The sequence below is a fragment of the Streptomyces sp. NPDC030840 genome (assembly GCF_055572015.1).
In genome coordinates this window covers 230,385-286,320 of the sequence record NZ_JBVIEE010000011.1, presented here as the reverse complement: position 1 = coordinate 286,320, position 55,936 = coordinate 230,385, and the positions used below count along the sequence as shown (strand labels likewise).

The window sequence follows — 55,936 nt, the reverse complement described above, 5'->3', positions numbered from 1 at the left end:
ACTGCATGATCAGAAAAATTGAGGTGCGGGTTGGGAATTCTGTCCTGATTCCAGTCGTTGTTTCCTTCGGATGCCGGGCACCCGGGAGGGTGTCTCCAGCGTCACAGGACCATCCGCTAGCCCACCATCGCAAGGGAGCACGCATGGCAACCCGTGCCGTCGCCGCCCGTCGTACGTCCGCCCTCGGCGGAGACGACGCGGCACTCAGCGTTCGCGCCTCGGGCGGCGAGATCGCCGACCGCGACCTGGTCGGCATGTACCTCGACGAGATCGCGCGTACGCCGCTGCTGGACGCCGCCAAGGAAGTGGAGCTGTCCCAGATCATCGAGGCGGGTGTGTTCGCGCGGCAGATCCTCGACGGTGAGGAGGAAGCCAAGGCGGATGCCACCCGTGAGGAGCTCGAGGCCCTGGTCGCCGAGGGCGAGCGCGCGAAGGACATCTTCATCCGCTCGAACCTCCGGCTGGTCGTGGCCGTCGCCCGGCGCTACCCGCGCAGCGGCCTGCCCCTGCTGGACCTGATCCAGGAGGGCAACGCCGGCCTGGTGCGCGCGGTCGAGAAGTTCGACTACCGCAAGGGCTTCAAGTTCTCGACGTACGCCACGTGGTGGATCCGTCAGGCCATCACCCGGTCCATAGCGGACCAGTCGCGGACCATCCGGCTGCCCGTCCACCTGGTGGAGGAGCTGGGCCGCGTACGGCGCGTGCAGCGCGAGTTCAACCGCGAGCACGGCCGCGACCCGGAGCCCGCCGAGATCGCCAAGGAGCTCGGCTCCACCGCCGAGCGCGTCTCGGACGTGCTGGACTGGGCGCGCGACCCGGTCTCGCTCAACATGTCAGTGGACGACGAGGGCGAGACCCAGTTCGGCGACCTGCTGGAGGACACCTCCGCGGTCTCGCCGGAGCAGTCGGTGCTCACTCTGCTGCGCAGCGAAGGCCTCGACGAGCTCATCGGGCGCCTCGACCAGCGCACGGCCTCCATCATCAAGATGCGGTACGGCATCGAGGACGGCCGCGAGCGCACGCTCACCGAGGTCGGCAAGGAGCACGGCCTCACCCGCGAGCGGATCCGCCAGATCGAGAAGCACGCGCTGCTGGAGCTGAAGAAGCTGGCGCGCGACACAGGGTTCGACGCGGCCGCGTGACGCCACGGTGCGCGACGCCCCGCTCGGCGTCGCGCGCCGTGGTGCTTCACGCGGCCGGGCTTCACGCGGCCGAGCGTGACAGGCCGGGCTCCGGCGTGGTGCGTGTGCGGTCGCGGGTGCCCGTACGAACACCGGTGTGGGGAGGACAGCGACTTGGCTGTGTTCCGCCGCTTCAACACCGGGGTCCGCGGGCACAAGACTTCCGGGCCCGGGAAAACCACCAGGCCCGGAGCCGCAGGGCCCGGGACCGGAGGCTGAGCCGGTACGAAGCCCGTGCAAGAAGTGTGCGCCACTCCGCACCCGTACTACGTAGTCCGCACCCGGCTCAACGACCAGACCAGTACGCACCGCCCGCGGGTTCACGCCCCGAGCGGTATCCAGAAGCCACGTCCCGACGCAATCCCCCCCCGGCGCCGGGACTCTCCCCGAGCCGGGCTTCGGCGCCTCCCCCCTTGCGCCGGAGCCCGGCTCCACCTCTCGCGCCGCGTACGGTGTCGTCCCGGCTCAGACGTCTCCGCTCAGACGTCTCCGCTCGGTCGTCCCCGCCCAGTCGTCCCCGCTCACGGTGCCGTGTCGCCCGCCGCCCGTGTCAGCCGCGCACCCAGCTCCCGTACGCACGCGGCCAGTTCCGGCGGATCCCGCACCGTGAACTCGCAGCCGAGCAGCGCCAGCCGCACGGCCAGCCACTCCAGGGAGCCGTCCGCGGTGGTCCGCAGCCGGCAGCTGTGCTCGTCGACCGGCTCGGGCGGGCCCAGCCACCCCGGCAGCCGCGTCGCGACGGACGCGGCGGGCGCCGCGAAGGTCACGTCGAGCGGGTAGGTCTCCTGCCGTCCGCGCATCGACCGCCGCAGGTACTCCGCGGCACTCCCCGTGGGCAGCTCGCGGGGCGCGAACCGGGCGCCCGTCGGGAAGGGATCGCTGACCCGGTCCACGCGGAAGGTGCGCCAGTCGGCGCGGTCCAGGTCGTACGCGACGAGGTACCAGCGCCGGCCGGTCGACACGAGGCGGTACGGCTCCGTCAGACGCCGCGTCTCGGCGCCGTCCCCGGAGCGGTACGCGAACCGCAGCCGCTCCTGCCCGGCCACCGCCGAGGCCATCACCGTCAGCGTCTCGGGCGCCACGGTCGCCCCGTCCCCACTGGCCAGGGGAGTGGTCGCGGCCTGCAAGGTGGACACGCGATGGCGCAGGCGCGACGGCAGCACCTGCTCCAGCTTCGCGAGCGCCCGTACCGAGGCCTCGTCCACGCCCTCGACGGCGTGCCCCGCCCCGGCGCGCAGCCCGACCGCGATCGCGACCGCCTCCTCGTCGTCCAGGACCAGCGGGGGCATGGCCTTCCCGGCCACCAGCCGGTAACCACCGTCGGCCCCCTTGGTCGCCTGTACCGGATAGCCGAGCTCACGCAGCCGGTCGATGTCCCGCCGCACGGTGCGGCGTGAGACGCCCAGCCGGTCGGCGAGCTCCCCGCCCGGCCATTCCCGGGGGGTCTGGAGGAGGGAGAGGAGCTGGAGCAGCCGGGCCGGAGTGTCGGTGGTCATGAGTGCGAGGATGCCGTAGATCCAGGACAGCGTCCGGCCTGGCGGGCGACTGCGTGCCGGCGGGTCCGCCCCGCGAGTTGCCCCCCGTGCGGACCCGTCACCGGTGGATGCCCGTTTATGTCTGACGTGTGCCCGAACCTGTTTACTTTCTCGAAATCCAGGCGTAGCCTCCCTGCGAAACCACAAGTTCGGGCATCACCGGGCAGGAAGTCGGAGGCGAACGGACATGTACGCACCGGAGCGGCAGCAGGAGATTCTCCGGCTTGCCCGTGACGGCGGCCGGGTGGACGTGGTCTCGCTGGCGGAGGAGTTCCAGGTCACGGCGGAGACGATCCGGCGTGACCTGAAGGCCCTGGACCGGGCGGGCCTCGTACGCCGCGTGCACGGCGGCGCGATCCCCGCCGGCCGGCTGGACTTCGAGCCCGACCTCGCCGAGCGCGAGGAGACCGCCACCGACGAGAAGGACCGTATCGCCCATGCCGCGCTCGCCGAGCTGCCGAGCGACGGCACGGTGATCCTCGACGCGGGCACGACGATCGCCCGGCTCGCCGCCGCCATCCCGCTGGAGACCACGCTCACCGCCGTCACCCACAGCCTGCCCATCGCGGCCCGCCTGGCCGACCACCCCGGCATCCAGCTCCACCTGGTCGGCGGCCGCGTCCGGCACCGTACGCGCGCGGCCGTGGACGCCTGGGCCCTCAGGGCGTACGGCGAGATCCGCGCGGACGTGCTGTTCGTCGCGGCGAACGGCTTCTCCGCCGGGCACGGACTGACCACCCCCGACCTCGCCGAGGCCGCGGTGAAACGCGCGGCCGTCGCCGCCGCCCGTCGTGTGGTGCTGCTAGCCGACTCCTCCAAGTACGGCCAGGAGCACTTCGCCCGTTTCGGCGCCCTCGACGACGTGGACCTGCTGATCACCGACAGCGGTCTGAGCCCCGAAGACGCCACCGCCATCGAGCGCGGCGGCACGGAAGTGGTGCGCGCATGATCCTCACCGTCACCCCGAACCCGTCCCTCGACCGCACCTACGAGGTCCCCTCCCTCGACCGCGGCGAGGTCATCCGGGCCACCGGCGAACGCATGGACCCCGGCGGCAAGGGCGTCAACGTCTCGCGTGCGGTCGCCGCCGCCGGGCAGCGCACCGTGGCCGTCCTGCCGCTCGGCGGCGCCCCGGGCGCACTGGTCGCGGACCTGCTCGACGCGCAGGGCATCGAGGTCGCGCGGGTCCCGGTCGCCGGTGCCACACGGTCCAACATCGCGCTCGCGGAAGCCGACGGCGTCCTGACGAAGATCAACGCACCCGGCCCCGAACTCTCGGCGGCCGAGGAGGAGCTGCTCCTGGAGACCGTGCGCGCGCAGTCCACGGACGCCTCCTGGATCGCCTGCTGCGGCAGCCTCCCGCGCGGGCTCGCCCCGTCCTGGTACGCCGCCCTGGTCGCGCGCGTCCACGCGGCGGGCACCCGGATCGCCCTCGACACCTCCGGGCCGGCACTGCTGGCCGCCCTGCGTGAGCGCCCGGACGTCGTGAAGCCCAACGCCGAGGAGCTCGCCGAGGCCGTCGGCCGCCCCCTCGCGACGGTCGGCGACGCGGTCAAGGCCGCCGAGGAGCTGAGGGAGATGGGCGCGGGTGCCGTGCTCGCCAGCCTCGGCGCGGACGGTCAGGTGCTCGTGGGGGCCTCGGGCACCTGGTTCGGCAGCGCCCGCGTGGACGTCGTACGCAGCAACGTCGGCGCCGGCGACTCCTCCCTGGCCGGCTTCCTGATCGCCGGCGGTGACGGCCCCGAGGCCCTCGCCTCGGCGGTGGCCCACGGCGCGGCCGCCGTCCAGCTCCCCGGCAGCGTGATGCCGACGCCCGGGGACCTGGATCCGGCCGCGGTGACGGTGACGGCGGACGTTCCCGTGGACCGGGCGCTGAGGGAGCCGGTGTCATGACGATCCTCCTTCCGCCGGCCGGCATCCTCCCCCTGACAGGCCTCGTCCCGCTGACAGCCCTCCGTCCACGGACGGTCTTTCCCCGGACGGTCTTTCCCCGGGCGGTCTTTCCCCGGACGGTCCTTCCGTGGACCGACCTCCTCCCGCTCCCGGCGGCACCGAGCGGTGGCGGCATCCCCTTAGCCACCAGCACCGCGGCCACCGCCGTCCCCGCAGTCCCCACCGCCACCCCCCACTGCATCCCCGTCCCCAGCCCCGCCCACGACTCCCCCCGGGCGATACGCGTGCGAAGGAGCCCGCGATGAGCGAGATGATCACCGCGGACCTGGTCGACCTCGACCTGTCCGCCGACACCAAGGAAGCGGCGGCGCGTGCCCTCGCCGAGCGCATGGTGGCCAAGGGCCGGGTGACCGACCTCGACGGCTTCCTCGCCGACGTGGCCGCCCGCGAGGCACAGATGCCGACCGGCCTCGACGGCGGCATCGGCATCCCGCACTGCCGCAGCGAGCACGTCACGGAGCCGACTCTGGCCTTCGGGCGCACCGCGGCCGGTATCGACTTCGGCGCGGCCGACGGGCCCGCCGACCTGATCTTCCTGATCGCCGCCCCGGCCGGCGCGGACGACGCCCACCTCACCATCCTGTCGTCCCTCGCCCGCCAGCTGATGAACGCAGAGTTCACCTCCGCGCTGCGGTCCGTGGACGACGCGGAGCGGGCCGCCGCCCTCATCCGGGGCGAGGACGCCGCGGACGCCGCGGACACCCAGGAACCAGCCCAGGACACCGAAGACTCCGCGGCGGCGCCGGCCGGAACGGCCTCCGCCGGCGCCGCCGCGGGCAGCACCGACGACGGGGAAACGGGCACGGGGACGACCGCCGGGGACGACGCGGAGGCCCGCCCGTTCCGGATCGTCGCCGTCACCTCCTGCCCCACCGGCATCGCGCACACCTACATGGCCGCCGAGTCGCTGGAGAACGCCGGCCGCGACACCGACGGCGTCGAGGTCGTCGTCGAGACGCAGGGCTCGGCCGGCTTCAGCCGGCTCGACCCGGCCGTCATCGCCGCCGCCGACGGCGTGATCTTCGCGCACGACGTCCCCGTGCGGGAGAAGGAGCGGTTCGCGGGCAAGCCCACCGTGGACACCGGCGTGAAGGCGGCCATCAACCGGCCCGCCGAGCTGATCGCCGAGGTCCGCGGCAAGGCCGAGCGCGGTGAGATCACCACCGCGGCGGGGCCCGGCTCCACTCCGGTCGAGCGCGCGGGCGAGCCCGGCGACGGCTACGGCACCAAGCTCCGCAAGTGGCTGATGACCGGCGTGAGTTACATGGTCCCGTTCGTCGCGGCGGGCGGTCTGCTGATCGCCCTTGGCTTCGCGATCGGCGGCTACCAGATCAACGAGGCCAAGCCGGTCACCGACCACTTCGTCTGGGGGCAGCTGGACAGCTGGGCCGCCCTGCTGTTCCAGATCGGCGGCGTCGCATTCGGCTTCCTGATCCCCGTCCTCGCCGGTTACATCGCCTTCGGCATGGCGGACCGCCCGGGTCTCGTCCCCGGCTTCGTCGGCGGCATGATCGCCTCCAACATCGCCGCCGGTTTCCTCGGCGGTCTGGTCGCCGGTCTGCTGGCGGGCGCGGTCGTCCTCGCCATCCAGCGGATCAAGATCCCGCCGGTCCTGCGCGGCATCATGCCGGTGGTCGTGATCCCGCTGGTCTCCTCGATCATCGTCGGCTTCCTGATGTTCGTCGTCGTCGGCAAGCCCATCGCCGAGGCCCAGAAGGCCATGACCGACTGGCTGAGCGGCCTCTCGGGGACCAACGCCGTCCTCCTCGGCATCCTGCTCGGCCTGATGATGTGCTTCGACCTGGGCGGCCCCGTCAACAAGGTCGCCTACGCCTTCGCCACGGGCGGCATCGCCGTCCAGGACCCGAGCGACTCCGCGATGAAGATCATGGCCGCCGTGATGGCCGCCGGTATGGTCCCGCCCCTGGGCATGGCGCTGGCCACCACGGTCCGCAAGAAGCTGTTCACCACCGCCGAGCGCGAGAACGGCAAGGCGGCCTGGGTCCTCGGAGCCTCCTTCATCTCCGAGGGCGCGATCCCGTTCGCCGCCGCCGACCCGCTGCGGGTCATCCCGGCCTCCATGGCGGGCGGCGCGGTCACCGGCGCGCTGACCATGGCCTTCGGCTCGACCCTGCGCGCCCCGCACGGCGGCATCTGGGTCACGTTCCTGATCGGCAAGCCGTTCCTGTACCTGCTGGCCATCGCCATCGGTACAGCGGTCACGGCCGGCCTGGTCATCGTCCTGAAGGGCATGCGGAAGACCCAGCCGGGCACGGTCGCGGAAGAGGCCCCGGCCGCCCGGACGGATGCCAAGCAGCCGGTCGCGGCGTGAGCCGACGACACTGAGGACCGGTCACGGCGAGAACCGCTGACCATGGTGGCCGGTCGCGGCCGAACCCCCGACCGGCCCGCACAACGGCCGATGGCGTGTGCGGCACGCGACCCGTGCGACACGACACCCCATCGCCCATCGGTGGCCGCAGCCCGTTGGACAGGGGGCTGCGGCCACCGCGCATGGCCCGGAGACCCCCCCGGCGCGCCCGCCTCGCGCGCGGTCCGCCCGACCGCCGCGCATGGTGCGCATTTGGCGGGTTTACCTCCGTGGTGCGTTGTTCGCGGCACCTGCGAGATGCGTCACGGTCCGGGCAAAAGGCCCGGACCGTGGTGTCTACTGGGACGCATGCCTGAGCACGTGTCGATCCTCCATCTGATGGGCGTGACCGCCCTCGCGGCGGCGGCGGTCATCTGGTTCGCCTTGCTCATCCGCGTCATGCGCCGCGGCCTGCCCGTCCATGGGCGGCAGTTCGCGGCCCTGGGCCGCCGCGGCCGGATCCTGCGGGGCCTTCCTCGCCAGCGCCACTCCGCCCCGCACATCGAGCAGGTCGAACTGACTCCGGCGGAACGCGACGCCTTCGCCGGACTCGTACGACAGCTCAGCGACGGCCGCCCCTGACCGTCCAGGAGTCACCCACGGCTCGTCGCCCGCCGCTCCATCGCGTCCCGGGCCGCGTCCTCGGACGCGTAGACCTCGCACATGTGGCGCCCGTCCGGCGTCGCCGTGTGCTCGACCTCCCACAGGGAGATCTCCTGGCCGTCGGTGAGTAAGAACGCGTGCTCGTACAGCGAGAAGTTCGGCCCCGCACGGCCGGAGCGGCCGGGACGGCCGAACGCCTGCGTGATCTCGTGCGCGAACGCCGTCCGCAGCAGCAGCGTGGCGAGCTCGTCGTCCGGCGGGTCCGGGTTCTCCGCGCGGCGCAGCAGCCGCCGGGCGTGGTCGGCCGAGTCGTCCAGCACGTACTCGTGGCGGGGCTCGGGAACGGGCCCCGGCTCCACCATGACGGGCAGCTCGAACTCCGGTGTGTCCGGCGGCAACGGCAGCCGCGCCGTGGCGGCCCGCAGCTCCTCCTCGTCCACGTACACCTCGTGCTGCGGTTCGCTGCCCGGCGCCGTGTTGTGCACCAGCTCCCACAGGGTGAGCGCGCAGCCGTCGGCCAGCAGCCAGGTGTGCCGGTACGTCGACCGGTGCAGCCCCGCGCTGTAGTGCGCGGAGTGCAGTGAACTGTCGTGCGCCAGCGCGCAGTCGAGGCGCTGTATGGTCTCGTCGGGCAGCTCGAATGAGTTCAGTGCGCGACCGAGGAGTCGCGCGAGGTGCTCCTCCGGAGACTCGGGCGACTCGGGTGGCTCGTACGCTGCCGTCTCGTACGGAACGCTCAAGGCTTCTCCCGGCGTTGCTGCATGTCACCTTGTGGGTGCATACCGTAGCCCCTCGGTCGGACATCATGTCCGGGAACCGAGAAAACGTACGTCACTAAAACGCGCGGGCCACGCGAATGGTTCCCGCGTGGCCCGCCGTTTTGCCGAAGATCTTCGCGTTGTGCCACCAAAGAGTGCTCGTCGGGCCGCGGTTGACCCTGACGTCACCCGCCCTCGCGCGGCTCAGAGGGCGCTGCCGGCCGTCCAGGCGCTCCACGGCATGTTCCAGCCGTTGAGGCCGTTGTCGGGGGCGACCGACTTGTCGGGGGAGTTCTTGACCGTCACGACGTCACCGATGAGCGAGTTGTCGTAGAACCACTTGGCGGGAGTGTCGCCCCGGGCGCCCCGCACGTCCTGGAGTCCGACGCAGCCGTGGCTGGTGCCCTGCCTGCCGAAGGGCGGATTGCCCTTGTTGTACCAGTAGTTGCCGTGGATGAAGGTGCCCGACGTCGTCAGCCGCATCGCGTGCGGCACGTCCGGGATGTCGTACTCGCCCCCGAAGCCGACCGTCGTCCCGTTCATCCGCGTCTGCACGAACTTCTCGGAGATTACCATCTGGCCGTTGTACGTGGTGTTCTCCGGGCTGCCCGCGGAGATCGGGATCGTCCTGATCGTCCTGCCGTCACGCACGACCGTCATGGTCTGCGTGCTGACGTCGACCGTGGAGACCTGGGACCGCCCGACGGTGAAGGTGACCGTCTTGTCCTGCACGCCGTAGACGCCCTTGGCGCCCTCCACCCCGTCCAGGTCGATCTTCATCGTGACCTTGGAGCCTGCCTTCCAGTACTCCTCGGGCCTGAAGTCGAGCCGCTGCGCCCCGAACCAGTGCCCGACCACCTTCTGCCCACTGCTCGACGTCACCGTGATGTGCGACTGCACGGCCTTCCTGGCGCTGATCGCCTTGTCGAACGTGAACGACACCGGCATCCCCACGCCCACCGTGGTCCCGTCGTCCGGCGTGTACGTCCCGATGAAGCTGTTGGCCGAGGTGACGGTGGTGAAGATGGAGTTGGCGGCGGACGTGCGCCCCTCGGCGTTCTTCGCGAGGGCCGAGATCTGATACTTCGTCCCCCGCTCCAGCTGCTCCTTCGGCTTCCACGCCTTTCCGTCGGCGGACACCGTCCCCGGCACGGCCTGCTCCGTCCCCGCCACCGTCATCTTCACCTCGGTCAGCTTGCCGCCGCTGACCTTCACGCCGGTCGCGTTGATGGACGCGCCCGTCGAACCGTCCTTCGCCGAGATCGTGATCCTCGCCGCGGAGTCCTTGGCGGGGGCCTTGTCGTTGTCGGCCTTGGCGCTGCCACCGCAGGCGGTGAGCGTGAGGGACCCGACCACCAGGACGGCGCAGGCCCCCAGCGCACGTCGCACCCTCTTGTCCGGCGATGTCACGGGCTGCCCCCTGTCTCACTTCGTACGTGATCCGTTCCAGTACGAGGAGAAAGAGCACCCGGGTCCCGCGGAGGTTCCGGCCGTCCCACCGCTGCGGCACGCGCGTGACAGAACCAGGACAATCGGCCTGCGTGGCCCGGCTCTTCACCGGGACGGCCCTCAGTTCCCGTACAGCTCCGTGTACGCCGGCCACACCCCGCCAGGCCCCTCCACCGGCTCCGCCGCCCGTATCGCGCGGACGATCGCCCGTGTCACCACGTCCGCGCCCGCCGCGAGCACCTCGTTCAGCGCGAGCGGACTGTCCGAGGACAGGGGGCGGGCGGCGGTGGCCAGGGTGAAGACCGTGTCACCGTCGTTGAGGAGATGCACCGGGCGTATGGCGCGGGCGAGTCCGTCGTGCGCCGTGCCCGCCAGCTTCTGCGCCTGGGCGCGGGTGAGGTCGGCGTCGGTGGCGACGACGGCGAGGGTCGTGTTCAGGGAGGGCGGAGTGTTCTTGGCGGCTGTCTTGGCGAGCCGCCGCCGCGCCGCCTCGTGCACCTCGGCCGCCGGGGCCGCCGTACGGCCGCCTTCCTGCAGCAACTCCCCGTACAACACCCCCGTTTCCGGATCCATCACCGATCCCGCCGCGTTGGCCACCACCAGCGCGGCCACCGTTATGCCTGAGGTGAGCACGACGCTCGCCGTGCCGACTCCGCCCTTCAACTGCCCGGCGGTCGCCCCCGTACCGGCACCCACGCAGCCCTCCTCGACCGCCGTGCCCGGGTCGCTCGCGGCGGCCGCCTCCACCGCGGCCCGTCCGGTGGCCGCGTCCGGCCGCGCACGGAAGTCGCCGCCCCGGCCCAGGTCGAAGACACAGGCCGCGGGCACGACCGGCACGACGTGCGACGGACCGGGGCCCACCCGCACTCCGCGTCCCCGCTCCTCCAGCCAGGCCATCACCCCCGACGCCGAGTCCAGCCCGTACGCGCTGCCCCCGGTCAGCACGACCGCTTCGACCTTCTGCACCACGTTCCGCGGATCGAGCGCGTCCGTCTCCTTGGTCCCCGGCCCACCGCCCCGCACGTCCACGGCCGCCACCGCCCCGCCCTCCGGGGCAAGGACCACCGTCGTCCCGGTGAGCCAGCCGCCTCCGGTCCGGGTGGCGTGCCCGACCCGCAGCCCCGCGACATCAGTCAAAGCGTCAACTGTCATGAACCCAGTCTGATCCGGCACCGCCCGCCCCGCCTCACCGGGGCCGAACGGCCGCACTCCGCCCTCCGGCGGCGCCAGGGCCCGTCCAGGGGCAGGGCCGTACCCTGGAGCCATGAGTACCGCTTCCGCCCCCGAACCGCGCGAGCCGGCGAAGGCCGCGCTGGTCTTCGACGACCCGCTCGACCAGCAGTCGTCGGACGACACGGACCGAGGATGGGGCGAGCGGCCCTCGGAGAGTGACAGCGTCGCCGACCTGAAGCGCTTCCTCGACGAGAAGCCGCCCCACCATCTCTGAACGCGGTCCGTGAACCGCTCTACTTGCGGTCGTGCGCCGAGCCCCGCTGGGCGACCAGGGCGTCGCGGATCTCCTTCAGGACCTCCAGCTCGGTCACCTCGATGACCTCGTGCGTGCCCTCCTTGGCCTTGCGGCGGGCCTCCTGCCGAGCGAGGTACTTGGCCATCGGCAGCACCATCAGGAAGTAGACGACGGTCGCCGTGATGACGAAGCTGAGCGTCGCTCCCAGGACGGAGCCCCACAGGATGCGGACGCCGGTCGCGGTGTCGCCGCTGCCCGTGCAGGGGTCCTTGAGGCAGTAGCTGTAATGGTCGAGGTTCTTGGTGCCGATCGCCCCCACCACGGGGTTGATGATGCCCTTCACCACCGCGTTCACGATGTTGGTGAAAGCCGCGCCGATGACCACGGCCACCGCCAGGTCGACGACGTTCCCCCGCATCAGGAAGGCCTTGAAGCCCTCCCAGAGGCTCGGCTCCTTCTTCTCGCTCACCTTGACGCCCCTCCGCGCAAGTCGTGGAACAAACGACTCCGCAACTTACGGCACGGCGTTCCGGACCTGTCCAGCGGCACCTCACGGACGACCGCCGTGACCGGCGCCCGGCGGTGTCCTGCCTCAAGGCCGGCACAGCGTCACCGCCAGCCGTGAGGTCGCGCCCGCGCCCGCCAGCCGTGCCGCCGCGGCCCGGGGCACGGACAGCACCACCAGCGCCCCGCTCTCGGTGACGCCCGCCTCCGGCACCCTCGTCACCCGCGCCCCGCGCGCGACCACCCGGGCGTCGGCGCCGGCCGCCGCCGACCCCTCGGCCGCGATCACGTCGACCCGGTCGCCGGGCCTCAGCAGCCGCACCGCCGCGCCGTCGGCGATGCGCACTGGAGCCGCCACCATCTCGACGGCGCGCTGCCGCTGGGAAACCGCCCCGGTCACCGGATGCCCGCGGGGCCGCTGGGCTTCCCCGGCCGGCTCCGCCTCCCGTGGGGCCGCCGCCACGAGCGCCGCCGCGGTGACGGCCAGCCCGGCGGCCACGGCCCGCCTCCGGCACCGCACGAGCCGCCGCAACCGGTAGCGGGCACCGCCCACCCGCAACGGGGCGAAGTGCGGGACCTCGCAGGTCGGCGGAGCGCCGGAGCCGGGCGGGCCGTGGAGCGACGAGGAAGACGAGGAAGACAGGGAGGACGTTGAGGTCAGGGACGACGAGGAGGACGAGGTCAGGGAGGGGAACGGAAGGGACATGGGGCCACCACCTGCTGCGTGAGATCGGCTTGCGGTCCCACGATGAGGCTTCGCGGCCGAGCCCGCAGACGCCGGTGGACAACCCACACGTTGTGGAAAACTCCCTCACCCGAAGGGGAAGTTCCGCCCCCCGGTCACGGCATCGCGAACCCCGGATCCATCCCGCCCAGTGCCGACGTGCACAGGCAGTCCCGCTTCTCGTTCGGCGGCAGCGCGGCGACCGCGTCGAACAGGACGCCCCGCAGCCGGTCGACGTTCGCGGCGAACACCTGGAGCACCTCCTCGTGCGAGACGCCCTCGCCGGTCTCGGCGCCCGCGTCGAGGTCGGTGACGAGGTTCAACGACGTGTAGCAGAGCTCCAGCTCGCGGGCGAGCGCGGCCTCGGGGTGGCCGGTCATGCCGACCACGGACCAGCCCTGTGCCTGGTGCCAGACCGACTCGGCGCGCGTCGAGAACCGCGGCCCCTCGACGACCACCAGCGTGCCGCCGTCCACCGGTTCCCAGTCCCGCCCGCGCGCCGCCTCCAGCGCGACCTTGCGGCCGGTGGGGCAGTACGGGTCGGCCAGCGACACGTGCACCACGTTCGGGACGCCGCCTCCGGGCAGCGGCAGCCCGTCGAAGTACGTCTGCGCCCGCGCCTTCGTACGGTCCACCAACTGGTCCGGCACGAGCAGCGTGCCCGGCCCGTACTCCGGCCGCAGTCCCCCCACGGCACAGGGCCCGAGCACCTGGCGAGCCCCGACCGACCGCAGGGCCCACAGGTTGGCGCGGTAGTTGATGCGGTGCGGCGGCAGGTGGTGGCCGCGCCCGTGCCGGGGCAGGAAGGCAACCCGCCGTCCCGCGACCTCGCCCAGGAAGAGGGAGTCACTGGGCGGCCCGTACGGGGTGTCGACCTGTATCTCGGTCACGTCGTCCAGGAAGGAGTAGAAGCCCGAACCGCCGATGACACCGATCTCAGCGTTCTCCGTGTTCGCCATGCCCGCACCCTAACCGGCGGCACGAACGCCGAGGACCCCGCCGTCGTACGACGACTCGTACGACGACAGGGTCCCGGAGCGGGCGCTATGCCGCCGAGGTGCTGCTGGAGGAGGACGAGCCCGAGGAGGACGAGCCGGAGGCCGAGCTCGACGAGCCGGTCGACGACTTCGCGTCGGACGAGGACTTCGAGTCCGACGACGAGGACTTGGAGGACGACGCCGTGCTGCTGCTCGACGACGAGCCACGGCTGTCGTTCCGGTAGAAACCGGAGCCCTTGAAGACGATACCGACCGCGGAGAACACCTTCTTCAGGCGGCCACCGCAGCTGGGGCACTCGGTCAGGGCGTCGTCGGTGAACTTCTGCACCGCTTCGAGGCCCTCACCGCACTCGGTGCACTGGTACTGGTACGTCGGCACTGGTCTTCCTCCTGGCACTCTCACTCGATGAGTGCTAACGACGATCCATAGTGACGCATTCCTTCGGTTCAGTCCACTGCGACCTGTGCGCGGTGACCGATGCCACGTGCGACGGTGCGGGTCCGGGGGCGGGGAACGAGCCGTGACCGCAGGGCGACCAGCGTCGCCAGCGCCAGCGCCGTACCGGCCAACGGCACCAGGAAACCGGCACCGTCCCAGAGACGGTCCTCCAGCTGGCCGGCGAGCGTGACGGCGGCGGCCTGGCCGAGTGCGACCGCGCCGGTCAGCCAGGTGAAGGCCTCCGTGCGGGCGGCCGCCGGCACCAGGGCGTCGACCAGCGTGTAGCCGATGATCAGGGCCGGCGCGACGCACATGCCGACCAGCAGGCCGAGACCGGCGAGGACCATCACCGAGTGGGCGGCCCACAGACCCGAGGCGGTCAGGGCGAGGGCCGCGTACGCGACGACCAGCCGCCGCCGCGGGGCCGCCTTCCAGGCGATCGCGCCGCAGACGAGGCCGGAGAGCATGTTGCCGGCCGCGAAGACGCCGTACAGGACGCCGTTCAGTCCGGGCTCGCCGATCGACTCCGAGAACGCGGCGAGCGAGACCTGCATGCCGCCGAAGACGGAGCCGATCCCCAGGAAGACCACGACCAGAACACGCACCCCGGGGGCCCGCAGTGCCGAAACGTGCTCCACGCGCGCGTGCCCGTCACGCCCGTTGCGAAGGGGGGCGGGCTGCGTGCCCTTCTGAGCCGCGAACAGCAGACCGCCGACCAAGGTGAGCGCGGCCTCCGTCACCAGCCCGGCCGCCGGGTCCACGGCCGTGCACAGCGCGGTCGCCACCAGCGGGCCGAGCACGAAGGTCAGCTCGTCGGTGACGGACTCGAAGGCGGCCGCGGTCGTCATCAGGGGCGTGCCCTGGAGCTTCACGCCCCAGCGGGCGCGCACCATGGGGCCGATCTGCGGCACCGAGGCCCCCGTCGGCACGGCGGCGGCGAAGAGCGCCCACAAGGGGGCGCCGGCCAGCGCCAGCGCCGTCAGGGTGGCGCCCGCCAGGGCGTGCAGGACGACGCCGGGCACCAGCACGGCCCGCTGTCCGTGGCGGTCGGCCAGGCGCCCGCTGTACGGGGCGAACAGCGCCATGGAGACACCGGTCACGGCGGCCACGGCCCCCGCCGCCCCGAAGGAGCCGGTGGTGTGCCGCACCAGCAGCACGATGGAGAGGGTCAGCATCGCGAACGGCTGGCGTGCGGCGAAGCCGGGGAGCAGGAACGTCCAGGCGCCGCGCGTGCGCAGCAGCTGTCCATAGCCCGGGCGGGACGGGCGGGAGGGACGGGACGACGTCGAGGTGACCGTGGAAGCCACGGCCCATGCCTTTCTGCCGCCTGGTAGCGCGACCCCCCGTCTTGGGCGGGCGCCGAGAGCTGTCCTCTTGCGCGGAACTGCGGTAGATGCCGGGCCCACGGTGAGGGCGTCCCGGCCGCCATACGGTCGCGCCAGCTCTGCGTCAGGCAGAGGTGGTTCGATCAAGTGCACCTGCATTGTACAGAGGCGATGCCCCCGGGGACCTGTGAAAGCGAGCACCAGCAGTCCGCGAACCTGGGAATCCGGTCAGGTTCCCCGAGCTAACGACTCGCCCCGCCGTTCCCCGTCCCCAGCCAGTCCGCCAGCTTGCCGCCCATGCCGACCGCGCGCAGGCGCCGTTCCGCCGCGTCCCGCACGGGGTCCGTGGCCACCACGAGCAGTTCGTCGCCGTGGCGCAGCGCCGTGGTCGGCAGGGGGACGAACGACGTGCCGTCGCGGACGACGAGCGTGACGGCCGCGCCGGGCGGCAGCCGCAGCTCGTTGACCTCGACGCCGTGCATCTTCGAGCCCTCGGGGATCGCCACGGACAGCAGGTGCCCGCGCAGCCGCTCCAGGGGCGCCGACTCGATGCCGAGGTCGGCGGCCTCCTGGCCCTCGCGCAGGCGCAGCTTCCTGGCCACCCAGGGCAGCGTCGGCCCTTGGACGAGGGTGTAGACGACGACGAGCACGAAGACGATGTTGAAGATCCGGCGGCTCGCCTCGACCTCGTTCACCATGGGGATGGTCGCCACGATGATGGGGACCGCGCCGCGCAGCCCGGCCCAGGACAGCAGTGTCTGCTCGGGCCAGGGCAGCCTGAACGGCAGCAGGGCGACGACGACGCTCACCGGCCTGGCCACCATGGTCAGCACCAGGCCGATGACGATCGCGGGCACGATGTCGTCGCCCATCTCGTGCGGGGTCACGAGCAGGCCGAGCAGCACGAACATGCCGATCTGGGCGATCCAGCCGACCCCCTCGGCGAAGCCGCGCGTGGCGGGCCAGTGCGGCAGCCGGGAGTTGCCGAGCACCATGGAGGCCAGGTACACGGCGAGGAAGCCGCTGCCGTGGGCGAGTGCCCCGGCCGCGTAGGCGGTGACGGCGATGGCCATGACGGCGATCGGGTAGAGGCCGGAGGCGGGCAGGGCCACGTGCCGCAGCCCGTACGCGCCGAGCCAGCCCACCGCGAGGCCGACGGCCGCGCCGATGGCCAGCTCCAGGGCTATCTTCCCGAGCAGCACGTACCAGTGCTCCACTGGGCCGGCCATGGAGAACGAGACGACGAGGATGACCACGGGGGCGTCGTTGAAGCCGGACTCGGCCTCCAGGACACCCGTCAGGCGCGCGGGGAGGGGGATTTTCCGCAGGACGGAGAAGACCGCCGCCGCGTCCGTCGAGGACACCACCGCGCCGATGATCAGCGACTGCCGCCATTCCAGCCCGCTCAGGTAGTGCGCGCCCGCGGCCGTGACGCCGACGCTCACCGCCACCCCGACCAGCGCCAGCGAGCTGGCGGCCGGGAGGGCCGGTTTGATCTCCTTCCACTTCGTGCCGAGACCGCCCTCCGCGAGGATCACCACGAGGGCCGCGTAGCCGATGACCTGGGTCAGCTCGGCGTTGTCGAAGTGGATGTCGCCGATCCCGTCCTGGCCCATGGCGACGCCGATGCCCAGGTAGACGAGCAGGCTGGGGAGCCCGCTGCGCGAAGAGATCCGTACCGCTGCCACCGCGACGAGCAGGACGATCGAGCACATGAGCAGGAGCTGGTTGAGGTGGTGGACAGTCAGCGGCTGGTCCCTTCTCGCCGGTCCGTGCAGGTGGATTCGAGCACGCGAAGGCGGTCGTCGGCACGCTCTTCGATGCAGGTACTTCGTTACCTTACCTAACTCTTGACGTTTTCTTGACACTCGACAGTGCAAGATCGAACGTCCGTACGTGCCGGTTGCCGACTCCGCGTCAAGTCGTGTCGGGCCCTGCGCCTATGGTTGCTCCTGCGCTCAGTTAAAAGCACAGCCCGGTCTGCCGCTCGCATTAGGACAGCAAGGACAGCGATGCCCCCCAACACCACCGCCTCTTCCGGTGAGAAGCCCGGCAAGCCCGGCAGGAAGAAGGGGCGCAGAGCCCGCCTGCTCCTGATCGTCCTCGTCCTGGCCCTCATCGGAGGCGTCGGCTTCGGTGGGTACTGGTCGGTCAGCACCGTGCGCGCCTCGTTCCCGCAGACCAAGGGTTCGATCACGCTGGAGGGCCTGTCCGGACCGGTCGACGTCCAGCGTGACGACTACGGGATCCCGCAGATCTACGCCTCCACCGACGAGGACCTGTTCATGGCGCAGGGCTACGTCCAGGCGCAGGACAGGTTCTACGAGATGGACGTGCGCCGCCACATGACCGCGGGCCGCCTGTCCGAGATGTTCGGCAAGAGCCAGATCGACAACGACGAGTTCCTGCGCACCCTCGGCTGGGACAGGGTGGCGAAGGAGGAGTACGACACCAAGCTCTCGGCCGAGACGAAGAGGTACCTCCAGGCCTACGCCAAGGGAGTCAACGCCTACCTGCGGGGCAAGGAGGGCAAGGACATCTCCCTGGAGTACGCGGCCCTCGGCTTCAGCAACGACTACAAGCCCGAGGAATGGACCCCGGTCGACTCGGTCTCGTGGCTGAAGGCGATGGCCTGGGACCTGCGCGGCAACATGCAGGACGAGATCGACCGCGCCCTGATGACCAGCCGCCTCAGCCCCAGGCAGATCGCCGACCTCTACCCCGAGTACCCGTACAACCGGAACAAGGCGATCGTCCAGGAGGGCGAGTACGACCAGGTCACCCGTACGTGGACGCAGGGGTCGCAGGGCTCCGGGACCTCCACGCAGAGCGACGCGGGTACGGGCGGCACCGGGACCGGCGCGGGGACCTCCGGCGCCTCCGCGGCCCTCCAGACGCAGCTCTCGGGCCTGTACAAGGTGTTGGAGGACGTGCCCGAGGCCGTCGGCGTGAACGGCAACGGCATCGGCTCCAACTCCTGGGTCGTCTCCGGCGCCCACACCATCAGCGGCAAGCCGCTGCTCGCCAACGATCCGCACCTGTCGGCCTCGCTGCCGTCCGTCTGGTACCAGATGGGCCTGCACTGCAGGGCGATCTCCGACAAGTGCCAGTACGACGTCTCCGGCTACACCTTCGCCGGGATGCCCGGCGTCATCATCGGCCACAACCAGGACATCGCCTGGGGCATGACCAACTCCGGTGTCGACGTCACCGACCTGTACCTGGAGAAGCTCTCCGGCAACGGCTACGAGTACGACGGCAAGGTGCGCTCCTTCGACACCCGCGAGGAGACCATCGAGGTCGCCGGCGGCACGTCCAAGAAGATCGTCGTCCGCACCACCAACAACGGCCCCCTGCTGTCGGACCGGGACGACGAGCTCGTGAAGGTCGGCAAGAAGGCCACGGTCGACAGCGCCGCACCCGATCGCGGCGACGGCTACGCCATAGCGCTGCGCTGGACCGCCCTGGAGCCGGGCACCTCCATGGACGCCGTGTTCGCCATGGACAAGGCCAAGGACTGGGACGGCTTCCGCAAGGCCGCCGCCCTGCTCGACGCGCCGTCGCAGAACCTGATCTACGCCGACACCAAGGACAACATCGGCTACCAGCTGCCCGGCAGGATCCCGATCCGCGGCGAGGGCGACGGCTCGATCCCGGCGCCGGGCTGGGACTCCAAGTACCGCTGGACCGGCTACATCGACCAGGACGAGCTGCCGTACGAGTACAACCCGAAGCGCGGCTACATCGTCACCGCCAACCAGGCCGTCGTCGACCAGGCCGCCGGCGAGCAGGACGCGTACCCCTACACGCTCACCACGGACTGGGGCTACGGCACGCGCAGCCAGCGGCTCGCCGACCTGATCGAGTCGAAGATCAAGGGCGGCGGGAAGGTCTCGACCGAGGACATGCGCCAGATGCAGCTGGACAACAGCAGCGAGATCGCCCGGCTGCTGGTGCCCAGGCTGCTGAAGATCGACATCCAGGACAAGAGCGTCCGGGAGGCGCAGAAGCTGCTGGAGGGCTGGGACTACACCCAGGACGCCGACTCGGCGGCGGCCGCGTACTTCAACGCGGTCTGGCGCAACATCCTCAAGCTTGCCTTCGGCAACAAGCTGCCCAAGGAACTGCGGGTCAAGGGACAGTGCCTGTACGTCGATCCCGTCGACACGACCGGCCCCGTGGACGAGGAACAGAAGGTGCGCGAGTGCGGTGAGCGCGACGCCGACCAGGCCCAGCCGGACGGCGGCGACCGCTGGTTCGAGGTGGTCCGCAGGATCATCGACGACGAGAAGAACGACTGGTGGAAGGCGCCCGGCACGCGCACCGAGAAGCCGGCCAAGACCCGCGACCAGCTGTTCGCGCGGGCCATGGACGACGCCCGCTGGGAGCTGACCGCCAAGCTCGGCAAGGACATCGACACCTGGAGCTGGGGCCGGCTGCACCGCCTGTTCCTGAAGAACCAGACCCTGGGCACCGAGGGCCCCGGCTTCCTGCAGTACATGCTCAACCGCGGCCCCTGGAAGCTCGGCGGCGGCGAGGCCACCGTCAACGCCACCGGCTGGAACGCGGCGGGCGGCTACAACGTCGTCTGGGTGCCGTCGATGCGGATGGTGGTCAACCTCGGCAACCTCGACAAGTCCAAGTGGATCAACCTCACCGGTGCCTCCGGGCACGCCTACAACGCCCACTACACGGACCAGACGAGCAAGTGGGCCCAGGGTGAGCTGCTGACCTGGTCCTTCTCCAAGAAGGCGGTCGACGCCGGCACGAGCGACACGCTGCTGCTGAAGCCGTGACACTCTGACGGAGCCGGTGAAATCCGGTGTAAAGGGCCCTCCACGCGCGCGTGGAGGGCCCTTTCGGCTGTGAGGGGGCGCCCCTTCGCCTCAAGGGGGTTCCTAGGGGCGGGCGGTTCGGAAACGCCGTACTCCCGAAGGGGTCACCACCGCGTGCACCGGACGGTCGTGGGGCTCCTCGGGCACGCGGTCGACGACCTCCGTGTCGTACAGGAGCACCACCAGCGCCGGATCGGTCCCCGCGCGCTCCAGACGGGCGAGGACCCGGTCGTACGAGCCGCCGCCGCGCCCGAGGCGCATCCCGCGGGCGTCCACGGCGAGACCGGGCAGCAGGACGGCGTCCGCCCGTTCGACGGCCGCCGGGCCGAGGCGCTCGCCCGACGGCTCCAACAGGGCCATCTTCCCGCCGTGTTGGACACGGACCAGGGACCCCTCACCCTCGTACACGCCCCAGTCGAGATCGTTGTCCTCCATCAGGACCGGCAGCAGAACACGCACCCCGCGCGCGTGGAGCGCGTCGAGGAGGGCGAGGGTGCCCGGCTCGTTCCCCACGGAGACGTACGCCGCGACCGTGCGCGCGCGCACCAGTTCGGGCAGGCCCAGGGCGCGGACGGCAAGGGCGTCCGTCGTTTTCCGGACGTCATCCGCCGTCAACCCGTTCCTCACCGTGAGGAGCTCTCGCCGCAACAATCGCTTGGCAGAGTCCGTACCGTGCCTCATCCGGCTCACAAGCTGCTCCCGCACTGTTCATAGTCGGCTCATATGAGAGCGAATTAACCGGAGCCACAGATTGTTCACAAAGGCACCGGATAAGGTTGCGCGCATGACTGAGTCGAACCCCAGGATCACCAAGGCTGTCATCCCCGCAGCCGGCCTCGGCACCCGGTTCCTGCCGGCCACCAAGGCCACTCCCAAAGAGATGCTGCCGGTCGTGGACAAGCCGGCCATCCAGTACGTGGTCGAGGAGGCGGTGGCCGCGGGTCTCGACGACGTCCTCATGGTCACCGGTCGCAACAAGCGGCCCCTGGAGGACCACTTCGACCGCAACTACGAGCTGGAGTCCGCCCTTCAGAAGAAGGGCGACGCCCACCGGCTGTCCAAGGTCCAGGAGTCCAGCGACCTCGCCACCATGCACTACGTCCGCCAGGGCGACCCCAAGGGCCTCGGCCACGCCGTCCTGTGCGCCGCCCCGCACGTCGGCGACGAGCCCTTCGCCGTCCTCCTCGGCGACGACCTCATCGACCCCCGCGACCCCCTGCTCCAGCGCATGGTCGAGGTCCAGGAGCAGAACGGCGGCAGCGTCATCGCGCTCATGGAGGTCGCCCCCGAGCAGATCCACCTCTACGGCTGCGCGGCCATCGAGACCACCGAGGACAGCGACGTCGTCAAGGTCACGGGCATGGTCGAGAAGCCGGAGCCGGCCGACGCCCCCTCGAACTACGCGATCATCGGCCGCTACGTCCTCGACCCGCACGTCTTCGAGATCCTCCGCAAGACGGAGCCGGGCCGCGGCGGCGAGATCCAGCTCACCGACGCCCTCCAGCAGATGGCGGCCGACGAGAAGGTGGGCGGTCCCGTCCACGGCGTCGTCTTCAAGGGCCGCCGCTATGACACCGGCGACCGCGGCGACTACCTGCGTGCCATTGTCCGACTCGCATGCGAACGTGAAGACCTGGGCCCGGACTTCCGGACCTGGCTCCGCAGTTACGTAGCCGAGGAGATGTAGCCACTTTGAGCAGCGCCCCGACCCGCGACACCGCCCAGGACCACGTCTGGACGGTGACCGAGCACCTGGAGGACATCCTCGCCACCGTCCGCCCCCTGGAACCCATCGAGCTGCAACTCCTCGACGCCCAGGGCTGCGTCCTGGTCGAGGACGTCACGGTGCCGCTGTCACTGCCGCCGTTCGACAACAGCTCGATGGACGGGTACGCGGTGCGGGTCGCGGACGTCGCGGGCGCGAGCGAGGAGTACCCGGCCGTCCTGACGGTGATCGGCGACGTCGCCGCGGGCCAGGGCGAGCAGCCGCACGTGGGGCCCGGGGAGGCCGCCCGCATCATGACCGGCGCCCCGCTGCCGCCGGGCGCCGAGACGGTCGTTCCCGTGGAGTGGACCGACGGCGGCCTCGGCCAGGGGCCCGCCTCCGGGATGCGCGCCCACAGCGCCAGCCCCGAGGGCGCCTCCGGGCAGGTGGCCGTCCACCGCGCGGCCGAGGCACGCGCGCACGTGCGGGCCAAGGGTAGCGACGTGAAGGCAGGTGACCGGGCCCTGGCGGCGGGCACGGTCCTCGGCCCGCCGCAGATCGCGCTGCTCGCCTCGATCGGCCGCGCCACGGTCCGCGTACGTCCCCGCCCGCGTGTGGTCGTCCTGTCCACCGGCAGCGAACTCGTGCAGCCCGGCGAGAAGTTGGAGCCGGGCCAGATCTACGACTCCAACAGCTTCGCCCTCACCGCCGCCGCCCGCGACGCCGGAGCGATCGCCTACCGGGTCGGCGCCGTCACCGACGACGCCGAGATCCTCCGCGCCACCATCGAGGACCAGCTCGTCCGCGCCGACCTGCTCGTCACCACGGGCGGAGTGAGCGTCGGGGCGTACGACGTCGTCAAGGAGGCCCTCCAGTTCGTCGGCGACGAGGACGAGGCGGGCAGCGGCGTCGAGTTCCGCAAGCTCGCCATGCAGCCCGGCAAGCCCCAGGGCTTCGGCTCCATCGGCCCCGACCACACCCCGCTGCTGGCGCTGCCGGGCAATCCGGTGTCGTCGTACGTCTCCTTCGAGATGTTCGTACGGCCCGCCATCCGCGCCCTGATGGGGCTGGAGGACCTGCACCGGCCCACCACCCGCGCGACGCTTCAGGCGCCCAAGGCGCTGACCTCGCCCGCCGGGCGCCGGCAGTTCCTGCGCGGGAGCTACGCCGACGGCAAGGTCACCCCCGTCGGGGGCGCCGGATCGCACCTGGTCGCGGCCCTCGCTCACGCCGACGCGTTGATCGTCGTGCCCGAGGAGGTGGAGTCGGTCGAGCCCGGCAGTGAGGTCGAGGTCGTCCTCCTGGGCTGACCGCGGCCAGGGCCGGGGAGATCCCGCTCCGCGGGGCCGCTGAAGGTGGCGTACCGTGTCGCGCACAACAGGCCGTGCGCGGCACCGCGGCGGCCCTGACCGGGAGCGCCACACCACATGACTGTGTCTTCCCGGGGGGAGACCCCCGGACCGCCGGATGACCGCCTCACCCACATCGACGAGGCGGGAGCCGCCCGCATGGTCGATGTGTCGGAGAAGGACGTGACCGCGCGGACGGCCCGCGCCAGCGGCCGGGTCCTGGTCTCGCCGCGCGTGGTCGAGCTGCTGCGCGGCGAGGGGGTGCCCAAAGGAGACGCCCTCGCCACGGCGCGTATCGCGGGCATCATGGGCGCCAAGCGCACGCCCGACCTCATCCCGCTCTGTCACCCGTTGTCAGTGTCGGGTGTCAAGCTTGATCTGTCGGTCGCGGACGACGCCGTCGAGATCCTCGCCACCGTGAAGACGACCGACCGCACGGGCGTGGAGATGGAAGCCCTCACCGCGGTCAGCGTGGCGGCGCTCACCGTGATCGACATGGTCAAGGCGGTCGACAAGGGGGCGGTCATCACGGACGTGCGCGTGGAGGAGAAGACCGGCGGCAAGTCGGGCGACTGGAGGCGGGCATGACCCCGCCCCCGGACCCGTCGACCGTGGGCGCCCTGGGCGCGCCGTACGCCGCCCTGGTCGTGACCGCCTCCAACCGTGCCGCGGCCGGTGTGTACGAGGACAAGGGCGGGCCCCTGATCGCCGAGGGGCTCAAGGCGTTCGGCTTCGCCGTCGACGGCCCGACGGTCGTCCCCGACGGTGATCCGGTGGCGGAGGTGCTGAGGGCGGGGGTCGACGCCGGGTACGACGTCATCGTGACCACCGGCGGCACCGGCATCTCGCCCACCGACCGGACCCCCGAGGCCACCCGGAGCGTCCTCGACCACGAGGTGCCGGGCATCGCCGAGGCCATCAGGGCGTTCGGCAGGGACAAGGTGCCCACGGCCGCGCTGTCCCGTGGGCTCGCGGGTGTCGCGCGAGGGACACTGATCGTGAACCTTCCGGGCTCCACCGGTGGCGTGAAGGACGGGCTGGCGGTCCTGGAGCCCCTGCTGGTCCACGCCGTGGACCAGATCCGGGGCGGGGACCACCCGAGACCCGGTGGCGGCGGGGCCGCTGCCGGGCACGGAACCGCGGATGCCGCCGGGCACAGACCCGGGGGGACCGCCGGGGACCACACCGGCCACGGCCATGGAGCGGACCGCCGCGGTCATGGTGCGGAGCCCGGCCATGGCGCGGACCGCCCCGGTGAGGGTGCGGACCGCCCCGGACCGAGTGGGGGTGCGAGCTGACCAGTCCATCCTGGCCCGTCGTGCTGGCGGACGGCGACGTCGTCCTCCGGCCGATAAAGCTGCGCGACCAGCGGGCCTGGCGCGAGGTCAACCGGCGCAACCGGGACTGGCTGCGGCCCTGGGAGGCGACGATTCCGCCGCCACCGCCCGGCGGCCCGATGGCGCACCGGCCGACCTATCGCCAGATGGTCCGCCATCTGCGCGCGGAGGCGAACGCGGGCCGGATGCTGCCGTTCGTGATCGAGTACCAGGGCCGGCTCGTGGGCCAGCTGACGGTCGCCGGGATCACCTGGGGCTCGATGTGCTCCGGGCACGTCGGTTACTGGGTGGACGAGGCGGTCGCCGGACGCGGTGTGATGCCGACGGCCGTGGCTCTCGTGGTCGACCACTGCTTCCGCGGCGTCGGTCTGCACCGCATCGAAGTCTGTATTCGCCCCGAGAACGGGCCGAGCCGCCGGGTTGTGGAGAAACTCGGATTCCGCGAGGAAGGGCTTCGTCCACGATATCTTCACATCGACGGGGCCTGGCGCGACCATCTCGTCTTCGCGCTCACCGCCGAAGAGGTGCCCGACGGCCTGCTGGCCCGCTGGCAGCGCCTACGCGCGCGGAGCGTCCCACGCGGCACGCCGCACAACACTTCCGGCACCCCCGGCGACACGCCCCGCAAATAAAATACGTGTTCGAAATTGATCGGTCGCTGATCGTCTGGGGGCGTTAATTTCGCGCTCGCGGCGGCCTGCTGATCGCATCGGTCACAAAAAAAGCTCGAAATATCAGCCAGATCGTGCGACACACCGGCTCAATTGGCAGATGGCCTCATGCAAACCCCTCTACCGTGTGAGGCGTGAGCAGCAGCGGCCTCATCTACGCAGTCATCGTCGGGGCCTGGGCCGCCTACTTGGTGCCGATGTGGCTCCGTAGGCAGGACGAGCTGAACGAAGCCCGTCCGACGGAACGCTTCAGCACCGCCATCCGGCTGCTTTCCGGACGGGCGGGCATGGAGCGCCGGTACGCCAAGGACCTGCGGGCGCGCTCCACCGACGAGGGGGAGCGCGACGCCGACCCGGGCGCCGTCACCGATTCGGTGGACGTCCGGGCCTTCGCCATGCCTCGCTACCGGCCGCAGACCAAGACCCGGCTGCCGGCGGAGCCGGGCGAGGCCAAGGGCGGCGAGGCCAAGGGCGCCAAGGCCAAGGGCAAGGACGGGACGCCCGAGGGAAGCGCCAGGCCGGTGCCGCAGCAGTCGCAGCCGGGCGGCAAAGCGCAGCCGGGCGGCAAAGCGCAGCCGGGCGGCAAGGCGCAGCCCGCGTCCTCGCGGACCGCGCCGAAGCCGGCTGCGGATGCACGCGCACGGCGTGTGAGCCCGGCGGAGTCGGCCGCACGCGCCCGGCGCTCGAAGGTGCTCGCGCGCCGACGGCGTACGACCGTCATGCTCTTCCTCGCCTTCACCCTCGGTGCGATCGTCGCCGCGGTCGGCGGGCTCGCCTTCCTGTGGGCGCCCGGGGTGCCGGCGGTGATGCTGAGCGTGTACATCGCGTACCTGCGGGCCCAGGAGCGGCGGCGGTTCGCGTACACGATGGACCGGCGCCGGGCCGAGGCGGCGGCGCAGCGCCTGCGCGAGCGGCAGCCCCGACGGCGGCCGACGCCCGACGCGGACGCCGACGAGCCGGAGGACGGACCAGAGACCGGGACCAACCCCGGCCTCTCCGCGCTCGCGGCCGACCGCCGCGCCCTCGTCGAGCAGACCGACCACGCGGAGTGGGTCGACCAGCAGCGCGAACGCCAGCGGCACCCCGGCCAGGGGGACAGCTGGGACCCGGTCCCGGTGCCGCTCCCCACCTACGTGACGGCGCCGGTCGCCCCACGGGCCACGCCGAACGTGGACCTGGGAGCGCCGGACTCGTGGAGCTCGGCGAGGTCGAGCGCGGTGGGGTCGGAGACGGCGGGTGCGGCCGGTGCGGGCGTCGGGGCCGCGGCCACCCGCGACCCGGACGCGCCTTCGTCCGCGCCCCGGCCCTCGTCCTCCTCCCCGGCTCCGCCCGACCAGGACCAGGAGAGCACCGACTCGCCCTCCAGCTCCTCGGACCCCTCCGACGACAGCCGCTCCGACGCCCGCCGCGCCGCGTCCGCTCGCCGGGCCCGGGAGCGGGGGCGTACCCCGCTGTTCGACCAGTACGAGGACGGCGACCGGCCGAAGGCGGCCAACGAGTAGCGCCACGGCGTCCCGGAGCCCCGCACCGCGTTCGCTGACGCCCCGGCAGGTCCGCCGTCGTTGACCAGCGTCGGAACGGATTTCCAAGCAGCCGGATGGGGATGCTAGAGTTTCACTCGTTGCAAGGGCCTGTGGCGCAGTCCGGTAGCGCACCTCGTTCGCATCGAGGGGGCCAGGGGTTCAAATCCCCTCAGGTCCACGCACGACTGTTCTTGAGTTTGCTCGGGAGCGGTTGACGAGATCCCGTCGATCTTCATGATCGGTCGGGATCTTTGTCGTTTCCGGGGTCTTTCCGATCGTGTTCGGGGTGGGAGACGGCGGCGACCCGCGCTGTCGGTGGTGGCGCCGTCTCGGTTCTGCGTGTTGCGCGCGTCACGGGGTGCCCGGGGCGCCAGGGCTGGTGGTGATCGTCTGCGATTCGGCCTGCTCAGGGTTCAGGGCGATGCCGCCGAGGTTGCCGGCGGTGACCACGAGGGCGACGAGGAGGTTCTGGGCGACCCGGCCGGGGGCCGGCCGCGGCCGGTGCTGGGGGCTGCGGATGTCGATCTCGTCGCTCTTGAGCCGCCGTGGACCCCCTCGTTGTGCGATCGGATGGGCTTGTAGGCGGCGGTCCAGGCGGTGGACAGGCAGGGGATGTGCGGGCAGTTGCTCGGCCGGCGGGGCTTGAGCCACTCGTCGGGCGGGAGTTGGACGGTGGGCCGGACGGCCGGGTGGGCTCGCGGGGAGGCGATGGACTGTCGTCAACTCGGCTGTCCTCGGGCTGGCGCCGGTCCCGGCGAAGGTGGAAGGGGCGCGGTCGAAAGCCAAGCGGCTGGCCGCGCGTGGCCGGCTGGCGGAGGAACGGCCGGACTGTTCAGTGTGCCCGTCGGGTGAGGCGGCGGCTCATCACCGTGCTCATCGCCCACTTGATCGCCGACGGGTGGACTCCATGCGCTGGAAGTACCGGTAGGTCCACTCGCATGTGCCGACTCCTGTTCCGGGGGGCGGAACAGCGGGGAGGGTGGGGCAAACGCAGTCAGGCAGCCAGCAGGTAGCGCACCGCTGTCTCGGCCAGGTCGGCGGTGAAGACGTCGTCCTCGACGGGTACCGGCCTGGCGAATCCCGGACCGTATGCGACACGGATGACCGACGCGGCGAAGACGGTGCTGAAGCAGTGGCGAACCGCGGTCTCGATGTCGGGGTGCGTGATGGCGTTGGCCGCTCCCAGGACCACGCCGACGAACCCGTCTCCCAGTTCCTGGCTGTACCGGGAACCTCGGCGCCGGACTTCCGGATGCGACGCGGAGAGCAGGACGACGGCCCGCAGGAACCGCTCGTGGCGAAAGAACATGCCGACCGTTTCGGCCACTGCCGCGCGGACGAGTTCGGCCGCGGGCAGGTCTGCCCATCGGCTGGTGTCGGCGAATACCCGCTGCTCCGCACACAGGCGCTGGATGCCGTGCTCGTAGACGGCGAGGAAGAGAGCGTCCTTGCTGGTGGTGCGGGCGTAGATGGCAGGCGGCGCGACCTGGGCCCGCTCGCAGACGGCTGCGATGGTGAACGCCTCGTACCCGCCGTCCTCCAGGATCGACACACCGGCATCGAGCACCCGGTTCCACGCCTCGCGGCTGCGCCGTTGCTTGGGCGGCCGGATCTCCAGGTCGGCCGTCGGGACTGTCTCAGCCTCACCCATGAACCTCGGTCTCCCGTTCCCCCTGACATGCGTGCACAGGTCTTGACTGAACCGTAAGGCAGACTACAGTCTGCCGCCAACAGTAGCGCTCGCTACTGTTTTCTTCCGGTGGCCTGAGGTGTCCCCATGCCCGTACCGCTCTCGAACACCCCCCGCGGCCGCGTCGCCGTCCTCGGCGCCGGGCCGGCCGGCATGGCCGCGGCTCTGTCCGTCGCCCAGGCCGGTCACGACGTCGTCGTCTACGAGCGCTACCGCGAGGCGCGGCCGGCCGGCAACATCCTCAACCTGTGGCCGCCGCCGCTGAAGGCGCTGCGCGCACTCGGAGTGGACACCGACGACCTCGGCTCGCCCACAGACTCGGAGTTCCGCAACCTCTCCGGCCGCGTGCGGGCACGCGTCAAGCAGGACCCCGAAACCAAGCGCGCATACGGCGGAGGGTTCATCGGACTGCTGCGCCCCGAACTCTACGAGCGGATGCTCGCCGCCATCCCGCCCGACACCCTGCGGTTCGACCAGCACGTCACACGTATCGAGCAGGACGACCAGGCGGTCACTCTGCACTTCGCCGACGGCACCACCGCACAGCACGACGTCCTGGTCGGCGCCGACGGCATCGACTCGCTGGTACGACGCACGCTGTGGGGGGACGCCCCCAAGCGGGAGCACCGGCTGCACATCTTCGGCGGATTCACCTTCACCGACGTCCCCGGCACCGAACCGAACATGAGCGTTCTGACACACAGCAGAACCGTGCAGGGAAGCTGGACATCGATCCGTCACAAGGGCCGCGACGGCTACCAGTGGTGGGTGCTCACCGCCACCGACCCCAACGCCCCGGCGCCGCCGGACCTCAAGGCCGCGGCCACCGCATTGGCCGAGGAGTTCTCACCGCCCCTGCCCGGTCTGATCGACCGGACAGAGCCGGAGCACGTACAACGCTGGGTGCTGCGCGACCGGCCCCGCCTGAAGCAGTGGTCCAAGGGGCGGGCCACCCTCGTGGGCGACGCGGCACACCCGACCTCGCCCTACGCCGCCTACGGAGCCGGCATGTCCATCGAGGACGGCTACTTCCTCGGCCGCGCGCTGCGGGGCGTCGACCTCACCGACCTCACCGCCCTGCGGCGGGCGCTGCAAAGCTACGAAGACCCGCGCAAGCCCCACACCGCCCGGCAAGTCCAGCAGGCATGGATCCTCGGCAAGGTGTTCCACCACGCTCCGGCACCGCTGCAGCCGATCCGGGACTTCATCCTCGACCACACTCCGCTCCTGCAGAAGGCCGCCGGCGACAGCAATCCCCGCGAGATCCATAAGCAGCTGGCGCTCATCCAGGACTGACACTCCGTAGGAAAAGTCTCACGGGCACTGAGAGAGGGCTGAGCTTGTCGAGCTGGTTGGCAGGCAAGAGGTCGTCGCAGTGGTCTCAGTGTTCAGGCGGTGAAGGAGGTCTCGGCGGGGACCTGGGCCGCCGTTTCCGCGGAGGCTCCGCGCCGGGGCAGGCCGTGGCGCTTGCGGAAGTACGTGGAGAAGTCCTCGTCGAGACGGCGGATGCCGTCGGACCGGTCGCGGCGTTCCTGCCGTGTCTGTGCCTCGATCGCCTCCTGGTAGTTGGTCGTGGGATCCGGCAGTAGGGTCCGCTGGATGCGCAGGGCAGGCCCGTGGTCTTCAGGGGCAGGGCCCGGACAGGTGCGGGGGGCGGGGTCATGCCGTGGACCCGCCAGGTGGTCGGGTGCATCGTCGACGTGGCCAGAGCGCGGGCCAGGCCGTGCAGTGGCCTGGGGAAGTTCCGGTGGGCGAACTGGTCCAGGATGGCCGGCGTGACCCAGCGGCCCTCCTCGATGGCCGCGGTGGCGAGTGGCGTTGCGGGCCTGGTGCTGCTGATGGGAGGCGCGGACGGGAGCACTGGCCCGGCTCCCCTCCCGGGCATCGGATACGCGCTGCTCTCCGCCGCCGGCTACGCGGGCGTGACCTTGCTGGGCCGCTTCTCCGGGCGAATGAACGCCGGTGGCGCGTTCGAGTCGACGGTGACCGGCTTCGCGGTGGGCACGGTCTGCCTTCTGCCGATGGCTCTGCTGGAGGGCTTGCCGCCTGACACGGAGCGTCCGGCGTGGGCCCTGGGCCTGATCCTCTACCTGGGGGCTGTGCCGACGGCGCTGGCGTACACGATGTTCTTCGTCGGTCTCAGCGCCGTACGGGCGACCACGGCCTCCGTGGTCGCCCTGGTGGAGCCGCTCACGGCGGCGGTCATCGGCATCCTGGTCTTCGGCGAGCGGCTCAACGCGACCGTCCTCGCCGGCACGGCGCTTCTGCTGTTCGCCGTGCTGTTCCTCGCCGCCGACGAGAAGACTGGCCGGGCGTCGTCCCGAAGGACGCCCGGCCCGGGCACCGACCACGGTCGGCGTGTGTCGCGTCCGGCCATGCGGACCAAGGACTGACACCGACGTTCTGGGGTTCCCCTCGGGAGCAGTGACGAGATCCCGCCGATCTTCGTGATCGGCGGGATCTTTGTCGCTCCCGGGACTGTCGCAGTGATCACCGGCCGGCACTCCGGCATGTCCTGAGGGCAGGACCTGTCGTTCCTCTTCCGCGGGCCAGCCGTCCTCGCCTCACCACACGGGACGCAGCGGTGGGATCGTGTCGCCCGCCAACGTGCGGACGATGGTGGCGAGTTCCGCCCGGGGGAGTTCCAGGCCGGCCTCCTGGAGTCGCGCGGACAGCTGTCCCTCCAGCTGGTGGAGGATGCGGCCGGCCACCACGAGGTGTTCCTGTGCCTTGCCGGTCAGGGCGACCAGTTTGCGTCGGCCTCCCGCGGGGTGCGGGCGGCGCTCGACGTAACCACGCTTCTCCAGGTCGTCGATGATCTGGCCCGCGGCCTGTTTGGTCACTCCGAGTCGCTCGGCCAGTTCGCTGCTCGTCGCGCCGGTGTCGCGGAGGGCCTGGAAGACCAGGCCGTGCACGGGGCGCAGTTCCGCGTAGCCGGCGGCGTCCACGCGGCTCACGAACTCGGAGAGGACGAGCTGGAACGCCATCCCGAGCAGGAAGGTCAGTTCGCTGTTCTCCAGTGGGTCGCGGGTCCTCATCACCTCATCTTGACACACGCGTGTAAAGCTCCTTTACTCGTTGAGGAGATTGAGTAAAGGAGCTTTACTTAGTGCTTGAGGGTCTGGGAGGCGTCGTGCACGTGGTCAGTGAAAGCGAGCAGCGGACGACCAGGACACCGGCCGGGGTGATGTCCGGGCTGGCGGGCCCCAGCCGGGGCAGTGCCGAGGTCAGTACCTGGCGTGTGGAGCTCGGTGCCGGTATGTCCACGCCGGTGCACATCATCGACCGGGAGCAGGTGTGGATGCCGCTGTCGGGGACGTTCGAGGTCGAGGCGGACGGCAGGGTCGAGCAGGTCGGGGCCGGTCAGGCGGTGATCCTTGCCGCGGGGTCGGTGCGGCGGCTGGCGGCGGCCGGGGGAGGGCCCGCCGAGGCGCTGGTCGCCATGACGGTCGGGGGCCGGGCGATGGTGCCGGGTGGCGAGGAGAAGATCCCGCTCCCGTGGGCGGAGTGATCCGGCCCCTCCTCGGCCCCTGCGCGGCGGAGTGATCCGCTCCTGCCTCCGTCCCGCCCCCGGCGGAGCGATCCGGTCCCGCTCTCGCCCCGTCCCCGGCGGGTTCCCTCCCGTCTCCCCGCGCGGGCGCGGGGTGGGCCGAGGTAGGCCCACCCCTACCCCCGCCGCACCCCCTGGACCCATGGCCGCGTGATGTCCGCCCTTCTACGGTGTTCCGTGTGATCCGAATGACCCGTACGAGCCGTACGGCCAGTGCAAGCCGTGCGCACCCTAGGAACGTGTGGCAGGCCATGGCCGGGCCGTGCTACCTCCTGTCCTCGTGGCCGTGGCGGGCTCTCGGGTATCTGGTGTCCGGTGCGGTGGCCGGGGCCGTGATCCTGGTGGGGGTCGTGGTGCTGGTCGCCGTCGGTGGGGTGCTGGCCCTCGTCCTGGTCGGGGTGCCACTGCTCGCCGCCGCGCTGCTCGTCGGGGTGCCGGTGGCCGCGCTGGAGCGGTGGAGGCTGCGGCTGGTCGACCGGGACCCGGCGACCGGGGCGCACGGCGTGCCGGGCGGGCCCGGGCCGTGGGTCTGGTTCACCACCCGGCTGCGCGAGCAGCTGACGTGGCGGGAGCTCGGCCACGCCGTGCTGTTCGCGGGCCTGCTCTGGCCGGTCGAGGCGCTCGTCGTCACGGTGGCCCTGCTCTTCCCCGGGTCGATGGTCGCCGCCCCGCTGCTGATGGCCACGGTGGGCGACGGCCAGGAGGTGAAGGTGCTCAAGCAGTGGACGGTCACCGCGTGGCCGGCCGCCTTCGGGGTCGCCGTGCTGGGTGTCGTACTGCTGGCCGCCGGGGCGTACGTCCTCGGGGTCGCCGCCGGCGCCAGGGCCGGGCTCACGCGGCTGCTGATCGCCCCGCGTGAGGTGGACCTGGGGGCGAAGGTCGTCGAACTGAGCCGCTCCCGGGTGCGGTTGGTGGACGCGTACGAGGCGGAGCGGCGCCGTATCGAGCGGGATCTGCACGACGGCGCCCAACAGCGCCTGGTCGCCCTGACGATGACGCTCGGTCTGGCCCGGCTGGACGCGCCGCCCGGGCCGCTGGCCGACCAGCTCGCCCGGGCCCACGAGGAGGCCGGCAAGGCCCTGGCGGAGCTGCGGGAACTCATCCACGGCATCCACCCCAAGGTCCTCGCCGACTTCGGTCTGGAGGCCGCGGTCGCGGACGCCGCCGACCGCAGCCCCGTCCCCGTGGACGTGGACCTGGAACTGCCCGGACGCCCGCCCCGGGCCGTGGAGACGGCCGCGTACTTCGTGGTCAGCGAGGCCCTCGCCAACGTGGCCAAGCACAGCGGGGCGAGCCGGGCGGAGGTGAGCGGCGGGTACGCGGACGGGTGCCTCCGCCTCCGGGTGCGCGACGACGGGCGAGGCGGTGCGAGCGCGGACGGCGGCAGCGGGCTGACCGGACTCGCCGACCGGGTGTCCGTGCTCGATGGCAGACTTTCTCTGTCCAGCCCGCCGGGCGGGCCGACCCTGCTGAGTGTGGAGATTCCTTGCCGGATGGCCGAGTTGACGGAGCGGTCCCAGCAGTCCGAGCGGGCCGATCGCTCCGCGTAGTGCTGGCCGAGGACAGCGTGCTGCTGCGGGACGGGCTCGTCGGCCTGCTCACCCGATTCGGCCACGAGGTGGTGGCGGCCGTCGGGGACGCCGAGGCACTGCTCGCCGCGGCCGCCGAGCACGAGCCGGACGTCGTCGTGACGGACGTGCGGATGCCGCCCGGCTTCCAGGACGAGGGGCTGCGGGCGGCCGTGCGGCTGCGGACCTCGGCCGACGGGGCGCGGCCCGCGCTGCCCGTGCTGGTCCTCAGCCAGTACGTGCAGCGGGCGTACGCGGCCGAGCTGCTGGACTCCGGTGACGGGTCGGGCGTCGGCTACCTGCTCAAGGACCGGGTCGGGCAGGTCGAGGAGTTCGTGGACGCGCTGGGCGAGGTAGCGTCCGGCGGGACAGTCGTCGACCCCGAGGTCGTACGGCAGTTGCTGCGCCGCCGGCGTGATCCGCTGGCCCGGCTCACCCCGCGCGAGCGGGAGGTCCTGGCGCTGGTCGCGCAAGGCAGGTCCAACGGCGCCATCGCACGCGAGCTCGTCGTCACCGAGGCCGCCGTCGGCAAGCACATCGGCAGCATCCTCAGCAAGCTGGACCTGCCCCCGGCCGACGAGACCCACCGGCGGGTCCTGGCGGTGCTGGCGTTCCTGCGCGCCTGATCCCGCCTTTCACCGCACGCACTCGTGTACAGCGGCCACCTTGCCCGAAGGCGGCTACCCGCCCGCCTGACCAGTGGCTTTCCGTAGGCCCAGGGCGTTCCCCGGCTGTCCGTGGGCGTTCGGGATTCCGACTCCGTCCCATCCATTGACGGCACTCCTGGCTCACCCCTACCGTCTGGCCGAAGTTACGCACGACGTTCGAAATCTCGGATGTATCCGAGCAGACCCGAACGAGCCCGCCGAAAGAGCCGCCGCCGGAAGGGACTTGCCGTGCTCCGCACCCGTACTCGCAGAAGGTCGATCCGCCGCTGGTCGACCGCCTGGGCAGTCCTGCTGTCCCTGCTCGCGTCCCTGTCACTCGTCGCCACGCAGCCCACGGCCGCGGCCGACGGCAAGCCGTACACCAACCCGGTCAAGGCGCAGAAGGGCGCCGACCCCTGGCTGGAGTACTACAACGGCAACTACTACCTGGTCACCACCACGTTCACCAACAAGCTGCTCATGCGGAAGTCCCCCACCCTCGCCGGGCTCAGCACCGCCCCGAGTGTGGAGATCTGGTCGGACACCGCCGCTGGCCGCAACGACAACATCTGGGCGCCGGAGATCCACTTCCTCAACGGCAAGTGGTACCTGTACTACTCGGCCGCGCAGGCCGGTGTCGCCTGCTGCGACACCCAGCGCACGCAGGTGCTGGAGAGCGCAGGCACCGACCCGCTGGGCCCGTACACGCACAAGAACACCCTCACCGGGTCCAACCTCACCCCTGGCGGCTGGCTCATCGACGCCACCGTGCTGAAGCACGACGGCAAGCTCTACCTGGTCGGCAGCGGCTTCATCAACGGCAGCAAGCAGAGCCTGGTCATCGCCCCGATGAGCAACCCGTACACGCTCGCGAGCTCCACCTTCACGATCATCTCCAGCCCCACGCTGAGCTGGGAGACCTCCGGTGGCGCGGTCAACGAGGGCCCCGAGCCGCTCTACCACGACGGGCGGACCTTCCTCACCTTCTCCGCGAGCTTCTGCGCGACCGCCGACTACAAGCTGGGCCGGCTGGAACTCACCGGCAGCGACCCGCTGAACCCCGCCTCCTGGACCAAGAAGCAGACACCGGTCTTCCAGCGCGACGACGCCGCCGGGGTCTACGGTCCCGGCCACAACGGGTTCTTCACCTCACCCGACGGCACCGAGAACTGGATCGTCTACCACGCCAACAACACGGCCAACGGCGGCTGCGGCAACGCCCGTACCACCCGCGCGCAGAAGTTCACCTGGAACGCCGACGGGACACCCGACTTCGGTACGCCCGTGGCGCTCGGCACCACCCTGGCCGGCCCGTCCGGCGAAACCGCGACCACCCCGACCGCGTACACCATCGTGAACCGCAACAGCGGCAAGTGCCTGGACGTCAACGGCGGCAGCACCGCCGACGGCACGAACATCTTCCAGTGGACGTGCAACGGCGGCGCCAACCAGAAGTGGCGCGTCGAGGACATGGCCGACGACACCAGCCGCCTGGTGAACGTGGCCACCGGCAAGGTCGCCGACGTCGCCGACTGCTCCTCCGCCGACGGCACCGACATCCGCCAGTGGTCATGGCTGAACAACAACTGCCAGAAGTACCGGCTCGTGTACACCGGCGGCGACTACGTGCGAATCGTCAACGCGAGTACGGGCAAGGTCGCCGACGTCGCCAACTGCGGTACGGGCAACGGCGTCGACGTACGCCAGTGGACCTGGCTGAACAACAACTGCCAGCAGTGGCGGCTCGTGCCCACGACCGCATGACACCACCCGTGCGCCAGGGGACCGACGGACGCTACAGGGGCTTCGCGAAGCACATGCTGAGCTCGTGGAAGCGGTAGTAGCCGAACTTGGCGCACGGCTCGTAGCCGCTGGAGGTGTACAGGGCCACGGCCTCGGGCTGCTTGGTGCCCGTCTCCAGCACCATGCGGATACGGCCCGCCGCACGGGCGTCGTCCTCCAGGGCGGCCAGGATGCGGCGGGCCAGCCCCTGTCCGCGCGCCTCCTCGACGACGTACATCCGCTTCAGCTCGGCGTCCCCGTCCGCGTTCCCCTCGTCGTTCTCGTCCTGGGCACGCCAGCCGCCCGTCGCCACGGGTCTCCCCAACGCGTCGTAGGCGATGAGGTACACGCCACGCGGCGGCTCGAAGTCCGCGGGATCGACCGGGGTGGCGTCGCCGCCGTCGCCGTACCGGGCGGCGTACTCGGCCTGCACCTGGTCGTTGAGCTTGACGGCGTCGGGGTGGTCGAAGGAGACGCGGCGTAGGTCCATGCGGCAAATCGTAGTTCTGTTCGGGCCGGCTGAGGACGGGTGTCGAGTGCTGCTGGGGCACCCCGGTATCGTGCCCGGGTGCTCACTGTGACCTCTGTGAATGTGAACGGGCTCCGGGCCGCTGCGAAGAAGGGCTTCGTGGAGTGGCTCGCGGGAACCTCCGCGGACGTGCTGTGCCTGCAGGAGGTGCGCGCCGAGCCCCAGCAGCTGCCGGCGGAGGTCCGGGAGCCGGAGGGCTGGCACGTGGTGCACGCGCCCGCCGCCGCGAAGGGCCGGGCCGGGGTGTCCCTCTACACCCGTCGCGAGCCCGACCGCGTCCAGGTCGGCTTCGGCTCGGCCGAGTTCGACGGCAGCGGCCGGTACGTGGAGGCCGACCTGCCCGGCGTCACGGTGGCCAGCCTCTACCTTCCCTCCGGTGAGGTCGGCACCGACCGGCAGGACGAGAAGGTGCGGTTCATGGGCGAGTTCCTCGCCTACCTGAAGGACTTGCGCGAACGCTCCGCCGCCGACGGGCGCGAGGTCGTGGTCTGCGGCGACTGGAACATCGCCCACCAGCAGGCCGACCTGAAGAACTGGCGCGGGAACCAGAAGAACTCCGGCTTCCTGCCGGAGGAGCGCGAGTGGCTCGGACGGGTCCTCGACCCGGGCGAGGGCGGGTACGTCGATGTCGTCCGTGCCCTGCATCCGGACGTCGAGGGACCGTACACCTGGTGGTCCTACCGGGGGCGGGCCTTCGACAACGACACGGGCTGGCGCATCGACTACCAGATCACGACCCCTGGGCTCGCCGGCAGGGCCGTCAAGGCGTACGTGGAGCGGGCGGCCACGCACGCCGAGCGGTGGTCGGACCATGCTCCTGTGACCGTGGTCTTCGAGAGCTGAGACGGCGCGAGCGAGGCGCGGGGAGGGCCGCGCGCCTCGCTCGGTCAGTTCGTCGCCCGTGTACTCACCGTGCCGGGCGGTGGGAAGGCCCGCACTCGGTTCGGTACATCAGGCATCAGCCCTCACACCGCCCACCAGGTGCAAGGCCGTGAGCAGCAGCTTCCATACGCTGTCCGCTGTGGCCGGAGAACGCCCTGGGGCCTCGCGCTCCGCCGTGAAGGACAGCCCGTAGGCGACCGCCAGCAGGAGATGCGCCACCACCTCGGGGGAGTGCTTGGTCAACGGCGAGTTCTGGTCGTGGTCTCGCTGTGCGTCTCGGGCGGCGACTGCCATCTCCCGTCGGATGCGTGCCGTGAGGTCTGGTGCTCCGCCGACAGGCAGAGTGCAGTCCGCGGCCAGTCGCAGGGCCGCACGGAACCGGGTGTCGTCCTTCATCCGGCGGGCGACGGCCAGGGCAAGGTCATGGAGCGTCGTGTCGGCGGAGGCCCCCGCGACGGAGTGCCGGATGCCGTTCCAGGCCTCCGCGGACTGGCTCACCAGCGCGTCGGCGAGCGCCTTCTTGGACGGGAAGTGTCCGTACAGGGCACCCTTCGTCATGCCTGTGCGTACGGCTACCGTCGCCAGATTGGTGCCGGCGTAGCCATGGAGGGCGAATTCCTCAGCCGCCGCGTCCAGTACCTGGTCCCGGGTGCGCATAGCCCTTGCCTGCTTCACCAACGACTGCGTCCTCTCAAGGTCGAAAGCCAACCCCCGTGAAACATACCCTCTAGAAGGTATGTTACTGCGGTGGTCGACCTGCCCGCCGACCTCCTCCGGCGTGTGGCGATGCCGGTGCGGGGGCCGGCACGCACCGTCCGACGCGGTGCTCGCTGCCGCAGGTGTACGCCCCGCTCCTCGGTGGCGTAGGTGGGACGAAGGGCCTCCGGCAGTCGGGTGGGTGTCGCGTTCCACACCGGGTCCGGAGGCCCTCGTCCCGTTCGAGGACCACTCAGGGTGGGTCGCCCGTCACCGACGCCCCCGGGCCCGTCGCAGTGGTCTCGAGTGCGCTCCGTGGCCCGGGAGAGGAGGCGAGTACCGGCCAGCCCGCTGCCCGTGCGTGGCGGACCAGCACGGGATCCGCGCCAACGACGACGGGGTTGCCCACCGCTTGGAGCATGTCGGCGTCACTGGCGTGGTCTCCGTACGCGAAGCAGTCCGCGGCCCGGACGCCCAGTTCCGTCATCACGGCGGTCGCTGCCTCGGCCTTGACCTCGCCGATCATGGGGCGGGCCACTTCGCCGGTGAGGAAGCCCCTGCTGTCGACGCACTGTTCGGTGCACAGCACCAGATCCGCCCCGAGGTCCTCGGCGATGGGCTCGAGGATCGGCCGGGCCGAGCCGGACACGAGGACGACGCCGTGGCCGGCCTGCTGATGACGGGCGAGCGCCTGCAGACCGGTGGTGACAAAGGCTTCCGCACGGACGCGGTAGGAGCGGTACCAATCCCGGCAGGCAGCCTGAAGCCGGGTGAGTGGGACTCCGGCGTAGCGCCGGTAGTAGGCGCGGTTCATCTCGGCCCTGTCTGCTCCGCGCAGGCGCATCGCTGTCAGGTCGACGACCTCTGCGTGGTACTCGCCGCTGTCGTCTCCCAGCAGCGAGTGCCCGCTGCGGGAGACATGGCGTGCGAAGTCGAACATGCTCTTGGCGGTGATGAGGGTCTCGTCGACATCGAAGAACGCGACGCCCTGTGCGGTCGCCAGACGGCTGGTGGCTCCTGGGCTCATGCGGACGGGTGCGGGCATCAGGTGGCGATCCCTTCCGCCGTGCGCGCGATGCTCTCGCGTCCGCGCGGGCGCTCGGCAGGTGTACGAGGTCGAGTCGCCGGGCTCGGCGCGGTCGTCGGTGCGAAGACGGCCTCAGCGTAGGCGGTGGCCGCGGCGTCGAGGCGCAACGTTCCGTGCGCGGCCGCGGTCCTGATGTCCCGCCAGTGACGCTGTACGGGATCTTCCGTCAGCTGGCCGCGCGCTCCCGGCACCCGCGTCAGCCGGTCGACCGCCTCGGTGCACAACTCCACGGCCACGGCGGCATCCCGTTGCCCCTCGGCCACGAGCAAGGGTGTCACCGGCGCACGGTCGGCCCGGTCGGCGGCTTGTTCGAGCAGCTGGCCGGCGGCGCGTATCTCCGCCCCCGACCGGGCCAGGGCCAACCGCGTGTCAGAAGCCGGTGCTCCGCCCCCGGCAGTCCGCTCTCCGTCGCTCACGGCGTCGGTCCAGGCGGCAAGGGCACCGCGGGCTGCTCCGAGTACGGGCATCGCGAACATCAGCGCACCGACCATCGCGTAGGGCACCCTGTGGCAGCGGGCGGCCCCGGTCGGCGGCCGCAGCAGGTCGGCGAGCGTGCAGGTGCGGTGACGGGGGACCAGCACTCCGTCCGCCTCGACCGTGTTGGTGCCCGTTCCCCGCATGCCCGGGGTGTTCCACGTGTCCAGGACCGTCACTTCGCGGACCGGCACGGCGAACAGCCGGTGCTCGTGGTCTTCGCGCCCCGGGGTCCAGCTCGCCAGGAGTACCCAGTCGGCGTGGTCCACCCCGCTGGCGTAGCGCCAGCGTCCGCTGAGCCGCCATCCGCCAGGTACCGCGGTAGCCGTACCGGACGGAGGCATGATCGCGGCGGCAATGGGCGTGTCCGGCGAGGTGTGCCAGAGGTCGTGCTGCCCCTCCTCCGGGAGGTACGAGGCAAGTCGGCCGTGTGCCGCGAACAGTGTGGCGCACCACGAGGTCGAAGCGCAGGTCTCGCCGAGTGCGGTGGCTGCCGCGCACAGTTGCGCGAACGTTCCTGCCGAGCCACCGAAGCGCCGGGGAACGAAGTGACGCGCGAACCCGGCGTCGAGCAATGCCCGCGCCACGTCGTCCGTGAGCCGCCTTTGCTCCTCCAGAAGGCTCCGGTCCCGGTGGGCGGTCTTCGCGGCGCGGTTCACCGCGTCCGCGCCCCGCGCCGTGTCCAGGCCGATCATGAGGCTGCCCTCGCGTGATCGGCGCGGTGGGGTCCTGGGCATGCCCGCGAGTCCGGGGCGGCGGTGACGGTCGCGGTGATCAGTGTGCGGTTGCCCTGTCGCGCGGTGAGGTGCAGGGCCTGAGCGCTGCGGGGTGAGGACAGCGGGTGAGCGGCGGGCCGGACGGAGAGGGTGACGGGGGAGTCGAGTTCCCCGAAGGCCTCGTAGGTGGCCGTGGCGCCAGTGAGGGTCCGCAGCGGTGCTCCGGAGGATTCGGGCGGGGGAGTGACCGCTGCCGCCTGGCGACAGGCTTCCAGCAGGGCCATGCCGGATATGTGGTCCGACTCGTGGTCGAAGAGCACCGGGTGGTCCTTGCGCAGGCGCAGCAGCCATGTGCCGTCCGGCAGGCCGGGGGCGGTGGCGAGCAGGACGTGGAGGTCGTCACGGAAGCCGACGGACTCGGGAGGCAGGGGTTTCGCCCTGGTCGTGAGTTCTACCGGGCCCGGGTTCTCGGTCCCTGCCTTTCTGGTGCGGTCGCGGATCATCGTGTACCGCTGAGGGCTGAGGACCTCGAACCGCAGGCCGGCGCGACCGCGGTGTACTCCGGCGACGTACACCTCGGCCTGCAGGGCCATGGCGAACCGGCGGGGATGGGCGTGGGCGCGCGTGCAGGAGATGTCCAGGGCGACCGGGAGCGGGCCGGGGCCCCACAACGAGGGCTCGAGGTCGAAGTCGAGGGCCGACAGGACGAACGGGTGGCCCTTGGGCACGTCGTGGAAGGTGTGCGACAGGTGGATCGCCGACTGCCTGATGGTTTCCGCGACCAGCAGGGGGTCGCAGGGTTCGCGGGTGGCGCGGTGTGTCAGGAAGGAGTCGCGGGGCCACAGGGCGGCCACGGCGAAGCGGTTGTCGCCGAGGCGCCGGGCATCGGTTAAGAACACCTCCTCGGCGGCGGACTTGTGGACGTCCGCCGGTGGGAGGGGCGCCTCGAACGACAGCTGGTCGTGGAGCGGGAAGGCGGTGGCTTGGTGCGCCTGGACTGGGATGGACGATGAGGGTCGCTCAGTACAGGTCATGTGGGGTTGCATCTCCCGGTGTCCTCGCGTGCAGGACCACCGGCTGGCTTGCGGCGCTGCAGGGCAGCCGGATGGGTAAGGTGATCACCCACAGAAATATACCTGCGGGAAGGTATTCTGCGATGGAGACTTCGTGGAGGACGAGTCACGGCAGTGTGGGGCCCGCGGTACGAGCAGAGGAAGAGGAAGCCAGCCATGACGAGTGCTCAACAGCCCGCGGTCTTCGCGGCCCAGCACAATGTGCCGCGCGGTCCCGCTCCCCAGCAGGAGCGGGCGGTCAGGACGCGGGCCCAGATCCTGGAGGCGGCGGCGGAGATATTCGCCGCACGCGGCTACCGAGGGGCCTCGGTCAAGGACGTCGCGGAGCGTGTGGGCATGACCAAGGGAGCCGTCTACTTCCACTTCCCCAGCAAGGAGTCCCTGGCCATCGCGGTGGTGGAGGAGCACTACGCGCGCTGGCCCGTTGCCATGGAGGAGATCCGCGCCCAGGGGTTCTCTCCCCTGGAGACGGTCGAGGAGATGCTCAACCGTGCCGCACAGGCCTTCCGTGACGAGCCGGTGATGCAGGCCGGCGCCCGGTTGCAGAACGAACGTGCCTTCATCGAGGCGGAACTGCCGCTGCCTTACGTGGACTGGACCCACCTCCTGCAGTCCCTGCTGGAGGACGCGCGCGAGGCCGGTCAGTTGCGCGCGGGCGTCGAGCCGGAGCCCTCGGCCCGCGCCCTGGTCGCCGCCTTCTTCGGCATGCAGCACGTCTCCGACAACCTGCACCAGCGGGAGGACATCATGGAACGCTGGCAGGAGATGTGGGAGTTGATGTCCTTCGCCATTCGCGCGTGACCGCCTGACGGAAAACCTGGTGGTGCCACTGATAGGAGAATCTCACTCTTTTCCCTGTGCTGCCGCGCCGATTATGTTCTTTGCATGATCTCGAACAGCACTGCAGGAGCTGCCGCACAGTCGGTGAACTCCCCGGCCATGCCGTTGCGTCTGTTCTGTTTTCACCACGCCGGTGCCGGTCAATCGGCCTTCTTCGGTTGGCAGCGACGGCTCGGCGCACGTGTGGAGGTGATTCCTGTCCGGCTTCCCCGCACCGAATCCGTCTCGTCGGCAGGCGGTCGGGGAACCGGCATGGATGTCGTGGCCGAGGCCATCGAGCGTGACATCGGGCCGCTTCTGCGCCGGCCTTACGTGTTCTACGGGCACAGCATGGGCGCTCTCGTGGCCTACCACGTCACGCGCCGCCGCCAGGCCCTCGGGCGGTCGCTGCCCCAGCGACTGCTCGTCGGCGCCTACCCGGCGCCGCACCTTCCGCATCGCCTCCGGGGCAGCTCGCGGCTGACCGACGAGGAACTGCTCGCGCTGCTGCCGCAGGAGCCTGCCCACCTCTCGCGGCTTCTGCGCCAGGCCCCCGGCCTCGCGGCGGCCACCGCGGAACGGTTGCGCACCCACCTGGGCATCTGTGACAGCGCCCAGCTGGTGACGCCGCCGGCCGCGCAGACGGCCGACGACGCTTCGGGCAACCGGCACGAGCCACTCCGCTGCCCGGTCGAGGTGTTCACCGGGACGAGCGACCCGCTCGTGACGGACGCCGAGGCGGAGGCCTGGCGGCAGCACACCCGCGCGCGCTGCCGCGTCCACCGGATGCCCGGTGGGCACTTCTTCACCCGCGAAAGCCCTGAATCGAGGACAGCGTTCTTCGACCGGCTGTCCGAAATCCTTTCGCACGTACCGGAAAGCCGGACAAGCCCACTGTGGCCCCTGCCTGCCGCAGCCGTTTAATGACAGACCGCCTGCATGACACCGTGGAGGATCCCCATGTACCCCCGGACTCTCGAATTCGGCGCTTTTCTCTCCCCCATGCATCCGCTGGGCGAGGATCCCACGCTGCAATTCCAGCGCGATCTCGAACTGATAGAACTCCTCGACCGTCTCGACTACCGCGAATTCTGGGTCGGCGAGCACCACTCCATGGGCTGGAACACCATCGGCAGCCCCGAACTGATCGTGGCGGCGGCCGCCGAGCGCACCCGCCGGATCACACTCGCCACCGGCGTGATGACCCTGCCCTACCACCACCCGTTCATGGTGGCGAGCCGCGCGGTGCACCTGGACCACCTGACCCGCGGCCGGTTCGTCCTCGGTGTGGGCGCCGGCGGCATCCCGACCGACGCCCGCATGATCGGGCGCGAGATGAGCGAACTGCGCACCATGTTCGGGGAGGCGCTGGAGGCGATCGTCGAGCTGGTCAACGGTGAGGAACGAGTGACCAAGAAGACCCCTTGGTTCACCCTGCAGGACGCCAAGCTCCAGCTGTCCCCGTACCGTGACTCCGGGCTGGAGATCGCCGCCGCCAGCGTGGCGTCCGGCAACAGCATGCGGCTGGCCGGACGCCACGGCATCAGCACCGTCTCCTTCGGCGCCCCGCGCCCGGGCCACCCCCGGCCCGACATGCGGACCCAGTGGGCCTACGCGGAGGAGGCGGCCGCCGAGCACGGCAACACAGTGGACCGCCGCAACTGGCGGATCACCCTGCCGGTGTACGTCGCGGAGACGCGCGAGCAGGCGCTCGCCGATGTCCGCGAGGGCTACGACCGCTGGGCGTACGGCTACTGGGGAGACATCCGCGGCCTCGACGTCAGCGTCCCCGGCGTCAAGCGAGCGCACGCCCTGGAAGCGGCGGTGGAGGCGGGCAGCGCGATCGTCGGCTCTGTCGACGACGTGATCGCGGGGATCGAGCGGCTGCGCGAGGAGGTCGGCGGCTTCGGCACCCTGCTCGTCTACGCACAGGACTGGGCCGACTGGGACAGGACCAAGCGCAGTTACGACATGCTGGCCCGCTACGTGGCCCCGCACTTCACCGGCTCCACCAAGCGGCTGGAGGAGTCGGTGCGCTGGTACCAGGACAACCGCGACCTGTTCCCGCAGCTCATCCCGTGATCCGTGCCGTCCGTGCCCGGTCGGGGGCCTCGACCCCCGCCCGGGCACGGACGCAACCGCCTACCTGGCAGCGACAGCCCATGAGCACTGAACCCGTACGCGTCGGCGTCATCGGCGCATCCCCTGACCGAGGCTGGGCCGCCGCGGCGCACATGCCGGCCCTGCACCGTCTGCCGCAGTACGACGTCACCGCGGTCGCCACCAGCCGGCCGGACAGCGCCGGTGAGGCAGCCCGCCGATACGGGGCGGCACACGCCTTCACCGACACCGGCCGCCTCTGCGAGCACCCCGACGTGGAACTGGTCGTGGTCACCGTCAAAGTGCGGCACCACGCGCGGCTGGTGACGGCCGGCCTCGAAGCGGGAAAGCACGTCCTGTGCGAGTGGCCCCTCGCCCGGACCTCCGAGGAAGCCGCCGGGCTCGCCACCGCGGCCCATCGGGCCGGAGTGGTCAACGCCGTCGGCCTCCAGGCCCGGCACGCCCCGGCGGTCGTCCGCGCCAGAGAACTGATCTCGCAGGGCTATGTCGGCGGGGTCACGTCCATCACCGCTTACAGCGCGCGCGGCGTGGCGGCCGGAGCACGACTCCCCGCCGCCTTCGCCTACACACTCGACCAGTCGAGCGGAGCGGGGACCCTCGAAGTGGTCGGCGGGCACACCCTCGACACCGTCCAGTACATGCTCGGAGGGGAACTCACCGCTGTGTCGGCCGGCCTGTCGGTCCAGCACCCCCGCATCACTCTCGACGAGGACGACCGCGAGATCGAAGCGACCAGTCCGGACACCATCGCCCTGCACGCCACAGTCGAGGGCGGCGGCACACTGGCCGCCCACTTCCACGACGCCAAAGGCAGCGGCGGACGTACCCGCATCGAGATCTCCGGCACGGAAGGCGACCTGGCCGTCGTCTCCGCGGGGCCCAGTGGCGATCGAGGGCTGCAGATCAGTGACCTGGCCCTGTTCGGCGCGCGGCGGCCGGAGGGGGAACTGAGCAAGCTCCCGCTCTCCAGTCCCCGCCGCACGCCGGAGCCGGCGGCCGGCCTGCTCCCGGCACAGCGCACCATGGCCCTGCAGTACGCGGCGCTCGCCCATGACATCCGTGCGGGCGGCCATCGGGTCCCGGACTTCGCCGACGGGCTGCGCCTGCACCGGCTGCTGGAGGCGGTGCGGCTGTCCGCTGAAACGGGCAGGCGGCTCGACCGCCGCGCCGGTGGCGGCTCGCAGGTCACGTCTCCTTGGCCGACGCGTCGACGATCGCGGTGAGCAGGCCCGGGAACGCGCGCTCCAGGTCGTCCGAACGCAGGGAGTTCATCCGTGACGTGCCGACGTAGTACTGCCTGATGACGCCGGCCTGGCGCAGCACTTTGAAGTGGTGGGTGCCGGTGGAGCGGGACACCGTGATGTCGAAGGTGCCGCACGCCACGTCGTCGGGAGCCTGCGCCAGCTGCCGGACGATGCTCCGGCGCACGGGGTCGACCAGCGCGTCCAGGACGCCCTGGAGGGTGATGGCATCGGCGTCGGGATGGTCGGTGATGCGCTCAGTGGTGATCCGTGCAGTCACAGGGTGTCCGCCTCCTCATCGCGTACTCCTCGCCATACTACGACCATCATCATAGTTCGATGCGCATCAAAGTTTGACAGCCATCAACATATGGGCTTCAGTGGAGAACGTGCCGGCCTCCGGGCGCAGTTGGCCGGCAGTGCCCCAGCTGCTGCCTCAGAACACCGTTCAGCGGGCTGCGGCTCGTGACCCGACCCCCACAGGAGTAATGCGATGACGACTGTCCGAACGGGCGAAGCGGAAGAGGCCGCGGCCCCCGCGGACGTTCAGCGAGGCGCGCCCAGCGGCCTGAAGATCACGGCACTGGCGACAGGCTTCGTCATGGCGACCCTGGACGTCACCGTCGTGAACGTCGCCGGAGCCACCATCCAGGAGGACCTGCGCACGTCGCTGACCCAACTCACCTGGATCGTCGACGGATACGTGCTGACCTTCGCCTCGCTGCTGATGCTGGCGGGCGGACTGGCCAACCGGATCGGCGCGAAGAAGATCTACCTGTGGGGCATGGCGGTCTTCTTCCTCGCCTCCCTGGCCTGCGCCGTCTCCCCCACGCCGGAGGCGCTGATCGCCGCCCGGCTCGTGCAGGGCGCGGGAGCCGCACTGTTCATGCCCAGTTCCCTGTCCCTGCTGGTCTTCTCCTTCCCGGAAAAGCGCCAGCGCACCAGGATGCTCGGCCTGTGGTCCGCGATCGTGGCGACATCCTCGGGCCTCGGCCCGACGGTGGGCGGCCTCATGGTCAGCGCCTTCGGCTGGGAGTCCATCTTCCTGCTCAATCTGCCGATCGGCGCCATCGGCATGGTCATGACCTACCGCTACATCGCCGCCACGGACGTTCGCGCCACCAAGCTCGCCGTCCCCGGCCACATCGTCTGGATCGTCGCCCTGGCCGCCGTGAGCTTCGCCCTGATCGAGGGCCCGCAGCTCGGCTGGACGGCCGGTCCGGTCCTGGCCGCCTACGCCGTGATGGTCGCCGCCGCCGCCCTGCTGACACTCCGCGAACGCCGGGCCGACAACCTGGTCATGCCGTGGCAGCTGTTCCGCGGCCCCGGATTCTCCGGAGCCAACCTCGTGGGTTTCCTGTTCAACTTCGCCCTCTTCGGCTCGACGTTCATGCTCGGCCTGTACTTCCAGCACGCCCGTGGCGCGACCCCCTTCCAGGCGGGGCTCGAACTGCTGCCGATGACGATCTTCTTCCCGGTGGCGAACATCGTGTACTCGCGGATCTCCGCGCGGTTCTCCAACGGCGTCCTGCTGACCACCTTCCTCCTCGTCGCCGGAGTCGCCTCCCTGACGATGGTGACCATCTCGCCGTCCACCCCCTACTGGGTGCTGGCCGTCGCCGTCGGTGTCGCCAACATCGGAGCCGGCATCATCTCGCCCGGTATGACCGCCGCCCTGGTGGACTCCGCCGGCCCGGAGAACGCCAACGTCGCCGGCTCGGTCCTCAACGCCAACCGGCAGATCGGCTCACTCGTCGGCATCGCGGTCATGGGCGTCATCCTGAACTCGACCAGCGACTGGAACCACGGAGCCGCCGTCTCCTTCCTGGCCGTCGGTATCGCCTACCTCCTGGGCGGTGTCAGCGCCTGGCGGCTCATCTCCCGGCCCGAACGCCGCGCAGCCGTCACGGCCACCGCCTGACCGCGGAACGCCGGCCCCTCCGGCCCGCGACAAAGGCCCCCGACCCGGGTTCCCCGGGTCGGGGGCCTCGTTGTGTCCCGTCATCTACTGGTGCAGTGCCCCCGCGAGTTCCCGGCACTTCCGCACGCGGTCCTGGAGGCTGCCGGTCACGACGTGCACCGGGATCCGCCACTTCTCGAGCGTCTCCAGCAACAACTGGTCGGACAGACGGCGGAAGTGCTCACTGATCGGACGGTGCCCGTCCGGCAGCGGGACGTCGGCCGGCAGATGTACCACCAGGTCGTAGGCGTCGCGGGCGTGCCGCAGGGTCAGCAGCCCTATCTGATCGGCGACTTCCTCGTACAGGGCGGCCGTGGCCGACCGCGGCGCGGTCTCGAGCCGGACCGGGGGAGCGGGAAGACGCCCGAGCACCAGACGGACCTTCGTGTACACCCATTCGTGCAACACCGAGCCGTCCGAGATGAACCCCTGCGACAGGCGCGCCTCGCCCACCGCCCGTTCGGTGAACCTCCGCACGGCGAGCTGGATCAGTTCGGCGTCCGTGCACTCCTCCAGCGACTTGCCCGATCCGCCCGCCGGGTCGCGCATGGCCGCGCCGTGGGTGCGATCCAGCCCGAGCTGATGGGACAGTTCGGTGGTGAGGGTGGTCTTGCCGTTTCCGTACGCCCCGACGACGGCGATCCGCACGGGGCCCTTCTCGCTCGGCGTCATCGCATGCTCCTCGTTGCCGTCCGCCGGCTCCTGGGAGGCGTGGCCGGGACGAGAACCGTCGGATCACCCGCCGACGCGCGGCACCGGTCCGGCCTGCCGTGGGCGGTCAGGTGAGAGGAGAGGAAGTCGGACATGGTCGTGGTGTGCGTCAGCGTTCCGTCGATGTCGAAGAACGCCGCAGACCGTGTGGTGGCGGGCATGGTCCTCCTGCTGGTCGAGAACGGTCGTGTCGAGAACGTTCGTGTGAAGCCGTCGTGTTGAAAGCGGTCGTGTCGAAAGCGGTCGTGAAAGAAGGCCCGGACGGGAGGGCACCGGCGGGATCACCGCCGTGCACCTGCCGTCCGGGCCGGTGTGTCGCGCACCTGGTTGTGAGCCGGTCCGGGCCGATCAGCCGGCCAGTACCGCGCTCTTGCGGGCCACGAGGGCCGCGGCCCCGCCGATGGTCTTGCCGTCGGCGAGTTCCTCGTCGGTCACCTCGACACCGAATTCGCGGGTGAGGACGACCGCCAGCTCCACGAGCACCAGGGAGTCGAACTCCAGCGACTCGAAGTCGGTGGCCGCCGACAGTTCCCTGCCGTCGGTCTCGAAGTGCTCACTGATGATCGCGGTGAGGCGCGCGACCGTGGACTCGGTCATGCTGTTCTCCTTCGTATGCGTGGGGGAGGGGCGGCGGGGAGTTCCGGCACCGCGCGTGTGGTGCCGGAAGCTCACAGGGCGGTGACGTCTGGCCAGACCAGCGCGGTGGACCCCCATGTCACACCGCCGCCGAAGGCACTGACCAGCACGCGGTCGCCGGCCGTCAGCGTCCCTTCGCCGGCGGCGCGGGCGAGCGCCAGCGGTATTGACGCCGCCGAAGTGTTGCCGACCCGGTCGAGATCGATCACGGCGCGCTTCTCCTCGATGCCGAGCTGCCCGGCGACAGCGTGCAGAATGCGCGCGTTGGCCTGGTGCGCCACCAGCCGGTCGACGGACTCGGACGGCCAGCCGACCCGCTCGAGCACCGCGCCGGCTGATGCGGCCATGCGGGTCACCGCGTGCCGGAAGACAGGCTTGCCCTGCATCGTGAAGTACGGCTTCCCCGACGTGGCGGCAGCCTCCGCTGTCCGCTCCCGCGAGCCGCCGTCCGGAATCATGATGAGGTCCTTCAGGGATCCGTCACTGCCCAGGTCGAACCCGAGGAAGGCGCCCGGCTCGTCGACCCGGCCGGAGCGCAGCACGGCTGCCCCGGCGCCGTCACCGAAGATGACGGACGTGGCACGGTCCTGTGGATCGAGGATCGTGGAGTACGTCTCGGCGCCGATGACCAGAGCGCTGTCGGCGAGCCCGGCCGTGAGGGAGGCGGCCGCGGAAGCGAGCCCGTAGACGAAGCCGCTGCACACGGCCGCGATGTCGTACGCCGCGACCGTGCCGAGACCCAGCCTGCCCGCCACGTCGGGCGCGGTGGCGGGGCAGGGGTGATCAGGCGTGGTGGTGGCCAGGACCACCAGGTCCACCCCGTCAACTCCCGCGGCCTTCAACGCCTTCTCGCCCGCTTCCACAGCGAGGTCGCTGGTGGCCGCTCCCCGGCTCCAGTAGCGCTGCCGGATGCCGGTGCGTGACCGTATCCACTCGTCGGACGTATCCAGGCGCTGGGACAGGTCCTCGTTGGTCACCAGGTGCGTCGGCAGCGCGGTGCCCAGACCGGCCAGGACACCCGCGCCGCTCATGCCACGGCGACCGGCGAGCGGTCGAGCTCGCTGGTGGTGTCGATCTTCGCGTAGTCGTCCTGGGCCCGGGCGATGGCCTCGTCGATCGACATCTTCGGGGTGAAGCCGTAGATGTCGATGATCTTTTCCAGCCGCTCGGGGACGGAGCCTCCGACGATGTGCACAGGGATCTGCAGTTCCTCCAGAACCTTCAGCAGCATCTCGTCGGCCAGGGAACGGAAACGCTCGTTGACGGGCCGGTGACCGTCCTCGACCAGCGGGAACTCGATGGGCAGGTGGACGAAGGAGTCGTACGAGGCCTTGGCGTGCTGCTTGGCCGGGACGCCCATCTGGTCCATGACCTCGGAGAAGAACCGGATCTCGTCCGTCATCTCGATGGTGTCGAGGTTCACCGAGTCGTTCGGGTTGATGCCCACCAGGACCCGGACGGTGCCGTAGCACCACTCGTGGAGCGAGGACCCGTCGGACACGAACCCGCCCGGCAGGTGGCTCTCGTTGACCGCGCGCTCCTGGTTGCGCCGCATGATCAGCATGATGATCTCGGAGGCGGTGCACTCCTCGAGAGTCTTGCCGGGCACCGAGATGGGGAGCAGCTCGCGCATCGTCTTCGCGGCACTGCGCGGAAGCCCGATGAGATGCGAGACGGCCATGGTGGTCAGGGTCTTGCCGACCGAATACGTACCGGAGATGGCGAGGTTCATGAGTTTCCTTTTCTCTGGGATTTCCGGATCCGCAGGGAGCCAGGCGGAGTGAGCGGCAGGTGCATTTCGGTTTCGGGCGTGTACGCCGCCGCGTCGTACACGCCCGCGTCGGTGGACCGCGTCGGCGGTGGGGATTCAAGGCAGACGGTGGGCGACCGAGCAGCGCATGCGCACGCCGTGGAATTCGCCGACGATGTCCGCCGAGCGCCAGATTTCCGCCTTGCTGTTCTCCAGGACCTTGAGGCGTTCGAGCCACGCGGTGGTCGACGCGGTGGCGGGCAACGGGCCACGCGCCGGATCGGGTTCGAGCACTGTCTCGCGCATCCAGAGCGTGTTGCTGCTCGCCCGTGGCACGTCGTCGAGCGCGTACAGCAGTACCTGGCCGAGTTGCAGCCCGATGACGAAGGCGTCGACGGGTGAGGCGCAGGCTCGGTAGGCACCGTCCAGGCCCGCCGCGGGCAGCGGTGCGCCGTCCTGCGCGGTCACACGTACGGCGGCCGTGGCCGTGTGCGTCCGCGGATCGAGTTCGACGTCCTCGACGTACTGCCCGCGGGTGGTGAACCCTTCTCCGAACAGACGCGGGCGCGGGTCGCCGAGCACGTCGTGCGGCGCGTCGTAGAGCCCGGCGACCGGGTTCGGGACGCCGGCCTCGTGGAGGATCTCGCACCGCGTCCGCAGCGTGCCGACCACGCAGTCCACGGTGCTCACGAACAGCCCCGCGGCGTGGTCGGAAGGCACGGTCCCCACGACCTGGGCAACGGCCGGGAAGTCGGCCAGATCGTCCTCGACCGGGCTCGTTCCGGCCTTGATACGGGCCCGTTGGAGTACGGACCGTGCCTGCTGCTCCGTGCTCAGACCGAGGGTGTGCGCCAAGTGGATCTCACTGAGCTGGGCGCCGATGACCAGGACGTCCACGGTGGACAGATGCGGACGCTGGTCCTTGTCCCCCTTGCGTGACCAGTCGCTGGGGTAGGACACGCTGACGCGGGCACTGGTCTGTGACACCTCGCCCGTCCCCGAGGTGACGGAGATCTGGCGGAGCTGGTGCTTCGCCCGTTTGAACCCCTCCCCGAAAAATCGGTTCTCCCTCGGTCCGAGGACATCGTCGATGGAGCGGTGGAAAGTTTTCGGAGATATAGCGCCGATGGCTGACACGCACCCTCCAGTTGGCTTTCAACAGGTGCCGTTTACGTGACATCGACTATCCCGTGGCGGCGCGACGCTTTTCCAGAGCGAGGTTGTCCTGGCACTGCGTCTGGTGGTGGTGGAAAAACCAGGAACAGTGGCCACTTCCGTCCTCGCGGAAGTGCGGCGACCATTTCCTCTGCGCATGTGTCCCGAAGATGTGGAGGAGAAGGTGGTCAGGCAGATGCTGGCTGTCAGCCAGTACGAATTCGGAGAGCCCGGGGTGCTCACCGCGGTGAGCACCGACCGGCCCCGGCCCGGGTTCAACGAGATCCTGGTGCGGGTCCACGCCGCGGGCGTCAACCCGGTCGACTGGCGCACGCGCGCCGACGGAGGACTGGGCACGCTCGGCGAACCGCCGTTCGTCCTCGGCTGGGACGTGTCCGGCACGGTCGAGTCGGTCGGCGTGGGCGTCACGCTGTTCCGGCCGGGAGACCGCGTGTTGGGCATGCCGCGTTTCCCGTACGAGGGGGGCGCCTACGCCGAGTACGTGGTGGGTCCCGCCCGGCACTTCGCCCACACACCGCGGCGGCTCGGCCCCGTGGAGGCCGCCGCGCTGCCGCTGGCCGGCCTCACGGCCTGGCAGGCCCTCGTGGACACCGCGGATGTACGGGCCGGGCAGCACGTACTGGTGCACGGTGCGGCCGGCGGCGTGGGACATCTCGCCGTACAGATCGCCAAGGCCCGTGGAGCGAAGGTGATCGGAACCGCCCGGGCGTCCCGGCATGACGACGTGAGGGAGCTGGGCGCTGACGACGTGATCGACTACACGCGCCACGACTTCACCGGGATGGTGGGCGAGGTCGATGTGGTCCTCGACACCGTCGGTGGTGGCTGTGCGGAACGCTCGCTGTCCGTGCTCCGGCCCGGCGGCGTCCTGGTGACGTTGCCCGGCCCGCCCGACGAGGCGCTGGCCCAGCGGGCCGCCGAGCTCGGGGCGCGGCTGGAGTTCATGCTGGTCGAGCCGGACCGGCAGGGCCTGCTGGCCCTCACCGAACTGGTCCGTAGTGAGCGTCTGAGGCCCGTGGTGGATACGGTGCTGCCTCTCCCCCACGCCGCCAAGGCACACGAACTCTGCGAGAACGGCGGTGTGTTCGGCAAGGTCGTGCTGGACACGACCCGTGCCGCAGTGTGACGCTCCGCCGTGCCGGACGCCAGAGCGTGGCCACCCCCGGGTGGCCACGCTCTGGCGTCGGCTGTCAGCGGCTCAGTGCAGCGTGGTGAGCATCCGCGCGTCGAACGGAACCAACTGCGCGGAGCGACCCGCCCGCACCTTCGCGGGCCAGGCCGGATCGGCGATCAGAGCGCGGCCCACGGCGACGAGATCGAACTCTCCCCGCGCGAGCCGGTCGGCGACCGCGTCGACATCGCCGATGCCGGCTCCCTTGCCCTCCAGGTAGGTGAGGAAGTCGCTGTCCTCCAGACCGACCGAGCCGACGGTGATCGCCGGCCGTCCGGTGACCTTCTTGGTCCAGCCCGCCAGATTGAGGGGTGCTCCTTCGAACTCGGGCTGCCAGAAGCGGCGTGTGGAGCAGTGGAAGACATCCACGCCCGCGTCCGCCAGGGGGCCGAGCAGCTGAGCCAGTTCGTCCGGGCTGTCCGCGAGCCGCGCTGTGTAGTGGCCGACCTTCCACTGGGAGAAGCGCAGGATGATGGGGAAGTCCTCGCCCACGGCACGGCGGCAGGCGCGTACGACCTCGGCGCCGAAGCGTGCCCGGGCAGTGAGGCTGCCCCCGAAGTGGTCGGTGCGCCGATTGGTGACGGACCAGAGGAACTGGTCGATGAGGTAGCCGTGCGCGGCGTGCAACTCGACGGCGTCGAACCCGATGCGCCGAGCGTCCGCGGCCGCTCGCGCATAGGCGTCGATGACATCCGCGATGTCGGTGTCGGTCATCACACGCCCGACAACACCTTCCGCGGGCCTCGACGGATCGACGCCCGAGGGGCTGACCAACTCGAAGTCCGCCGGCACGGCGGAGGCGACTTCTTCTGCTGTCATCCCCCACAGCAACGGGTCGAGACCCACGTGCATGAGCTGGGCCGCGATCCGGCCGCCGGCGGCATGGACCGCGTCCACCACGTCTGCCCAGCCGGTGAGCGCGTCGGCGCCGTGGATGCGGGGCACGGCGGTACGCCGCTCGGATGCCGGGTGGCCGATGGCGGCCCCCTCGGTGATGATCAGCCCGACCCCGTTGCCGGCGCGGCGCGCGTAGTACGCGGCGACCTCAGGCGTGGGTACCCCGTCCGGGGAGAGCTCCCGGGTCATGGGGGCCATGACGATCCGGTTCGCCAGGGCCAGTGACCCCACGGTGAAGGGCTCGAAGAGTGGTGCCGACGTGGCAGGAAGAGGGGTTGTGCTGGGCACAGAATGGTCCCTTCGGATGTCCGGTCCCTGCGGGCGGCGGGGCCGCGTGGAGGCGGCCCCGCGACTCCCGTCCGTGCTCACGCGGTAAGGCTGGCGGCCGCGCGAAGATCGGCGGGGGTGAACATGTGCGGGAAGACGGCCCCGCCCGGGTCGAGTGCGGCGGACTCGTCCAGGCCGCCCAGATCCACCGGAGTGAATCCCGCTTCACTGACCAGCTGGGCGACAAGCTCCTTGGCGGCGGCGTCGTCACCGGAGTACGCCATGCCCCAGAAGTGCCTCTGCTGTGTTCCTCGCGACCACAGCAGCTCGTCCATGACGTGCGTGAACGCACGGACAACCGTCGAGTCGGGCAGAAGCTTGGCGGTGCGGCGTCCCTGGGTCACGCCCGGCTCGAGGGTGGAGATGATGCGGCCCTCGCTCGACAGCCCCATGGGGTTGGTGGCGTCGACGACGAGTTTGCCGGCCAGCTTGTCGCCCACTGAGGTCAGCAGTTCCTCCCAGGCCGGGTAGGGAACCGACAGCAGCAGGATGTCGCTCGCGTCAGCCGCCTCAGCCAGTGTGGCGGCCGTCGCGGCCGGACCGAGCCCGCCCACGAACTCCTCGAGCCGTTCCGGGGTACGCGACCCGAAGGTCACCTTGTGGCCGGCGGCGATCCAGTGCCGTCCGATCGGGCGGCCGATGTTGCCCGCACCGAGAACGCCGATGTTCAGGGGCGTACTGACGTTGGTCATGGCAGAACTCCTTCGGAGATTTTCTGTGCGTAGCGCGACTCCGCACCCGTGCAGGGGAAGCCAAGGGGGAGCCACGAGGGGGGAACGATGCCCGGGCACCCATGGGGCGGCACACCGCGGGAAGGCAGCGGCCCCTTCAGGGAGGACCAGGGAAGGACGGGCGAGGCGCGAGGAGTCCTCGGCCCTCAGGATCAGCCGGCCACCAGCTGGAGACCGGCTTCGGCGGACTGCGCCCCGTGGGGCACGTACAGCATGAGCCGCAGATCCGAGCTCTCCAGGAGAGCCAGGATCAGGTGTTCGTAGCGGACACTCTTCTGACCGGGAAGCCGGACCCGCACGCTGGTCATCGCGGTGTCGCAGGTCTCATGACGGGCCCACAGCGCGGCGAAGGCCTGGTCGGAGGCACAGAGCCTGCGGGCCATCCCGTCGAAACGCGTGTCCTGGGGAAAACGCGCCGCCTGGACCCGGAACTGCCCGACCAGCCTGGCCGCCATCTCGTCCCAGTCGGGATAACGGAGTCGTGCGGCCGGATCCGTGAAGAACGCCGCGAGATGGTTCTGGCCGTCGGATTCCACGCCGAGCTGGGACTGCGCCGCCTCGTTGACGGCCAGCACGTTCCAGTAGCGGTCGACGATGAACGCGGGTGCCGGCAGCCAGCCGTTGACGATGAGGCGAAGGCGGGACACCTCCGCATGGCTCGCCGCCTCCGTCTCCGACTGCGGCGGGTTGGCTCCGGCCAACCGGTACAAGTGCGCCCGTTCGGTGTCGTCGAGCCTCAGCGCGTTGCAGACCGCGTCCAGGACGCCGTCGGAAACCTTGATATCCCTCCCCTGCTCGAGCCACGTGTACCAAGAGGCGCTGACTCCGGCGAGGACTGCTACTTCCTCGCGGCGGAGTCCCGGCGTGTGCCGCCGACCCGTGGCCAACATCCCGACGTCATCGGGTGAAAGCCGGGCCCTGCGGGACCGCAGGAAGTGCCGTAACGCCTCACGCTGCCTTCCGGGACTGCCCAC

The 55,936-nt window shown here is 70.9% G+C and carries 54 protein-coding genes, 1 tRNA gene and 1 pseudogene; 28 read left to right on the top strand and 28 right to left on the bottom strand.

What is annotated here, in order from left to right:
- Positions 1–143: 143 nt before the first annotated feature.
- Complete coding sequence (locus ACZ49J_RS24655) at positions 144–1,142, top strand: sigma-70 family RNA polymerase sigma factor (protein WP_467457325.1); 999 nt, start codon at positions 144–146, stop codon at positions 1,140–1,142.
- 560 nt (positions 1,143–1,702) lie between these two features.
- On the opposite strand, the gene ACZ49J_RS24650 is transcribed toward ACZ49J_RS24655, so the two are convergent.
- Positions 1,703–2,677: a helix-turn-helix transcriptional regulator gene (locus tag ACZ49J_RS24650; protein WP_467457326.1), complete on the bottom strand. Its 975-nt coding sequence runs from the start codon at positions 2,675–2,677 to the stop codon at positions 1,703–1,705.
- Positions 2,678–2,903: 226 nt separating this feature from the next.
- On the opposite strand from ACZ49J_RS24650, the gene ACZ49J_RS24645 reads away from it, so the two are divergent.
- The 4 genes from ACZ49J_RS24645 to ACZ49J_RS24630 all read left to right on the top strand — a co-directional run bounded on the left by ACZ49J_RS24645 (position 2,904) and on the right by ACZ49J_RS24630 (position 7,622).
- Positions 2,904–3,665, top strand: a complete 762-nt coding sequence (locus ACZ49J_RS24645) for a DeoR/GlpR family DNA-binding transcription regulator (protein ID WP_467457327.1) — start codon at positions 2,904–2,906, stop codon at positions 3,663–3,665.
- Positions 3,662–4,609 (top strand): 1-phosphofructokinase, encoded by a 948-nt coding sequence (gene pfkB / locus ACZ49J_RS24640; protein ID WP_467457328.1) that lies wholly within the window; start codon positions 3,662–3,664, stop codon positions 4,607–4,609. The genes ACZ49J_RS24645 and pfkB overlap by 4 nt, the downstream gene beginning before the upstream one ends.
- 301 nt (positions 4,610–4,910) lie before the next feature.
- Positions 4,911–7,001 carry a PTS fructose transporter subunit IIABC gene (locus ACZ49J_RS24635; RefSeq protein WP_467457330.1) on the top strand — a complete coding sequence of 697 codons (2,091 nt, stop codon included), beginning with the start codon at positions 4,911–4,913 and terminating at the stop codon, positions 6,999–7,001.
- A gap of 348 nt (positions 7,002–7,349) precedes the next feature.
- A complete protein-coding gene (locus ACZ49J_RS24630; RefSeq protein ID WP_467457331.1) occupies positions 7,350–7,622 on the top strand; it encodes a hypothetical protein in 273 nt (90 codons plus the stop codon).
- A gap of 11 nt (positions 7,623–7,633) precedes the next feature.
- Here ACZ49J_RS24630 and ACZ49J_RS24625 read toward each other — a convergent pair whose 3' ends face one another.
- From ACZ49J_RS24625 to ACZ49J_RS24615, 3 genes are all read right to left on the bottom strand, one after another.
- A complete protein-coding gene (locus tag ACZ49J_RS24625; RefSeq protein WP_467457332.1) occupies positions 7,634–8,383 on the bottom strand; it encodes a DUF6227 family protein in 750 nt (249 codons plus the stop codon).
- A 222-nt stretch (positions 8,384–8,605) separates the two neighbouring features.
- Positions 8,606–9,811 carry a L,D-transpeptidase gene (locus ACZ49J_RS24620; protein WP_467457333.1) on the bottom strand — a complete coding sequence of 402 codons (1,206 nt, stop codon included), beginning with the start codon at positions 9,809–9,811 and terminating at the stop codon, positions 8,606–8,608.
- 159 nt (positions 9,812–9,970) lie between these two features.
- A complete protein-coding gene (locus ACZ49J_RS24615) occupies positions 9,971–11,002 on the bottom strand; it encodes a P1 family peptidase (protein WP_467457334.1) in 1,032 nt (343 codons plus the stop codon).
- Positions 11,003–11,114: 112 nt separating this feature from the next.
- Between ACZ49J_RS24615 and ACZ49J_RS24610 the strand changes: the two genes are divergently transcribed.
- Positions 11,115–11,297: a hypothetical protein gene (locus ACZ49J_RS24610; RefSeq protein ID WP_467457335.1), complete on the top strand. Its 183-nt coding sequence runs from the start codon at positions 11,115–11,117 to the stop codon at positions 11,295–11,297.
- A gap of 19 nt (positions 11,298–11,316) precedes the next feature.
- Here ACZ49J_RS24610 and mscL read toward each other — a convergent pair whose 3' ends face one another.
- The 6 genes from mscL to ACZ49J_RS24580 all read right to left on the bottom strand — a co-directional run bounded on the left by mscL (position 11,317) and on the right by ACZ49J_RS24580 (position 17,023).
- The gene (mscL, locus tag ACZ49J_RS24605; RefSeq protein WP_467457336.1) at positions 11,317–11,787 is read right to left on the bottom strand and encodes a large conductance mechanosensitive channel protein MscL; all 471 of its coding nucleotides are present in this window, start codon (positions 11,785–11,787) and stop codon (positions 11,317–11,319) included.
- 123 nt (positions 11,788–11,910) lie between these two features.
- Positions 11,911–12,528 (bottom strand): hypothetical protein, encoded by a 618-nt coding sequence (locus ACZ49J_RS24600; protein WP_467457337.1) that lies wholly within the window; start codon positions 12,526–12,528, stop codon positions 11,911–11,913.
- A gap of 134 nt (positions 12,529–12,662) precedes the next feature.
- Entirely contained in the window at positions 12,663–13,505 is an 843-nt protein-coding gene (locus tag ACZ49J_RS24595) for an S-methyl-5'-thioadenosine phosphorylase (RefSeq protein ID WP_467457338.1), read from the bottom strand.
- Between the two features lie 85 nt (positions 13,506–13,590).
- On the bottom strand, positions 13,591–13,923 hold the full coding sequence (locus ACZ49J_RS24590; RefSeq protein WP_467457339.1) for an FmdB family zinc ribbon protein: 333 nt from the start codon (positions 13,921–13,923) through the stop codon (positions 13,591–13,593).
- Between the two features lie 68 nt (positions 13,924–13,991).
- Entirely contained in the window at positions 13,992–15,290 is a 1,299-nt protein-coding gene (locus ACZ49J_RS24585; protein WP_467457340.1) for an MFS transporter, read from the bottom strand.
- 260 nt (positions 15,291–15,550) lie between these two features.
- Positions 15,551–17,023 carry a potassium/proton antiporter gene (locus tag ACZ49J_RS24580; RefSeq protein WP_467457341.1) on the bottom strand — a complete coding sequence of 491 codons (1,473 nt, stop codon included), beginning with the start codon at positions 17,021–17,023 and terminating at the stop codon, positions 15,551–15,553.
- A gap of 297 nt (positions 17,024–17,320) precedes the next feature.
- On the opposite strand from ACZ49J_RS24580, the gene ACZ49J_RS24575 reads away from it, so the two are divergent.
- Positions 17,321–20,104, top strand: a complete 2,784-nt coding sequence (locus ACZ49J_RS24575; protein ID WP_467457342.1) for a penicillin acylase family protein — start codon at positions 17,321–17,323, stop codon at positions 20,102–20,104.
- A gap of 102 nt (positions 20,105–20,206) precedes the next feature.
- Here ACZ49J_RS24575 and ACZ49J_RS24570 read toward each other — a convergent pair whose 3' ends face one another.
- Positions 20,207–20,824, bottom strand: coding sequence for a 5-formyltetrahydrofolate cyclo-ligase (locus ACZ49J_RS24570; RefSeq protein WP_467457343.1), 618 nt, complete (start codon positions 20,822–20,824; stop codon positions 20,207–20,209).
- A gap of 103 nt (positions 20,825–20,927) precedes the next feature.
- Between ACZ49J_RS24570 and galU the strand changes: the two genes are divergently transcribed.
- The 7 genes and pseudogenes from galU (at position 20,928) to ACZ49J_RS24535 (ending at position 26,906) form a co-directional block, all read left to right on the top strand.
- On the top strand, positions 20,928–21,830 hold the full coding sequence (galU, locus tag ACZ49J_RS24565; RefSeq protein WP_467457344.1) for a UTP--glucose-1-phosphate uridylyltransferase GalU: 903 nt from the start codon (positions 20,928–20,930) through the stop codon (positions 21,828–21,830).
- 5 nt (positions 21,831–21,835) lie between these two features.
- Positions 21,836–23,158, top strand: coding sequence for a molybdotransferase-like divisome protein Glp (gene glp, locus ACZ49J_RS24560; RefSeq protein WP_467457346.1), 1,323 nt, complete (start codon positions 21,836–21,838; stop codon positions 23,156–23,158).
- 117 nt (positions 23,159–23,275) lie between these two features.
- Positions 23,276–23,785, top strand: coding sequence for a cyclic pyranopterin monophosphate synthase MoaC (gene moaC, locus ACZ49J_RS24555; protein WP_467457347.1), 510 nt, complete (start codon positions 23,276–23,278; stop codon positions 23,783–23,785).
- Positions 23,782–24,321, top strand: a pseudogene (locus ACZ49J_RS24550) (MogA/MoaB family molybdenum cofactor biosynthesis protein); the annotation flags it as partial. The gene moaC and the pseudogene ACZ49J_RS24550, both read left to right, overlap by 4 nt.
- Before the next feature lie 194 nt (positions 24,322–24,515).
- The gene (locus ACZ49J_RS24545) at positions 24,516–25,166 is read left to right on the top strand and encodes a GNAT family N-acetyltransferase (RefSeq protein ID WP_467457349.1); all 651 of its coding nucleotides are present in this window, start codon (positions 24,516–24,518) and stop codon (positions 25,164–25,166) included.
- Positions 25,167–25,339: 173 nt separating this feature from the next.
- Complete coding sequence (gene sepX / locus ACZ49J_RS24540; protein WP_467457351.1) at positions 25,340–26,707, top strand: divisome protein SepX/GlpR; 1,368 nt, start codon at positions 25,340–25,342, stop codon at positions 26,705–26,707.
- Positions 26,708–26,832: 125 nt separating this feature from the next.
- Positions 26,833–26,906: transfer RNA gene (locus ACZ49J_RS24535), tRNA-Ala, on the top strand.
- 173 nt (positions 26,907–27,079) lie between these two features.
- Here ACZ49J_RS24535 and ACZ49J_RS24530 read toward each other — a convergent pair.
- On the bottom strand, positions 27,080–27,379 hold the full coding sequence (locus ACZ49J_RS24530; protein WP_467457352.1) for a hypothetical protein: 300 nt from the start codon (positions 27,377–27,379) through the stop codon (positions 27,080–27,082).
- 343 nt (positions 27,380–27,722) lie between these two features.
- Positions 27,723–28,379, bottom strand: a complete 657-nt coding sequence (locus tag ACZ49J_RS24525; protein ID WP_467457354.1) for a TetR/AcrR family transcriptional regulator — start codon at positions 28,377–28,379, stop codon at positions 27,723–27,725.
- A gap of 126 nt (positions 28,380–28,505) precedes the next feature.
- Here ACZ49J_RS24525 and ACZ49J_RS24520 point away from each other — a divergent pair, with 126 nt between their 5' ends.
- On the top strand, positions 28,506–29,714 hold the full coding sequence (locus ACZ49J_RS24520) for an FAD-dependent oxidoreductase (RefSeq protein WP_467457355.1): 1,209 nt from the start codon (positions 28,506–28,508) through the stop codon (positions 29,712–29,714).
- A gap of 479 nt (positions 29,715–30,193) precedes the next feature.
- Positions 30,194–30,811 carry a DMT family transporter gene (locus tag ACZ49J_RS24515; RefSeq protein WP_467457357.1) on the top strand — a complete coding sequence of 206 codons (618 nt, stop codon included), beginning with the start codon at positions 30,194–30,196 and terminating at the stop codon, positions 30,809–30,811.
- A 171-nt stretch (positions 30,812–30,982) separates the two neighbouring features.
- On the opposite strand, the gene ACZ49J_RS24510 is transcribed toward ACZ49J_RS24515, so the two are convergent.
- A complete protein-coding gene (locus tag ACZ49J_RS24510; RefSeq protein ID WP_467457358.1) occupies positions 30,983–31,456 on the bottom strand; it encodes a MarR family winged helix-turn-helix transcriptional regulator in 474 nt (157 codons plus the stop codon).
- A 71-nt stretch (positions 31,457–31,527) separates the two neighbouring features.
- Here ACZ49J_RS24510 and ACZ49J_RS24505 point away from each other — a divergent pair, with 71 nt between their 5' ends.
- The 4 genes from ACZ49J_RS24505 to ACZ49J_RS24490 all read left to right on the top strand — a co-directional run bounded on the left by ACZ49J_RS24505 (position 31,528) and on the right by ACZ49J_RS24490 (position 35,947).
- Complete coding sequence (locus tag ACZ49J_RS24505) at positions 31,528–31,929, top strand: cupin domain-containing protein (RefSeq protein ID WP_467457360.1); 402 nt, start codon at positions 31,528–31,530, stop codon at positions 31,927–31,929.
- A 290-nt stretch (positions 31,930–32,219) separates the two neighbouring features.
- Positions 32,220–33,518: a sensor histidine kinase gene (locus tag ACZ49J_RS24500; RefSeq protein WP_467457389.1), complete on the top strand. Its 1,299-nt coding sequence runs from the start codon at positions 32,220–32,222 to the stop codon at positions 33,516–33,518.
- Positions 33,518–34,162: a response regulator gene (locus ACZ49J_RS24495; protein WP_467457362.1), complete on the top strand. Its 645-nt coding sequence runs from the start codon at positions 33,518–33,520 to the stop codon at positions 34,160–34,162. The genes ACZ49J_RS24500 and ACZ49J_RS24495 overlap by 1 nt, the downstream gene beginning before the upstream one ends.
- A gap of 270 nt (positions 34,163–34,432) precedes the next feature.
- Entirely contained in the window at positions 34,433–35,947 is a 1,515-nt protein-coding gene (locus tag ACZ49J_RS24490) for a family 43 glycosylhydrolase (RefSeq protein WP_467457363.1), read from the top strand.
- Between the two features lie 31 nt (positions 35,948–35,978).
- Here ACZ49J_RS24490 and ACZ49J_RS24485 read toward each other — a convergent pair whose 3' ends face one another.
- Positions 35,979–36,455, bottom strand: coding sequence for a GNAT family N-acetyltransferase (locus ACZ49J_RS24485; RefSeq protein WP_467457365.1), 477 nt, complete (start codon positions 36,453–36,455; stop codon positions 35,979–35,981).
- Between the two features lie 78 nt (positions 36,456–36,533).
- Between ACZ49J_RS24485 and ACZ49J_RS24480 the strand changes: the two genes are divergently transcribed.
- Positions 36,534–37,337, top strand: coding sequence for an exodeoxyribonuclease III (locus tag ACZ49J_RS24480; RefSeq protein ID WP_467457366.1), 804 nt, complete (start codon positions 36,534–36,536; stop codon positions 37,335–37,337).
- 108 nt (positions 37,338–37,445) lie between these two features.
- Here ACZ49J_RS24480 and ACZ49J_RS24475 read toward each other — a convergent pair whose 3' ends face one another.
- The 4 genes from ACZ49J_RS24475 to ACZ49J_RS24460 form a co-directional block, all read right to left on the bottom strand.
- Complete coding sequence (locus ACZ49J_RS24475; RefSeq protein ID WP_467457367.1) at positions 37,446–38,033, bottom strand: TetR family transcriptional regulator; 588 nt, start codon at positions 38,031–38,033, stop codon at positions 37,446–37,448.
- 292 nt (positions 38,034–38,325) lie between these two features.
- Positions 38,326–39,117 carry an HAD family hydrolase gene (locus ACZ49J_RS24470; RefSeq protein WP_467457368.1) on the bottom strand — a complete coding sequence of 264 codons (792 nt, stop codon included), beginning with the start codon at positions 39,115–39,117 and terminating at the stop codon, positions 38,326–38,328.
- Positions 39,117–40,370, bottom strand: a complete 1,254-nt coding sequence (locus ACZ49J_RS24465) for an acyl-CoA dehydrogenase family protein (RefSeq protein WP_468350220.1) — start codon at positions 40,368–40,370, stop codon at positions 39,117–39,119. The genes ACZ49J_RS24470 and ACZ49J_RS24465 overlap by 1 nt, the downstream gene beginning before the upstream one ends.
- Positions 40,325–41,383, bottom strand: a complete 1,059-nt coding sequence (locus ACZ49J_RS24460; RefSeq protein ID WP_467457370.1) for a ScbA/BarX family gamma-butyrolactone biosynthesis protein — start codon at positions 41,381–41,383, stop codon at positions 40,325–40,327. Before ACZ49J_RS24460 ends, ACZ49J_RS24465 begins: the two co-directional genes overlap by 46 nt.
- A 195-nt stretch (positions 41,384–41,578) precedes the next feature.
- Here ACZ49J_RS24460 and ACZ49J_RS24455 point away from each other — a divergent pair, with 195 nt between their 5' ends.
- From ACZ49J_RS24455 to ACZ49J_RS24440, 4 genes are all read left to right on the top strand, one after another.
- Positions 41,579–42,223, top strand: a complete 645-nt coding sequence (locus ACZ49J_RS24455; protein ID WP_467457371.1) for a ScbR family autoregulator-binding transcription factor — start codon at positions 41,579–41,581, stop codon at positions 42,221–42,223.
- Between the two features lie 84 nt (positions 42,224–42,307).
- Positions 42,308–43,165 (top strand): thioesterase II family protein, encoded by an 858-nt coding sequence (locus tag ACZ49J_RS24450; protein ID WP_467457372.1) that lies wholly within the window; start codon positions 42,308–42,310, stop codon positions 43,163–43,165.
- Positions 43,166–43,201: 36 nt separating this feature from the next.
- Positions 43,202–44,323, top strand: a complete 1,122-nt coding sequence (locus ACZ49J_RS24445) for an LLM class flavin-dependent oxidoreductase (protein WP_467457374.1) — start codon at positions 43,202–43,204, stop codon at positions 44,321–44,323.
- 80 nt (positions 44,324–44,403) lie between these two features.
- A complete protein-coding gene (locus ACZ49J_RS24440; protein ID WP_467457375.1) occupies positions 44,404–45,585 on the top strand; it encodes a Gfo/Idh/MocA family protein in 1,182 nt (393 codons plus the stop codon).
- Here ACZ49J_RS24440 and ACZ49J_RS24435 read toward each other — a convergent pair.
- Positions 45,548–45,883 (bottom strand): ArsR/SmtB family transcription factor, encoded by a 336-nt coding sequence (locus ACZ49J_RS24435; protein ID WP_467457377.1) that lies wholly within the window; start codon positions 45,881–45,883, stop codon positions 45,548–45,550. The genes ACZ49J_RS24440 and ACZ49J_RS24435 overlap by 38 nt on opposite strands.
- A 213-nt stretch (positions 45,884–46,096) precedes the next feature.
- On the opposite strand from ACZ49J_RS24435, the gene ACZ49J_RS24430 reads away from it, so the two are divergent.
- Entirely contained in the window at positions 46,097–47,524 is a 1,428-nt protein-coding gene (locus tag ACZ49J_RS24430; protein WP_467457378.1) for an MFS transporter, read from the top strand.
- A gap of 84 nt (positions 47,525–47,608) precedes the next feature.
- Here ACZ49J_RS24430 and ACZ49J_RS24425 read toward each other — a convergent pair whose 3' ends face one another.
- Positions 47,609–48,235 (bottom strand): ATP/GTP-binding protein, encoded by a 627-nt coding sequence (locus ACZ49J_RS24425; RefSeq protein ID WP_467457379.1) that lies wholly within the window; start codon positions 48,233–48,235, stop codon positions 47,609–47,611.
- A 132-nt stretch (positions 48,236–48,367) separates the two neighbouring features.
- On the opposite strand from ACZ49J_RS24425, the gene ACZ49J_RS24420 reads away from it, so the two are divergent.
- Positions 48,368–48,496 carry a hypothetical protein gene (locus ACZ49J_RS24420; RefSeq protein WP_468350211.1) on the top strand — a complete coding sequence of 43 codons (129 nt, stop codon included), beginning with the start codon at positions 48,368–48,370 and terminating at the stop codon, positions 48,494–48,496.
- A gap of 126 nt (positions 48,497–48,622) precedes the next feature.
- On the opposite strand, the gene ACZ49J_RS24415 is transcribed toward ACZ49J_RS24420, so the two are convergent.
- From ACZ49J_RS24415 to ACZ49J_RS24400, 4 genes are all read right to left on the bottom strand, one after another.
- Positions 48,623–48,871: an acyl carrier protein gene (locus ACZ49J_RS24415; RefSeq protein ID WP_467457382.1), complete on the bottom strand. Its 249-nt coding sequence runs from the start codon at positions 48,869–48,871 to the stop codon at positions 48,623–48,625.
- 71 nt (positions 48,872–48,942) lie between these two features.
- Positions 48,943–49,941, bottom strand: coding sequence for a beta-ketoacyl-ACP synthase III (locus tag ACZ49J_RS24410; RefSeq protein WP_467457383.1), 999 nt, complete (start codon positions 49,939–49,941; stop codon positions 48,943–48,945).
- Positions 49,938–50,642: an AAA family ATPase gene (locus ACZ49J_RS24405; RefSeq protein ID WP_467457384.1), complete on the bottom strand. Its 705-nt coding sequence runs from the start codon at positions 50,640–50,642 to the stop codon at positions 49,938–49,940. Before ACZ49J_RS24405 ends, ACZ49J_RS24410 begins: the two co-directional genes overlap by 4 nt.
- Positions 50,643–50,777: 135 nt before the next feature.
- Complete coding sequence (locus ACZ49J_RS24400) at positions 50,778–51,797, bottom strand: AvrD family protein (protein WP_467457385.1); 1,020 nt, start codon at positions 51,795–51,797, stop codon at positions 50,778–50,780.
- Between the two features lie 175 nt (positions 51,798–51,972).
- Between ACZ49J_RS24400 and ACZ49J_RS24395 the strand changes: the two genes are divergently transcribed.
- On the top strand, positions 51,973–52,962 hold the full coding sequence (locus ACZ49J_RS24395) for an NADP-dependent oxidoreductase (protein ID WP_467457386.1): 990 nt from the start codon (positions 51,973–51,975) through the stop codon (positions 52,960–52,962).
- A gap of 72 nt (positions 52,963–53,034) precedes the next feature.
- On the opposite strand, the gene ACZ49J_RS24390 is transcribed toward ACZ49J_RS24395, so the two are convergent.
- The 3 genes from ACZ49J_RS24390 to ACZ49J_RS24380 form a co-directional block, all read right to left on the bottom strand.
- Positions 53,035–54,192 (bottom strand): NADH:flavin oxidoreductase, encoded by a 1,158-nt coding sequence (locus ACZ49J_RS24390; protein ID WP_467457387.1) that lies wholly within the window; start codon positions 54,190–54,192, stop codon positions 53,035–53,037.
- A gap of 77 nt (positions 54,193–54,269) precedes the next feature.
- A complete protein-coding gene (locus ACZ49J_RS24385) occupies positions 54,270–54,923 on the bottom strand; it encodes an NADPH-dependent F420 reductase (protein ID WP_467452543.1) in 654 nt (217 codons plus the stop codon).
- Between the two features lie 191 nt (positions 54,924–55,114).
- Positions 55,115–55,852, bottom strand: coding sequence for a helix-turn-helix transcriptional regulator (locus ACZ49J_RS24380; RefSeq protein WP_467452544.1), 738 nt, complete (start codon positions 55,850–55,852; stop codon positions 55,115–55,117).
- Positions 55,853–55,936: the final 84 nt, after the last annotated feature.

Bases quoted from the DNA above. Each gene is read 5' to 3' on its own strand.
- ACZ49J_RS24655 (WP_467457325.1), top strand. From the start codon at position 144: ATGGCAACCCGTGCCGTCGCCGCCCGTCGTACGTCCGCCCTCGGCGGA.
- ACZ49J_RS24650 (WP_467457326.1), bottom strand. From the start codon at position 2,677: ATGACCACCGACACTCCGGCCCGGCTGCTCCAGCTCCTCTCCCTCCTC.
- ACZ49J_RS24645 (WP_467457327.1), top strand. From the start codon at position 2,904: ATGTACGCACCGGAGCGGCAGCAGGAGATTCTCCGGCTTGCCCGTGAC.
- pfkB (WP_467457328.1), top strand. From the start codon at position 3,662: ATGATCCTCACCGTCACCCCGAACCCGTCCCTCGACCGCACCTACGAG.
- ACZ49J_RS24635 (WP_467457330.1), top strand. From the start codon at position 4,911: ATGAGCGAGATGATCACCGCGGACCTGGTCGACCTCGACCTGTCCGCC.
- ACZ49J_RS24630 (WP_467457331.1), top strand. From the start codon at position 7,350: ATGCCTGAGCACGTGTCGATCCTCCATCTGATGGGCGTGACCGCCCTC.
- ACZ49J_RS24615 (WP_467457334.1), bottom strand. From the start codon at position 11,002: ATGACAGTTGACGCTTTGACTGATGTCGCGGGGCTGCGGGTCGGGCAC.
- ACZ49J_RS24610 (WP_467457335.1), top strand. From the start codon at position 11,115: ATGAGTACCGCTTCCGCCCCCGAACCGCGCGAGCCGGCGAAGGCCGCG.
- ACZ49J_RS24600 (WP_467457337.1), bottom strand. From the start codon at position 12,528: ATGTCCCTTCCGTTCCCCTCCCTGACCTCGTCCTCCTCGTCGTCCCTG.
- ACZ49J_RS24595 (WP_467457338.1), bottom strand. From the start codon at position 13,505: ATGGCGAACACGGAGAACGCTGAGATCGGTGTCATCGGCGGTTCGGGC.
- ACZ49J_RS24580 (WP_467457341.1), bottom strand. From the start codon at position 17,023: ATGTGCTCGATCGTCCTGCTCGTCGCGGTGGCAGCGGTACGGATCTCT.
- ACZ49J_RS24575 (WP_467457342.1), top strand. From the start codon at position 17,321: ATGCCCCCCAACACCACCGCCTCTTCCGGTGAGAAGCCCGGCAAGCCC.
- ACZ49J_RS24570 (WP_467457343.1), bottom strand. From the start codon at position 20,824: ATGAGGCACGGTACGGACTCTGCCAAGCGATTGTTGCGGCGAGAGCTC.
- galU (WP_467457344.1), top strand. From the start codon at position 20,928: ATGACTGAGTCGAACCCCAGGATCACCAAGGCTGTCATCCCCGCAGCC.
- moaC (WP_467457347.1), top strand. From the start codon at position 23,276: ATGACTGTGTCTTCCCGGGGGGAGACCCCCGGACCGCCGGATGACCGC.
- ACZ49J_RS24525 (WP_467457354.1), bottom strand. From the start codon at position 28,379: ATGGGTGAGGCTGAGACAGTCCCGACGGCCGACCTGGAGATCCGGCCG.
- ACZ49J_RS24520 (WP_467457355.1), top strand. From the start codon at position 28,506: ATGCCCGTACCGCTCTCGAACACCCCCCGCGGCCGCGTCGCCGTCCTC.
- ACZ49J_RS24510 (WP_467457358.1), bottom strand. From the start codon at position 31,456: ATGAGGACCCGCGACCCACTGGAGAACAGCGAACTGACCTTCCTGCTC.
- ACZ49J_RS24500 (WP_467457389.1), top strand. From the start codon at position 32,220: ATGGCCGGGCCGTGCTACCTCCTGTCCTCGTGGCCGTGGCGGGCTCTC.
- ACZ49J_RS24485 (WP_467457365.1), bottom strand. From the start codon at position 36,455: ATGGACCTACGCCGCGTCTCCTTCGACCACCCCGACGCCGTCAAGCTC.
- ACZ49J_RS24475 (WP_467457367.1), bottom strand. From the start codon at position 38,033: ATGCGCACCCGGGACCAGGTACTGGACGCGGCGGCTGAGGAATTCGCC.
- ACZ49J_RS24470 (WP_467457368.1), bottom strand. From the start codon at position 39,117: ATGCCCGCACCCGTCCGCATGAGCCCAGGAGCCACCAGCCGTCTGGCG.
- ACZ49J_RS24465 (WP_468350220.1), bottom strand. From the start codon at position 40,370: ATGCCCAGGACCCCACCGCGCCGATCACGCGAGGGCAGCCTCATGATC.
- ACZ49J_RS24460 (WP_467457370.1), bottom strand. From the start codon at position 41,383: ATGACCTGTACTGAGCGACCCTCATCGTCCATCCCAGTCCAGGCGCAC.
- ACZ49J_RS24455 (WP_467457371.1), top strand. From the start codon at position 41,579: ATGACGAGTGCTCAACAGCCCGCGGTCTTCGCGGCCCAGCACAATGTG.
- ACZ49J_RS24450 (WP_467457372.1), top strand. From the start codon at position 42,308: ATGATCTCGAACAGCACTGCAGGAGCTGCCGCACAGTCGGTGAACTCC.
- ACZ49J_RS24445 (WP_467457374.1), top strand. From the start codon at position 43,202: ATGTACCCCCGGACTCTCGAATTCGGCGCTTTTCTCTCCCCCATGCAT.
- ACZ49J_RS24440 (WP_467457375.1), top strand. From the start codon at position 44,404: ATGAGCACTGAACCCGTACGCGTCGGCGTCATCGGCGCATCCCCTGAC.
- ACZ49J_RS24430 (WP_467457378.1), top strand. From the start codon at position 46,097: ATGACGACTGTCCGAACGGGCGAAGCGGAAGAGGCCGCGGCCCCCGCG.
- ACZ49J_RS24425 (WP_467457379.1), bottom strand. From the start codon at position 48,235: ATGACGCCGAGCGAGAAGGGCCCCGTGCGGATCGCCGTCGTCGGGGCG.
- ACZ49J_RS24420 (WP_468350211.1), top strand. From the start codon at position 48,368: ATGGTCGTGGTGTGCGTCAGCGTTCCGTCGATGTCGAAGAACGCCGCA.
- ACZ49J_RS24415 (WP_467457382.1), bottom strand. From the start codon at position 48,871: ATGACCGAGTCCACGGTCGCGCGCCTCACCGCGATCATCAGTGAGCAC.
- ACZ49J_RS24410 (WP_467457383.1), bottom strand. From the start codon at position 49,941: ATGAGCGGCGCGGGTGTCCTGGCCGGTCTGGGCACCGCGCTGCCGACG.
- ACZ49J_RS24405 (WP_467457384.1), bottom strand. From the start codon at position 50,642: ATGAACCTCGCCATCTCCGGTACGTATTCGGTCGGCAAGACCCTGACC.
- ACZ49J_RS24395 (WP_467457386.1), top strand. From the start codon at position 51,973: ATGTGTCCCGAAGATGTGGAGGAGAAGGTGGTCAGGCAGATGCTGGCT.
- ACZ49J_RS24385 (WP_467452543.1), bottom strand. From the start codon at position 54,923: ATGACCAACGTCAGTACGCCCCTGAACATCGGCGTTCTCGGTGCGGGC.
- ACZ49J_RS24380 (WP_467452544.1), bottom strand. From the start codon at position 55,852: ATGTTGGCCACGGGTCGGCGGCACACGCCGGGACTCCGCCGCGAGGAA.